This is a genomic window from Delftia sp. Cs1-4, assembly GCF_000214395.1.
In the GTDB taxonomy this organism is placed as follows: domain Bacteria; phylum Pseudomonadota; class Gammaproteobacteria; order Burkholderiales; family Burkholderiaceae_C; genus Comamonas; species Comamonas acidovorans.
Window position 1 is genome coordinate 1121617 of sequence record NC_015563.1, and the last position, 57432, is coordinate 1179048.

A 57432-nucleotide genomic window follows, 5' to 3' on the forward strand; every position below is an offset into this window, starting at 1 on the left:
ACGTGGCCAGCGCCACCAGGAACACGGCTGCCGAGTAGCTCGACGGCGCGAAGAAAAAGGCCAGCGGCAGCAGGGCCGAGGCCGGCACCGGCCCCAGGAAGCGCAGCAGCGGATGCACCCAGTAGCCCGCGATGCGCGACCAGCCTATCCACACGCCCGTGAGAAACCCGATCACCGCGCCGAACACGATGCCGTTGAGCAGCAGCCGCAGCGAATACAGCGTGGACAGGCCCAGGCGCTGCCAGTCCTCATGGACCACATCGATCAGGCTTTGCGGCGGTGCGAAGAACGGCGGCGGCAGCGCGCCGAGCTTGGCGGTCAGCGTCTCCCACAGCGCCAGCAGCAGCGGCGCCGCCACCAGCCAGGCACCGGCCGGGCGCAGCCAGCGGTCGATGCGCCGTGCTGCCCGTACGGGTCGCACAGGCAGCACGGCCGATGCCAGCAGCAAAAGGGCCACGGCCAGGGCGGCAATGCCGAATTCCTGCGTGAATGCCCATTCGCTGAAGCCAATCTCCTTGTTGGGCCACAGCAGGGTCAGCATGCCCAGGCCGGCCCAGGCGGCGGCGGCCAGCAGGCCGGTGCGCCAGGGGCCTGCCTTGCGCGTGCCCTGCGCCTGTTCCCGTTCCAGGCCGGGTGCGGCATCCGTGGCGCCCAGGCGCCAGCGTGGTCTTGCGGTGCTCATGCGAGGACGTCCAGCGTGATGTGGCTGGCAAAGCGGCCAGGGTCGGTCTGCTTCTTGAGCACGCCGGCCGTGCGGAAGTCGGCCGCAAAGGCCTGGACCTCGTCGCGCAGCGGCTTGCCGTGCGGATGGTGCTTGAAGGTCAGCTCGGCCAGCAGGCGCTGCAGGTCCTCGACGGGCACCTTGGGCGAGTACTTGGCAAAGATCTTCGCCGTTTCGTTGGGGTTCTCGGCGATGTAGTCCGAGGCCTGGGTCAGCGCGCGCACCACGCTGGCCGCTGCGGGCTTGTTGGCTCGGGCGAACTTTGCGCCTGCGCCGATCACGCAGCAAATGCTTTCGGCGTACTCGTTCTTGGCGCTGTTGCCCAGTTCGAGGAAGGTGCCGGGATTGCGTTTCTCGATCAGGTAGAGATTGGGGTCGCCGTCGGCAATGGCCTGGATCTCGCCCTTCTTGGCGGCCACATCCAGCAGGTCGGCCGGGTAGACGCGCCATTCGATGTCCTTGTCCACATCCAGGCCGCGCTTGGCCAGGTGGATGGAATAGAACTGCTTGGCCGGGCTGTTGAGATCGGCCACGCCGATGGTCTTGCCCTTGAGCGTGCTGGGGTCCAGCGTGACGCCGGCCGACTTCAGGCCCACCAGGCGCAGGCAGCCGCCGTGCACGCTGCCGATGAGCTTGACATCCAGCCCCGCCTCCAGCGGCTTGATCCAGCGGTGGATCAGGCCCGCGCCCGCATCGGCCTTGCCCGTGGCCAGCGCCTCCAGCAACTGGTCGGCCGAGCCGCCCCAGTTCAGCAGCTCCACGTCCAGGCCGTTGCGCTCGAAGAAGCCGCGCTCCAGCGCCACGGGAATGGGCGAGTGGCAGAAGCTGGCCTGGCTCCAGGCAAAGGTGATCTTCTGGCGCGGCTGCGCCCCGGCGCGGCCGCTGAACCAGGCGGCCGATCCCAGCGCGCCGGCTGCGGCGCCGGCGCGGATCAGGGTGCGGCGCGAGAGCGAGGGCTCGGTCGCCTCGGGAGCATCGAGCGCCCCGAAAGCACCGCAATCGGCGCCATGGGCGCAGCGGCTGTCCTGGGTCCTGTCGATCTCGGTCTGGGTCTTGCGGGTCATGGAACTCCCTCCAAAGCAGTTTCGGGACTGCCGATGCTGTCCGCTGAGTGCCGTGTTTCCAACGACGCAAAACGCGCATCCATATTTGCGTGGCAACTAGGAAGGGCGCGGCCCGGCGACATGCGCAAACCGAATAAGCGAACGCGTTTTTCTTCGTAGTGCGCAGGGCGCGGGCTTCGAATAATGGGCTGCATCGACCACTCATACGGAGTCCATGCATGACCTCAGCGACCGGCACCGAGTCCGCCCCGCACGACGCAGCCAGCGATGCGCTGTGGCAGCAGGACACCCAGGCCCTGCACGCCGGCTACCGGGGGCGAGAGCAGCAGCGCAGCGCTGCCGTGCCCATCTACCAGAGCACCTCCTTCGTGTTCGACAGCGCCCAGCACGGCGCCAACCTGTTCGGCCTGGTGGAGGAGGGCGATGTGTACTCGCGCACGGCCAACCCCACGCTGGCGGTGCTGGAGCAGCGCATTGCGGCTCTCGAAGGTGGCGTGGCCGCGCTGGCCCTGGCCTCGGGCATGGCCGCCATCGACGTGGCTCTGGCCACGCTGGCCAGTGCGGGCGACCATGTGGTCGTGGCCTCGCAGCTGTATGGCGGCACGCACAACTTTATCGCCCATGTGCTGGCCTCGCGCGGCGTGCAGAGCACGGCCGTGGCCAAGGATGATTTCCAGGCGTTGCACCGGGCGATAGGGCCGCGCACCAAGGCCGTGTTCGTGGAGTCCGTGGGCAATCCATCGGGCGGCATTGCCGACCTGCGCCAGCTGGCCGACATCAGCCATGCGGCGGGCGTGGCGCTGGTGGTGGACAACACCGTGGCTTCGCCGCTGCTGCTGCGGCCCTTCGACTGGGGCGCCGACATCGTCGTGCATTCGGCCACCAAGGCCATCGGCGGACACGGCAATGTGCTGGGCGGGCTGATCGTGGACAGCGGCCGCTTCGACTGGGTGGCGCACGCGGGGCGCTACCCGCAGTTCAGTGCGCCCGAGCCGGCCTACCAGGGCTTTGTCTTCACCGAGAAATTTCCTGACCGGGCCTTCATCGCGCGGGCCCGTGCCGTGCTGCTGCGCAACTGCGGCGCGGCGCTGGCGCCGCACAGCGCCTTCCTGCTGCTGCAGGGCCTGGAGACACTGGGCCTGCGCCAGGAGCGCGCCAGCCGCAACACGCTGGCCGTGATCGATTTCCTGCAGGCTCATCCGCTGGTGGAGCGCATACACCACGCCAGCCAGAGCGGCCACGCCGACCACGCGCTGGCCCTGCGCCAGCTGCGCGGCGGGCATGTGCCGGCGCTGCTGGGCTTCGAGCTGCGCGGCGGCCGCCCGGCGGCGCGCGCCTTCTATGACGCGCTGCGCCTTTTCCTGCGCCTGGTCAACATCGGCGACAGCAAGTCGCTGGCCGCCATTCCTGCCGAGACCACGCACAGCCTGCTCAGCGACGACGAACTGGCGCGCGTGGGCATTGCGCCCGGGCTGGTGCGCCTGTCCATCGGCATAGAGCACCCGCAGGACCTGCTGGCCGACCTGGCGCAGGCGCTGGAGCAGGCGCAGGGCCATGCGGTGTCGGCTGCCGAACGCGAACAAGACCGCGATCAGCGCCTGGCGGCCTGAGCGCCCCTTCCTTCCCACTTTCCTGGCAGCACAGCATGAGCACCTTGATAGCATCCACTCTCGACGCGCCCGCCGCCACAGCGGCAACCCCGGCCCTGCCCGTCATCGATCTGCAGGCCCTGCGCGACCCGGCCACGCAGGCCCAGGCGCTGCGCCAGCTGGCGCGCACGGCACGCGACACCGGCTTCTTCTACCTGGAAGGGCACGGCATAGGCCGGGACGCATGGCAGGGCATACAGCGGCGCGCGCGCGAATTCTTTGCGCAGCCGCTGGCGGACAAGCAGGCGCTGGCCATTGCCAACACGCGGCACTTCCGGGGCTATACGGCCGTGGGCATGGAGATCACGCGCCAGCGGCCCGACCAGCGCGAGCAGATCGACCTGGGCGAGGAGTCACCCGAGATTCCCGCAGGCCCCGGCGTGCCGGACTGGAAGGGGCTGCAAGGCCCCAACCAGTGGCCGCAGGCCCTGCCTGGGTTCCGCGAGGAGGTGCTGGCCTGGCAGGCGGCAGCGCATGGCGTGGCGCTGGAGCTGCTGCGGCACTTCGTGGCCGCGCTGCAGCTGCCCGAGGGCGCGCTGGACGCCCTGGTCAGCGGCCTGCCTGCGCATCGCATCAAGATCATCCACTACCCGGGCAGCGAGCTGGGCGCAGCAGGCCAGGGCGTGGGCGCGCACAAGGACGGTGGTCTGCTGACCCTGCTGCTGCAGGACGAGGTGGGCGGGCTGCAGGTGGAGACGCCAGCCGGCTGGGTCGATGTGCCGCCGCGCGACGGGGCCTTCGTCATCAACATCGGCGAGATGCTGGAGCTGGCCACCAACGGCTATCTGCGCGCCAACGTGCATCGCGTGCTGGTGCCGCGCGCGGGCGTGCAGCGCTACTCCATCGCCTACTTCCTGGCGCCGCGCCTGGACCTGGGCCAGGTCCCGCTGCTGACCCTGCCGCCCGAGCTGGCCGTGCTGGCCACGGGGCCGCAGAGCGACCCGGACAACCCGCTGTTCAGCCATGTGGGCGAGAACGCGCTCAAGGGCCGCGTGCGCTCCCACCTGGATGTGGCCCAGCGCTTCTATCCCGAGCATTTCGCCCGCCTGCAGGCCCAGGCCCGCGCCGCCGGCCGTGAGTTGCACCCTGGTGCCTATTGATTCTTGAAAGGACTGTGCGATGGACAAGCGAGTATTTCTGCGGGGACTGGCGGCGGGGGCCTCGGTGGCGGCGATGTCAGGCGCCATCCGGGCCGCGCAGGCCGGCCCGCTGCGCGTGGGCGTGCGCGGCGGCGTGGACGAGGAAATCTGGGAGGTGGTGACCCGCGTGGCACGCGAGCAGGGGCTGCAGGTCAAGCCCGTGGTCATCAGCGGCGCGGCCAGCCCCAACGAGGCGCTGAACAACGGCGACATCGAGGCCAACTCCTTCCAGCACGTGCCGTTCCTGCGCGACCAGAACCAGCAGCGCGGCTACAGGCTGGTGGCGGCGGGCGACACCTACATCTCGCCCATCGCCTTCTATTCGAAAAAGCACAAACGCCTGGCCGACCTGCCCGCTGGCGCGCGCCTGGGCATTCCCAACGATCCCAGCAACCAGACGCGCGCGCTGGTGGTGCTGCAGGACCAGGGCATCCTGAAGCTGCGCGAGGGCTTCGACCCCTTCAAGGGCACGGCGGGCCTGGCCGACATCGTCAGCTACCAGAAGAAGGTGCAGCTGGTGGAGGCCGCCTCGGTGGTGCTGGCGCGCTCGCTGGACGATCTCGATGCCTCGGCCATCGTCAACAGCTTTGCCTACCAGGCCGGGCTCATCGCCACGCGCGATGGCATTGCCGTCGAAAGGCGCGAGCGCAATCCCTACGTGAACATCATTGCCGTGCACGAGCGCGACCGCGCTGCACCCTGGGTCGCGGCCCTGCTGCGCGCCTACCAGTCCGAGCCCGTGCGCCAGTTCATCGTGAGCAGGTACCAGGGCTCGGTGCTGCCGGCCTTCTGAGGCGTGTAAGGCAATGAAGGTGGAACAGGCGGCGGCCGGCGAGCCCCATGCAATCGATGCGCTGCAGCGGCCGCACATCGTCTTCGAGGGCGTGCGCAAGCACTACCCGGGCACGGGCACGGGAAGGAGCGCGGGCGAGCCCGTGCACGCGCTGCAGGCGCTGAGCTTCGAGGTGGCGCGTGCCGAGGTGTTCGGCATCATCGGCCGCAGCGGTGCCGGCAAATCCACGCTGCTGCGCACCATCAATGCGCTGGAGCGGCCCAGCAGCGGCCGCGTGCTGGTGGACGGCACCGATGTCGCTACGCTGGACGAGGACGCGCTGGTGGCGCTGCGCCGGCGCATCGGCATGATCTTCCAGCACTTCAACCTCCTGTCCTCGCGCACGGTGTACGAGAACGTGGCCCTGCCGCTGCAGGCCGCGGGCTGGCGGCCCGCGCTCGTGCGCGCGCGGGTGGACGAGCTGCTGGCCCTGGTGGGGCTGGCGGACAAGAGCGGCGCCTATCCGGCCCAGCTCTCGGGCGGGCAAAAGCAGCGCGTGGGCATTGCGCGCGCACTGGTGCACGAGCCCGAAATCCTGCTGTGCGACGAGGCCACCTCGGCCCTGGACCCCGAGACCACGCAGTCCATCCTGGAGCTGCTGCGCGAGATCAACCGCAAGCTGCGGCTGACCATCGTGCTCATCACGCACGACATGGCCGTGATCCGCGAGGTCTGCGACCGCGTGCTGGTGCTGGACCAGGGCCGGCTGCAGGAGATCGGCGAGGTCTGGCAACTGTTTGCGGCACCGCGCTCGGAGGCTGCGCGTGCGCTGCTGCGGCCGCTGCGGCAGGCCTTGGCGGCCGACCTGGAACTGGTGGCAGAGGCCGATGGCCCGGAGGCCGTCGCCGTGCTGGCCATCGGATGGGCCGACGGCGGCAGCCAGCAGGGCCTGCCGCTGGCGCAGCTCCAGGTGCTGGGCCCGCGTGCCCGCTTGCTGCAGGGCGGGCTGGACTGCATGCGCGGGCATTCGCAGGGTCGCCTGCTGGTGGGCGTGCCGGTGCAGGATCTGCGGTCGTCGCTCTCCCCGCTCTCGCCGGCCGCGCTGTCTTCCCTTCAACAGGCGCTGGGCGCCGATTCACTGCAACTGCTTGGCCATGTCCCTGCCCCCGCTCGATAAATACCTGCAGGCCTTTCTGGAAACCTTGCTGATGGCGGGCGCGTCCTCGCTGATCGCCATCGTTGCCGGGCTGGCGCTGGCCATCGTGCTGCACACCACGGCGCCGGGCGGGCTCTATGCCAGGCCGCGGCTGTACCGGGGCCTGTCGGCGGCGGTGAACATCGGCCGGGCCATTCCCTTCATCATCCTGCTGGTGGCCCTGCTGCCGGTGACGCGCGCCATCGTGGGCACCACGCTGGGCACCTGGGCGGCGGTGGTGCCGCTGTCGGCCAACCTGATTCCGTTCTTTGCGCGCATCGCCCAGGTGAGCCTGGGCGAAGTGGACGGCGGCCTGGTGGAGGCGGCGCGCGCCATGGGCCTGCGCCGCCCGCAGATCGTGCGCCAGGTGCTGCTGCCCGAGGCGCTGCCGGGCCTGATCGGCGGCATGACCGTGAGTGTGATCGCCATGGTCAATGCCTCGGCCATGGCGGGCGCCGTGGGGGCGGGCGGCCTGGGCGACCTGGCCATCCGCTACGGCTACGAGCGCTATGAGACGCGCGTGATGTTCGAGGTCATCGTCATCCTGGTGGCCCTGGTGTCGGTGCTGCAGTTCGGCGGCGAGTGGCTGGCGCGCCGTGCCGACCACCGGCGTTCGATCTCTTGAGATGATTTAGAAATAACAGACTGAATTTTTATTATTTTTGGTTTTTTCGACTTGTCTCGACAATGGCCTGCAGCAGCATTCGGGCTGCTGATTCTTTTCCGAGACGCTTCGATGACCCACACCACACGCCCCGCCTGGCCTTCCCCTCTTGCCGGCCGCACTGCCATGAAGCCGGGCGTGGCCATCGTCTGTGGCGTCCACCATGTCCAGCTGTCCTTCCCGGCGCGCGCCCAGGCGGCCATGGAGCGCTTTTATGGCGAAGTGCTGGGCCTGTCTGCCCTGACCGTTGCCGGGCGTCCGGGCCTGAGCTTTCTGGCCGGCGGGCAGCGCATCGATCTGGTGCCCTACAAGGGGCAGTCCGGCGGCACCGAGCGCGCGGCGGGCAACCTGGTACACCTGGCGCTGACGGTCAGCGACGTGGATGCGCTGCGCCAGCAGTTGCTGGTGCACGGCGGCCTGGCGCTGGAGGTGGCGCCCGTGAGCGAGGGCCGGCGCTGCTATGCGCGCGACCCCGCAGGCAATCTGATCGAGCTGCTGGAGCTGCCCCGCGAGGCAGCGGCCGATGCCCCGGATGAGCCGGCCGTGGCCTGTTCGGCCTGAAGCCTCTCGCCGTTCCCCTCTCTCTTTCCTTCCTGCTTTTGCCTTCCACAGGCCCGGGCCGCACCGGCCCCGGGCGGAGCCTTGCCCATGAACTTCCAGCAACTGCGCTATGTGCGCGAAACCGTGCGCCGCGGCTACAGCCTGACCGAGGTGGCCCACACGCTGCACACCTCCCAGCCCGGCGTGAGCCGGCAGATCCGCGAACTGGAGGAAGAACTGGGCGTGGAGATCTTCATCCGCGCAGGCAAGCGGCTGACCGGGCTGACGCCGCCCGGCGAAGCGCTGCTGCCCATCGTCGAGCGCCTGATGCTGGAGGCCGACAACCTGCGCCGCGTGGGCGCCGACTTCAGCGCCAGCGAGCAGGGCCGGCTGTCGATTGCCGCCACCCACTCCCAGGCCCGCTATGCGCTGCCCCATGTGGTGCGCGACTTCCGCCAGCGCTATCCGCAGGTGCGCCTGCACCTGCACCAGGGCTCGCCCGAACAGGTGGCGCAGATGCTGCGCAGCGGCGAGGCCGACATCGGCGTGGCCACCGAGGCGCTGGCCGGCTATGAAGGCCTGGTCGCGCTGCCCTGCTACCGCTGGACGCATGGCGTGGTCGTGCCGCCCGGCCACCCGCTGCTGCAGTCGCAGCAGGCGCTGACGCTGGAGGCGCTGTCGCGCTTTCCCATCATCACCTACGAGCAGGGCTATACGGGCCGCGCCCACATCGACGAGGCCTTTGCGCGCGAGGGCCTGGAGCCCGACGTGGTGCTCACGGCCATGGACGCCGACGTGATCAAGACCTATGTGGAGCTGGACATGGGCGTGGGCATCGTCGCCTCGGTGGCGCTGGATGCCGAGCGCGACCAGGGGCTGCGCACGCTGGACGCCGGCCACCTGTTCGAGGTCAACACCACGCGGCTGGGCCTGCGCAAGGGCGCCTGGCTGCGCGGCTATGCCTATGCCTTCATCGAGACCTTCGTGCCCACGCTGACGCGCGAGGTGGTCGAGCAGGCCGTGCGTCAGGGCGTGGAGCCCGAGTAGGCAGACGAAGGAGGCCGGCCTCAGCCCGGCTCGCGCGCCATCTCCAGCAGGGTGTCGCCCGTCACGCGGTAGCGGATCCACTCGGTCTGGGGCAGGGCGCCCAGGCGGTCGTAGAACTCGATGGAGGGCAGGTTCCAGTCGAGCACGCTCCACTCGAAGCGGCCGCAGTCCTTCTCGACGGCGATCTGCGCCAGGCGGCGCAGCAGCGCCGTGCCCGCGCCCAGGCCGCGCGCCTCGGGCGTGACGTAGAGGTCTTCGAGGTACAGGCCGTGGCGGCCCTGCCAGGTCGAGTAATTGAAGAAGTAGACCGCAAAGCCCACGGGCTGGTCGCCATGCAGGCAGACCAGGCCGAAGACGGCGGGGTTGTCGGCAAACAGGGTGCGCTTCACATGCTCTGGTGTGGCCAGGACTTCATGCTCGGCTTTTTCATAGACGGCGAGTTCGCGCACGAAGCGGACGATGAGCTCGGCGTCATCGGGGGTGGCGGGTCGGATCTGTAGGGTGGTAGTCATTCAAACGCGGGGGGACACGGGGAGCCCGGAAAAACGGTATTGCGGCGCAAGATGGCGCCGCAATCTCCGGTTTTAGCCGATTTTCACGCCCGTGTCCGCCAGGGGCTGTTGCACCGGAAGGGGCAGGAACTGGCGCAGGATCTGGAAGTGGTCCTCGAAGAACGCGCTTTCCATGGCGGGCAGGTCGCAGACGGCCACCCAGCGCGCCAGTGCCGCATCGTCGCCGCCCTGCACGGGCGGCAGCGAGGGCAGCACGCCCAAGTCCAGGTAATGCACATGGGTGATGGTGCGCCCGCGCAGGCTGCGGTCGGGGTGGTCGAAGACCTGCACGGACTGCAGGGCCGCCTGCAGGTCGGCCTCGCTGAGCGTGGAGCAGGTCTCCTCGCGCAGCTCGCGCAGGCAGGACTGCCACAGCGTGTCGCGCGGCTCCAGGAAGCCGCCCGGCAGCGCCCACAGGCCCAGGCCCGGGGCATGGCCGCGGCGTATCAGCAGGATGTGGTCCTGTTGCGCGTCTTCGTGCGGCACACGGCAGCGCAGCAGTGCGTCCACGGTCACGAAGACGGGCGGGTAGGGCGCCGCAGCCCAGGCCTTGCGGTACCGGGCCAGCATGCGCCATTCCTCGCACATCTGCGCATGGACGGGCGTGGTGGCCCATTGGCGCAGGAACTGCAGGGTGGCGGGCGGCACCTGGGCGGCCAGGGCCTCGAAGTCCACGCCTGATTCGCCGAAGTAGATGTCGCGCAGCGGCGTGGCGTCGAACTGGCCCAGGCGCGGCAGGCTGATCAGCTGCCAGCGCGGAAAGCGCGCCAGGTAGCCGCTGGTCGCATCCTTGAAATGGCCGACCAGGGCCACGCTGGCGCCTTCGGGCACGCAGGACTGCACGGCCTGCTGCACGGCCTGTACCCACAGCGGCTCGTTGTAGTAGTCGCGCACGGGCACGCAGTGCAGGCGGGCCGCGTCGGCCGGCGGCAGCGCCTCGCGCAGCATCTGCGCGCGTTCCTGCCAGCTGAAGGGGTTCTTGGGATTGGGCGCCTGCCAGGCGCTGCCCAGCACGACGACGATCTGCTCGGCACGCTCCAGCGCCGCGCGCAGCAGTGCCATGTGGCCGTTGTGCAGCGGCTGGAAGCGCCCGATCAGCACGGCCGTGTGCACGCGCTCGCTGGTGGCCGGGGTTTCGGTGGGGGCGTCCATGGCGGCAGTCTCTTGCATAAACAGGCTCGGTGGCTTCACTCTGGCTTCATTCGTAGTGGGCGGCAATGGGCATCTGGCGCCCGGTACCGAAGGCGCGCGGGCGCACGCGCAATATGGGCGGGGCCTGGCGGCGCTTGTACTCGCTGCGGAAGATCATGCGCTTGACGCGGTCAACCAGCTCGGCCCCGCCGGGCTGGCCCAGCAGCTGGGTCACAAAACGCTCGGCCGTGCCGTATTCGGCGGTGGACAGGTGCCTGCCCTCGATGGCGTATTTGAGGATTTCGTCCAGCACCGCATAGGGCGGCAGGCTGTCCTCGTCCTTCTGGTCGGGCGCCAGCTCGGCCGAGGGCGGCTTGTCGATGATGGCCTGGGGAATCAGCTCGCGGCCGGCACTGCGGTTGATGTGGCGCGACAGCTCGAAAACCTCGGTCTTGTACAGATCGCCCAGCAGGCCCAGGCCGCCGTTGGTGTCGCCATACAGCGTGCAGTAGCCCACCGAGATCTCGGACTTGTTGCCCGTGGTCAGCAGCAGGTGGCCGAAGGCGTTGGAGTATTCCATCAGCGTGGTGCCGCGGATGCGTGCCTGCAGGTTCTCCAGCGGCAGGCCCTGCAGCGGCTGGCCGAAGCTGGCCTCGAACTGGCGCGCATAGCCGTCGACCAGCTCGCGTATCGGGTGTTCGTGCAGCGTGATGCCCAGGTTGCGGCACAGGATCACCGAGTCATCGACCGAGCCGCTCGAAGAAAAGCGCGAGGGCATGGTGACGGCCACCACGTTGTCCGCGCCCAGGGCCTCGGCGGCCAGGGCCAGGGTCAGCGCGCTGTCTATGCCGCCCGAGCTGCCGACGACGGCGCGCGTGAAGCCGCAACGGCGCGCATAGTCGCGCAGGCCCAGCACGATCTGGCGGCGGTAGAACTCCATGGTGGGCAGGCCTTCGGCCGTCACGCTCATGCAGGGCTGGCCGGCTGCGTCGAGGAAGCGCCCATCGTCGAACTGCAGCGTGCGCAGGTCTTCGACAAAGCGCTCGGCTTCGAAGACCACGCCGCGCCCGGGCTCCACCGCGAAGGAGGCGCCGTCGAACACGATCTGGTCCTGGCCGCCGATCTGGTTCACGTAGAGGATGGGCAGGCCGTGGCGCGTGGCCGCCTGGCCGAAGATCTCGTGGCGCTGCTCACGCTTGCCCAGGTGGCTGGGGCTGGCGTTGATGCTGACCACCAGGTCGGGCGCGGCGTCGGCCATGCGCGCGAAGGGGTTGGTGGCGTAGTCGGCACCGGCGTCGTTCCAGCCGTCCTCGCACACCAGAAAGCCCACCTGGGCCTGGCCTATGCGCAGCACCTTGGCCGCGTCGGGGCCGGGCTCGAAGTGGCGGCGTTCGTCGAAGATGTTGTAGGTGGGCAGCAGCTGCTTGTCGTAGCGCAGGCGCACCGCACCGTCCTTGAGCACCAGCAGGCTGTTGTGCAGCGGCTTGCCGGGCCCGCTGGCGCGCGTGGGCGCGCCGATGACCCAGTGCAATTGCGGCCACTGGCGCGTGGCGTGCAGCAGCTGCTGCAAGCCTTGCTCCAGGCGCTCGCGAAATGCGGGCTCGTCCAGCAGGTCGCCAGGGTAGTAGCCGCACAGCGACAGCTCGGGAAAGACCAGCAGGTCGGCCTGCGCGTGCGCGGCGCGGGCAGCGGCCTCGGCCATGCGGGCCACGTTGCCGGCGATGTCGCCGACGGTGGGGTTGAGTTGGGCAATGGTGATGCGCAGCATGAATGGAGCCTTGGCGGTGTCAGGCGGTGTCAGACGGCGACAGGCTGGGCCAGGCCGAAGACCTGGCGCAGATAGGCCAGATAGGTTTCGTCGTTGCACAGCGTCTTGCCCGGCGAGTCCGAGATCTTGGCCACGGGCTGGCCGTTGGCGTGGGTGAGCTTCATCACGATGTTGATGGTCTCCAGCCCCATGTCGTTGGTCAGCCGCGTGCCGATGCCGAAGCCCAGCTGTATGCGGTCGGCAAAGCGCTGGTACAGGGCCAGGGCCGTGTCCAGGTCCAGGCCGTCGGAGAACACCAGGCGCTTGGCCTGGGGGTCTATGCGCAGCTTCTGGTAGTGGGCGATGGCCTTCTCGCCCCAGGCATACGGGTCGCCCGAGTCGTGCCGCAGCCCGTCGAAGAGCTTGGCGAAATACATGTCGAAATCGGCCAGGAAGGCATCCATGCCCACGGTGTCGGTCAGGGCCACGCCCAGGTCGCCCCGGTACTCCTGCACCCAGTCCTCCAGCGCGGCGATCTGGAAGTCGCGCAGGCGCACGCCCTGGGCCTGGTAGCTCTGCAGGTACTCATGGGCCATGGTGCCTATGGGCACGATGCCGAAGTCGCGCGCCAGCAGCACGTTGGACGTGCCCTTGAACCACTGCGCCGTCTGCGTGGCAAAGGCCTGGACCACCTCGCGCTGCCAGGCGCCCGAGAAGCGCCGGCGCACGCCGAAGTCGAACAGCTCGAACGGGTTGCGCAGCCTGGCCTCGCAGGCCAGGTGGCGCAGACGCTCGATCTTGCCGGCCAGGCGCCTGCGGCCTTCGGCCAGCGCTGCCTCCGCGTCGAAGCGCCGGAAATACAGCTCGTTGACGATGGCCAGCACATAGATCTCGAAGCCCATCACATGGACCTGGGGGCCCTTGGCCTCGATGTGCAGGGTGTCGCCATCGGCCCAGGCACGGATGAAGGCGCGCTGGAACTGGAAGATGCGCAGAAAGTCGATGAAGTCGCTCTTCATGAAGCGCAGCCCGCCCAGGTAGGCCAGGTCTTCGGGCGTGAAGCGCAGCGCGCACAGGGCGTCCAGCTCGCGCTCCACCTCGGGCAGCAGCTCGGCCAGCGGGAAGGCCGTCTTCGTGCGGCAGACGAATTCGTACTCGGCCTCGGTCTGGGGATTGCGGTGCAGCATGGCCTGCCACATCGTGAATTTGTAGAGATCGGTGTCGAGCAGGCTGGTGATGATGGGAGCCATGGTGCGATGCTGGGGAAACAGGAAAGGGGGGCTGCGCGCGGTAAGGCGGTCCGGCCCCTACAGGTGGAGTTCTTGGCTGGAGGACAGCCGCAATCCGCGGGCCTGCATGGCTGCCAGAAAATCATGGTGCGCAGACTCGAAGCCCGGCACCGGGCTCATGGCGTCATGCATCAGCACGATGCGCTCAGGATGGGGAAGGTGCTCGACCAGATGCTCGACCGTGGAGCGCACGCAGTGACTGCTCGCCTCGCCCGCGACCACCAGTATGTCTGCCTGGCCCAGCCGCTCCAGCAAGCCGGTGTTCAGCAGGGTCGCCGGATCGGCAGGGTCCGGCACCTCGGCCTGCAGGGCGCTGTAATGCTCGGTCCAGGGATTGAGCCCCTTGAAAACGTTGTACACGGCGCGCTGGCGCTGCTGCTGCCAGTCGCCGCAGGCCTCCAGCACATCGGCGTGGATACCGTGGCCCCAGCTGCCCACCTCGCAGTGCACGGGCCAGACCATCAGCGTGTAGCGGCTGTTGGCTTCGAGTGCATCCAGATAGTCCAGGCTGCGCTGCAGCGCCTCGGCGTTGCGCGGCCGAAACACCCCCGCCCGCACCTGCGCCGCCGTGATCGCGGTGAACGGCGCCACATCGCCGCCGTCACCCTGTTGCCAGAAAGCCGGATGGGCGATGTCATAGCGCTGGTGCGAGTCCAGCGTCACCGTGATGGCGTCAATTCTCGCCCCCTCGCGCCGTATCCAACCTGCAAGCCGATGCATGTCGGCATGGGCGCCCGCCACGGGAAGGCTGGGACGTTGCCCGCCGGGGCGCCAGTCCTCAGGCAGATCGCAGAAGTCGTTCTGGGGGTCTATGACCAGGAGCTGGGTGGTGGCAGATGGCATGGGTGAGTGCACGAAAGCAACAGCGCGGACGTGTATCAGGTGAGTGCTTCAGTGTAGTGCTGCCGGAACCCCGTCTGCATTCAAGGCTTTGATCCTGGATGTCTGGTCTTTTGGCGAAGGAATGCCGCGATTCCCTGTCATGGGGCAAGGCGGGGCAAGCAGGGCCCGTTTGTTCCGAACATGATGCAGATGGCTGCAATAGGAGGTTTCACGTATTTCGCGAATGGTTTGGCTTGTCTCAGACCGCCACTGCGCTGCTTTCAGGCGTGCCCTGCTTCAACCGAACAGACTCATTCGGTGGCTCTTGATTATCAATATGGCATCCCTTCAGGTAACAACAACTTTTATGGGTATGGGTTTGGCTGCGCTGATTCTGTACCTGATCCGGCGCGACCATCTCTACCTCATGCACGGGCTGCTCTGGGTGATCGTTGCCGTGGCTGCCGTCGTGCTGGGCGTCTGGCCCGGGATGATCAACCGCCTGGCAGCGGTGCTGGGCATCAGCTATCCACCAGCCATGCTGCTGCTGCTGGTCAGCATCGTCCTGCTCATCAAGGCCCTGCATGCCGACATGGTCAACACCCGCATTGAGCGCGATGTGCGGCGGTTGAATCAGCGGTTGGCGATGGTGGAGGCTGATGCTGAGGATTTGCACCAGCCTCTTTCCAACAAGACCCCGTCATGAGCACACCCTTGCTTCCCGTCATCTTTTGTGGCGGATCTGGAACCCGCCTGTGGCCACTGTCCCGTGAGAGCCACCCAAAGCAATATCTGGCGCTCCACGGGGACGGAATCTCCATGTTGCAGAAAACTGCCAGGCGCTTGGATGGCATGGCCGAACATATCCCGAAGGCTGCTCCCGTCGTGATATGCAATAACGAGCACCGCTTTTTGGCGGCGCAACAGCTGCAGGAGGCCGGAATAGAAGGCTCCAAGCTGGTGTTGGAGCCCGTTGGTCGAAACACTGCCCCGGCCTTGACCCTGGCGGCACTGGTCGCAGAGCCTGAAACCGTCATGCTGGCCATGCCTGTAGATCACGTCATTACCAGGCTATCGGACTTTCACAAGGCCGTGGCTGTGGCTTGGCACCTTGCCAAGGATGGCGCCATGGTCACGTTTGGCATTACACCCAGCCGTCCAGAGACTGGGTATGGCTATATACAGAAAGCAGAAGCCGTCGATTGCGGCGCGTTCGCGATACGCAGCTTTACTGAAAAGCCCAGCCGTGAATTGGCCGAAAATTATCTGCGAAGCGGCGACTATCTTTGGAACAGCGGCCTTTTCATGGTGCGGGCAGACCAATGGCTCAAGGCTGTCGCAGAGCTGCAGCCGCAGATGCTGCATGCTTGCCAAGCCTCGTTAATCCAGAGCAGCCAAGATATGGACTTCATCCGTCCCCATGGCGAGCTCTTCGCCAGTTGCCCTTCCAAATCGATCGACTACGCAGTAATGGAACATCTACCAGGCAACAAAGCTCTGGGAATTCTTGCTTCGGTGGTTCCGATGGATGCGGGCTGGTCCGACCTGGGGGCCTGGGACTCTCTTTGGGACGTGTTGCCGCGTGATGCATTTGGCAATGCCCATGTAGGCCACACGCTGGCCATTGATACTAATGACAGCCTTCTCTTCTCGGAGAACTGCCTCGTGACTACCGTTGGAGTGGACAACCTTATCGTTGTAGAAACTCCAGATGCCATCCTAGTGGCTGACAAGCGCAGGAGTCAGGATGTGAAAAAGATCGCCACAGAATTGAAGGCCCAAAGGCGTGAACTCGGCGCCTCGCGTCGCAAGGTGCATCGTCCTTGGGGTTGGTACGGCAACATAGACCGCGGTGAGCGTTTTCAAGTCAAGCGCATTGTTGTCAACCCAGGAGCCAGGCTCAGTCTGCAGATGCACTATCACCGGGCTGAGCATTGGATCGTAGTGAAGGGCACTGCCGAAGTGACCAATGGAGATAAGACTTTCTTGTTGGGAGAAAACGAGTCCACCTTCATCCCTCTTGGTAAGGTTCACCTTTTAGCAAATCCAGGGAAGTTACCGCTTGAGATCATCGAAGTGCAATCGGGCGCCTATTTGGATGAGGACGATATTGTTCGTATTCAAAGCGAATATTAGCCTTGCAAGATTCAATCATGTATGCGTAAAGACAGTATCGATATGCTCGCTCCCCTAAAAATATTATTGAATTATCGAGTGCTTATCGTAGATCTGGCTAAGAGGGAAGTGGTCAGTCGTTACAAAGGGTCGATTGCAGGCTTGCTTTGGTCTTTTCTAAATCCACTATTGATGCTGGCTGTCTACACGTTTGTATTTGGCATGGTATTTCAATCCCAATGGCCAGGTGGTAGTGGATCAAAAGCAGAGTTTGCATTGGTGTTGTTTGCTGGGTTGATAATATTTGGCTTATTCTCGGAAGTGATCAATCGTGCACCGGTGCTTATTGTAGGTAATATTAATTACGTAAAGAAGATAATTTTCCCAATTGAAATATTGCCATATATCGCTTTGGCCTCAGCTTTTTTCCAATTTTTGGTGAGCACTTTGGTGTGGCTGATATTTTATATGTTGTTCTTTGGAGTTCCGCATGCAAGTATTGTGCTGTTGCCAATTACTCTTTTGCCATTGATGTTGCTCACTTTGGGGGTCTCGTGGGCGCTTGCATCACTAGGGGTCTACATCCGAGACACGCCGCAGTTCGTTGTCGTCATGGTTACAGTATTAATGTTCCTGTCTCCTGTTTTTTATTCGACTGCTTCAATTCCTGTTGAGTACCGGAAATTGCTAGAAATAAATCCGCTGACATTCTCAATAGAAACTGCTCGTGACGTGATGCTGTGGGGTAAATCCATTAAATGGGTGGCATGGTTTCAGCAAACTTTCGTGTCCGCATTTGTGTTCTGGATGGGATTTGCTTGGTTTCAAAAAACCAAGGGGGGATTCTCTGATGTCCTTTAAATCAATAATCGAAATTGAAAATGTCAGCAAGTGCTACGAGATTTATAAAAAGCCGATTGATCGGTTGAGGCAATATGCCGCATTGGGAATGGAGGTTATTAATCAATGTCCTGCCAAAAAACATTATCGTGAGTTTTGGGCGCTGAAAAATGTTTCTTTTAAAATTGGCAAGGGTGAAACGGTTGGTATTATTGGCCAGAATGGCAGTGGAAAATCTACCTTGTTGCAAATTATTTGCGGCACATTAAAACCAACCAGTGGTCGCATTAAAGTGAATGGCCGCATTGCTGCGCTGTTGGAACTTGGTGCTGGATTCAATCCGGAGTTTACTGGGCGCGAGAATGCATATTTGAATGCGGCAATTCTAGGGATTCCTCGTGAAGCCATGGAGTCGCGAATGCAAGATGTTCTGGAATTTTCGGAATTAGGGGATTTCCTTGAGCAACCAGTTAAAACCTATTCCAGCGGCATGTACGCACGCTTGGCCTTTGCAGTTGCTATTCATGTGGATCCTGAGATCTTGATTGTCGACGAGGCGTTGGCTGTTGGAGATGCTCGCTTCATTGCTAAATGCATTCGTCGTATCAAGGATATACAAGCGCAAGGCACTTCCATCTTGTTCGTGAGCCACGATGTTGGCTCTGTCCGAACCTTGTGCCAGCGAGCTATTTGGATCAATCAGGGTAAGCTGATTGATGATGGAGATGTTTTTCCAGTTACTGGCCAGTATATGGCCTATATGTTTCGCGATGATGTGACTCAAGAGCAAGAAAAAATGCAGGATGAAGGTGTTGCTGCAGGCATACCTAAATTATCAAATCAAATAGCCTTTCCTTGTTTCAATAAAGATGATTGTCTAAAGCCCATCAACCATTGGGGTTCTGAGGTCGGTATTGTGAAATACGCAGAGCTTCTAGATGCCAGTCAAGTCAGAAAGAATGTTTATATTTGGGGCGAGTCACTCAAGGTTATTATAGAAGTAGCACTACCTTCTCATTTGCCTAAAGAGAATATCAGCTTGGCATTTTCGATCAAAGATCTAAAAGGAACAGATTTGATTGTGTCTACCACGCATGATTTCACCAAGCTTGATTTCTCAACAGGAGAGCACTTTAGGGTATCTTTTGATTTTACCAATCACCTTACAGCGGGAAAATATCTCTTGGTTGTGGCTGTGGAAAATAGGGAAAACAGAGATATTCACTACTATGAATATATAGAGGGAGTACAGTACTTTGCCTCGGAATCAGATCGGCGCCTATTTGGGGTATTTCAGCCATCTGTCACACAATCGTCCATCCAGCTAGCACCATGACTACAGATGAGAAAATCAATTCTCAACATTATTGGGATATGCGTTTTTCCACTGATTGGGAGAAAATGAGTGGCCCTGCCCAATCAAGAGAATTCTCTTGGCTTGCTGTAAAACAATTGCCGGAATGGATTTTTCTAACCCTGCAGCGAGATGCTTTGACATTGGTAGATTGGGGGTGCGCACAAGGAGATGGTGCCGACGTATGGGCGAGCCATATGCCAGTCGAAAATATCTGTGGAGTGGATTTTTCTGCTACAGCGATAGAACAGGCGTGCAAGAGATATCCTGCCATCAATTTCAAGTGCCAGAACTGGCTCGGCTCAAGCCAAGACTCTTTTGAGACTTACGATATCGTTTTTTCATCGAATACGCTGGAGCATTTCTCCAGTCCCTATGACGTATTGCGGCGTCTAACTGAGCGAGCCAGAAAAGCTGTGGTGCTGTTACTTCCTTACCAGGAGGTCCATAGGATTGATGAGCATGAGTTCACTTTTCTCGCGAAAAATATCCCAAATAAACTGCCCAACGATTTCTCGCTGGTATGGAGTAAGGTTTCTGGACCTCATCAATTTTGGGCAGGGGAGCAAATACTATTAATTTACGGGCAAGACCAATGGATTGCCGAGCAGAAGCTGACGCTACATGATGTTTTTATAGATAAGAATAATGTAAATAATCCAAACGATGAAATATACCGCCACTACGAAGAAATTGCTGAACTGAAGCAGCGTTTAAAAAATCTTGAAGAAAGTAGCCAACGCGCACAGACCGAAGCTGAAAGGCGATTGGCTGATGTCATCCACATCAGTCAAGAAGCACAAGCTGAACTCGAGAGGCGGTTGATGAATGCGACCCATACCAGTAAAAGTGCACAAGCTACTATCGAAATACTTGAAAAATCCATCGTTGAACACTTAGATCAATCTGAGAAATATCAAAAAATAGTTGCGAATCATGAAATAGAGATAAATTCCACAGCCTTAGCTGCAGAGGAGACGCATCAAGCGATGCGCCAAGCCAATGATGAATTGCAAAAGTGTCTTGTTTCATGTGATGCCGAAATTGAAAAACTGCAAAAGGAACTCCGAAATTTCAGGACATCTGCTTCTTGGCGTATCACCCGGCCATTACGAGCGACTTATTCACATATTAGCAAACTAGGGACGCCATTTTTTCTCAAGTTACCTCCGGATATCAGGCGCAATATCTTGCACAAGATCAATCCAACAGCACACCCTATTGATCTACAGCAGCGGATATCGTTGGCAACGGCATCCACGTCAGTTCTTTCAAGATATCCAAAGCAGAACCATAAGGGGTGTTATATAGCAGATCAAGCCCTTTTAGAGGATGATTTGGTTATCATTGCTGGGGTGCCTTTTGATGATATCGGTGGCGGGCAGCGTTCAGCACAACTGGCTCGCTGTGCTTTGAAAACTGGGCGCCGAGTCACCTATATATATATCCATAAGAAGTTTAATTTCGAATTCAATGCCTATGTTGAATCCGATATTTCTCTTTATGGATTGAATCATGTGCATATAGAAGACATTTCTCCAGATGCACTGCTTAAAAATATTTCCAGTAATGCAACTCTTTTGGTGGAGTTGCCTCATTATGCTGCTTTGGAATATCTTGATATATTCAACATCTGCGGTATGCGCACTGTATTTGAATTAATAGATGATTGGGAGACAAGTCTTGGCGGTGATTGGTTTAATAGGGATGTTTACTGCGAGTTTGTAAATAAATCTCAAATTGTGGTTGGTACTGCAAAGCTCTTGGTTTATCGCCTCAATAATTTAGGTCGTGACGATGCCTTGTATCTGCCAAACGCTGCGAATGAGTATCTTTTCGATCGGTATAAAAATCATGCATGCCCTGATGATCTTCCGAGAAATGGAGGTGTAGGACTATATTTTGGATCGCTTTATGGTGAGTGGTTTGCTTGGGATTTCCTTGAAGAAGCTGCGCGCAAAAATCCCAGTATCAACTTTGTGCTGATCGGTGATCGTCCACAAAGAGAGAATCTTCCAGAAAATATTTACCTTTTGGGCTCTAAGCGCATTGAGGATTTGCCTGCATATTTGGCGTACTCGGATTTCTGCTTGCTTCCATTTACTCCGGGGAAAATCTCTGATGCTGTATCTCCCATTAAAGTCTTTGAGTATTTGTTTTCTGGTAAGCCTGTCATTTCCACTGATTTGCCGGAAATAAATGGATACCCTGGATTGATGATTGAGAAAAATCCAGAAGATTTTGCCCTGGCTTGCGCTAAGGTCATGCATCTGGATGATCGTGTGTTCAAAGAACATGGGGATCGGTTTGTTTGGGAGAATTCATGGTTTTCTCGGCTCGATGCCATCACTGCAAAGCCGGAATTTACAAATTTTCGACATTCAGTTAGTGTTGTCGTTCTTATACATAACAATCGAAAAATTATCGAGCGGACACTAACTTCTTTGCTATACCATTGCTCTGCATATATCAAAGAATTGATTGTTGTAGACAACTGCAGTACTGACAATGGAGCTGAATTTGTTCGAGAAAAATTCCCCTCGATACGAGTCATTCCGAACCCCGTAAATGGTTGTGCATCCGGACGTAATTTAGGAGTCGCGGCTGCGACCGGAAAATATATTTCCTTCTTTGATTCTGATCAGTGGTTTACGTCGTCAAGCTGCTTTGAAGAGGCGCTCTCTATTCTGAATCGTGACGCCAATATCGGTGCTGTTGGATGGGCTGCAGGTTGGTTCGATGCTAATCGAACGGATTTTGGTGGAATGATCACGGACTACTGCCAAAATCGTGCCATGAATGAGAAGGCTATTCGTGAAGGCTATCGATCAGATATTGCATATTTGGGTACTGGAGGATTTTTTACGCGAACGGCAGTGATTAGATCTACCCAAGGGTTTGATACCGCTTACGACCCAACTTGCTTTGAAGATACAGACATTTCACTCCAAATAAAGCAACTGGGTCTGGATATTTGTTATCGCGACCTGACCGGCATTCGCCATCAACCCCATCAAACTACCAACGCCAGTGCTGGCTCTGATTCTTATGCAAATCTCTTTAAAAGAAATGCTGACTATTTCAGAGAGAAGTGGAAGCATCGAAGCGATTTTTTTATTGATTACACCGAGTGAAATTGTCTAATATTAATGCGTCGAAAAAGAATATTCTTTGTGTCGTAGGAACTCGTCCGGAAGCTATTAAGATGGCCCCAGTTATCATTGCTCTTAAAAAAGAGCCGTGGGCACGGGTCCGCGTATTAGCTACGGCACAGCACCGTCAGATGCTAGATCAGGTATTGGACTTTTTCGGGGTGAAGCCTGATATCGATTTGAATATTATGCGGCCAAATCAAGCGCTGACAGAACTCACGGGGCGTTTGCTCTTGGAGTTGGATGTGGTGCTAAAAGAAGAGAAGCCCGACGTCGTATTGGTTCAAGGGGATACGACTACGGTAATGACTGTTGCCTTGGCTTGTTTTTATCATGGAATTTCAATTGGGCATGTTGAGGCCGGTCTGCGTACATGGGATATACGGAACCCTTTCCCAGAAGAAGCAAATCGTATAATTGCTGGAAAACTTGCCCGCTGGCATTTCGCTCCAACAGAAGAATCAAGAAAGAATCTTCTTAGGGACGGGATCGCGGATAACGATATTATCGTAACAGGCAATACGGTCATCGATGCACTGTTGGAGACCTCTGAAAAGAAATTGGAGATGGGTTTACCTGTAGATCCTGAGAAACGTGTTGTGCTTGTTACTTCGCATCGCAGAGAAAATTTTGGTGAACCATTTAGGAGTATTTGTCGTGCCTTGAAGATATTGGCTCGAAGAAATCCTGAGGTTCAATTCCTTTTTCCTGTTCATCCAAATCCAAACGTAAAAGATATTGCTTACGAGTTTTTGAGTCAAGAACCCAACTTCCTTCTTTGCGAGCCATTGGATTACGCGCCTTTTATTGCAGCAATGAAGAGAGCGATCCTAATCTTGACTGATTCCGGAGGAGTTCAGGAAGAGGCTCCTGCACTTGGAAAGCCTGTGCTTGTGTTGCGTGAGGAAACAGAGCGCCCTGAAGCCGTTGCTGAAGGAGTTGTGGAATTGGTGGGATCTGATAGTGAGCATATTGTTCAAAGAGTGCAGTGCTTGCTAGATGACGAAACGGAATACAAGAAAATGGCACGAGGTGTTTCTCCATACGGAGATGGAAAGGCCGCTCAAAGAATAGTTGCCGTTCTGAGAGAGCAAGCTTAGTGAAAGTATTGCTTATTGCTTATGAGTTTCCTCCAATATTGGCTGCCCAGGCATTGCGTTGGTTTTATTTGTCTAATGAGCTAGTCGATATTGGTGTAGACATCCATGTCGTATGTCCAGATATTTCGGCAGAAAACGCGTTTCCCATGGATATGGATGCGCGTATTACTATCCATCGAGTCTGGCCAGGGCCTTTTATCGGATTTAGCCAGAGATTGGCAGGAAATGTCTGGAGAAATAGTAAAGACGGGAATGGCCGAAATGCGTCAAAGCCATCTCGGCTATTTCAGGCTTATCGAATAGTCCGATCGATTTTGAATGCTATTTTTTATCCGGATGTGAGGTCTGAATGGTATCCTTTCGCACTTCAAAAGATAAAGAAGTTGTTGAGGGATGAGAAATTCGATGCCGTAATAAGCTCACATGAGCCGGGTGTTGATATTTTTGTTGGAAATTATGCCCGTAAATTGGGGATTCCTTGGGTTATTGACATGGGTGATCCATTGCTAACCCCATACTCGCCAAAATGGAGGCGAGGAATTGATCTGAAAGTGGAGCGAAAGGTTATTCACTCAGCCTCTTCCATCTGGGTCACGGCTGGCAGTGTGTTGGACTTGTTGATAAGTCGTCATGGTGCCAGTGTCGAGAGAAAAATATCAGTATTGCCTCAAGGTTTTTCGTATAGGCGAGTAGGTCGGAAAACTAAAGAGGATGAACAACGCTTTCTTCTGGTGTTTACAGGAAATTTCTACAGAGATTTCAGGAATCCGTTAGAGTTGGCAAAGGCGCTTGTTGGATTACAGGATCTGGCAATATTTTTTGTAATTGCTGGGGATAATTCTGAATTTGAGCCCATGTTTCAAGGGATTTCCGGTGTTGAGTTTGCCGGGAAAAAAAGTCATTTTGAGTGTCTTGAGTTGCAAAGACAGGCAGATGTACTAGTGAATATTGGGAATGTCCAAAGCTACCAGATTCCAGGAAAAATATATGAATATCTGGGTGCTGAGAAGGCCATACTACACATAAAGACTGCTGAAGATTTTGACCCTGGTGTCGAACTTTTGGAAGAGACAGGTTCAGGGATTGTTGTGAAAAATTGCAGCAGACAAATTGAGGCTGTGCTAAGAGATATGTATAGGCAATGGACAGATAATCCAGAGCAACTGACTGATGGGCGAAAAGAAAATGTTATTAAGGCTCATTCTTGGAGTCATCGAGCTCGCACTTGTGAGGAACTATTGAAAGAAGTATTGCATTGACACTGATTGCTCCGACGGGGTAATAGATTTTTTAATATATTCTGGCGTCAGATAATGCTCTTATGAGACTTGATGTAATTTTTGCTGCTGATGCGCTTCGCCCACCACTGACTGGTATAGGGCGATATACCTATGAGCTGGCGAAGCGGCTGAGTTGTCATGAGGGTATTGATAGATTACGGTATTTTTCTTCCGGGCGGTGGGTTGATGATCCCATGGCTGCTTTGGAAACCTTCGCCCCTTTGAAATTGTCCTTGATTAAGACCAAAGCGGCGCTGCGGGATAGGATTGCGGGAAGTAGATTGGCTGTTTGTTTATACAAAAGGATCACTCCTGCCCTTTTTGGATGGCGGCTGCGTGGAAATGAAGGGTGTGTATATCATTCGCCTAATTATATTGTTCCGAATTTCAGTGGTAGGACTGTAAGCACGATACACGATCTATCTCATATCCTTTATCCGAATTTTCATCCCCAGGCTCGTGTTGAATATATGAATATGGCTTTGGGTGAAAGCTTGGCGAGGACAGATCATGTAATTACGGTATCCGAGACTGTTCGCCAGGAAGTGCTGGCGCATGGACTGATGTCACCAGAACAAGTGACCGCAATACATTTAGCGGCGGGTAGTGATTTTCGACCTCATACATCAGAGATGCTAGACTCTGTAATGAATGCGTTGGGGCTTAGGTCTGGGAGGTATAGCCTATTTGTCGGTACCATAGAGCCACGGAAAAATATCCAACGCCTTGTTGAGGCGTATGGAATGCTACCCAAAGAGGTGCGGCACAATTGGCCTTTGGTGATTGCGGGGGGCAGTGGCTGGAACTCTAATGCGATTCACTTGTGCCTTGCAAAAGCACGGGCCCAGGGTTGGTTGCAATACATATCCTATGTTGACCAAAGTTGGCTTCCGGCATTGTATGCTGGGGCGCGATTGATGGTCTATCCATCACTTTATGAAGGTTTTGGATTACCTATTGTGGAGGCAATGGCGAGTGGCACCCCAGTGCTCACATCCAACGTTTCCTGCATGCCAGAGATTGCCGGAGGTGCCGCTAGACTGGTGAATCCCTTGAATCTGGAAGAAATATTATTTGGCCTTCAGGGCTGCCTGACTGATGAACACTGGCAAAGGCAGGCGCGAACCTTAGGGTTGGCGCGATCTGGTCAAATGTCTTGGGCTCAATGCTCTGAGCGAACAATAGAAATTTATGCCAAGGTGGCTCAATTGGTTCAATAAATCAGCGGGAGGGATGAAGTGGATTTCACGTATCCCTGCCATGTGCAATACTCAGTAATGAAGATACAGCTACATATCTCACTGCATTGCCCCATGATCTGAAGATTTTCGACCGATTGATTTTTGCAGTATGTAGTGGCAGTGCAATTTCTGCAACCTGTAGTCCCTGTCTGCGCATAAGCAGCAGCGCGCCGATGTCTTGATAGTCAAGCATCGTGGCCTCCGTAGAGGCTGCTACCTCCAATGCTGGACGGTTGTACAACCGGAACCCGGACACAAAATCGCGCAGGCCCAAACCCGTCAACCAGCGAAACCATTGCCACGCGATGCGGCGCGCAAGGCTGTTTTGTTCAGCAAAGTAGGCAACGACCATGTCTGCCTTCTGGCGCACGGCCAGAAGTGCGGGAAGTTCCTCCACCTCGTAGCGGCCCTCGGCGTCGATGGTGACGACGGTCTGGAAGCCATGGGTCTGCGCATAGCGCAATCCTGTCTGCAAACTGCCCCAATTGGTCATGGCCAGCAAAGGGCGCAGCACCCGGGCGCCGCATTGCTCTGCTTCATGGCAGGTGGCATCGGTGCTGCGGTTGTCCACGACAAGCACGGTTGCATCGACCAGGGCATGGACCCTGCGGATGAGATGGGTTATTTCGGCCTCGTTGTTGCGCGTGGAAATGACGACCAGCAGGTCCTGGCGCACTCTGGCCGGGCGGTTGTCGGGTGCCAGGCTGCGATAGTGACGCGCCACACTGCGCTCACAGGGACCAATGCTGAAAAACCGATGCAAGGCCTTGTGGCCTGATTGGCCCAGTCGCTGCCTGAGGGCCGTGTCGTGCTGCAGGCGAGCAATGCTGCTGCGCCAGGCATCGATGTCCTCGAAGGGCACATGCAGGCCGGCGTGGGCATGGCCGACCACCCAGGGCATGCCCGAGCCGGGAAGGTCGGCTACCAGGCAGGGCTTGCCGTGCAGCATGGCCTCCAGCAATACGATGCCGAAAGCTTCCGTGCGTTCGCGTGAGGCAAGGCAGAAGATGTCGCACTCTGCAAACAAGGCATGTTTTTCCTCGTCTGACACCGAGCCCACCAGTCGCACACAGGCCTGTCTGCCCTCGGGAGTGCGTTGGCGTATCAGGTCTTCCAGGGATGCACGTAGTTCGCCTTCTCCCGCAATCAGCAGTTCCACGCCGGGCATGGCCGAGACGGCTAGGATCAGGGTCTCGAAGCCTTTGTAGTACGTCAACCGTCCTATGGACAACAGGCGCAACCGGGTGTCGGGCCGCCAGCCTTGACCGTGTTGCAGCGGTGCTGGTTCAGGAATGGTTTCGAGGTTCAGGCCCAGCGGGACGATCTCGCATTTGCTGCGCCAGGTGCGCAGGGCATTGCTGGCCTCAAGATAGGGCGGCGACGTGGCAAACACCTGCTGAGCGCGCTCCAGCAGGGCCTGTTCGAACGGCCTGTACAGCATGTAGGCCAGGGCCACGGACCACTTGATGTTGGAAACCACCACATCGGAGTGCCAGTGGATGACCCAGGGAACGCGCCTGGCTATCGGCAAGGTGAGGGCCCATAGCGCCGAGTTGTTGGGCAGATGCAGGTGCAGTACGTCGGGCTGAATGCGTTCGATGGCGCGGCCCAGTGCGCGCCGGAATCCGATGGCCATGGGGGCGTAGACCAGATTGAATTGAACCGGCACGCGTTCCAGCCAGAGGGGATCATCTGGCTCCGGATCACCATGGACCAGGGCATGGGCATCTATGCCCTGAGACCGCTGCTCCTGGATCAAGTCGGCAAGAAAGACCTCCATGCCGCCCCGATAGGGCGGGAAGAATTTGCCGACGTGGAGTATGCGCAAAGCCATGGCGGAAGGTTTTTACTTCGCAGCCTGAGGTTTGGCCGTTGGTTGCGGATTGAGCTGGCTGCGGATTTGCCTGTATTGAGGATTCTGAGGCTCCCGACGAATGGCTTGGTCGAGGTACTTCAGCGCTTCCGCCATGTTTCCTTGACCGTGGTAAGCCATTGCAAGCCCGTACAGCGCGGGTGCACTGGGGTTTCGAGCGACCAACGGTGTCAGCAACTCCTTGGCTCTGACACTTTCTCCCTTGCCAACAAGGGCCAGGCCCAGCCCGACGATCAGGCGTGGTACATCGGGCGAGGCATTCAGCAGAATCTGAAAATCGTCAACAGCCACTTGATATTGCTGAGCAGCGATGGCAATTTCCGCGCGCTTGAGGCGCAAGGTTTGCTCCATCTGCTTGGCGTTTTCGGGGTCTTCCGCCGGAGCGGAGAGCGCGATGGTGTATTCCTTGAGCGCTTCACTAGGCTGGCCCATGGCCAAAAGCGCTTCGGCTTTCTGGTAATTCAGGGCCTGGCCCTTGAAACCCTTGGCCTCTGCCGCCCAGAAGGCATTCATCGCCTCGGCAAATTTCTTTTGCTGGGACAGAACGGCACCCATATTGAACAGTGCATTGCCTCCCAAGTCTCCAAGGGCGTTGGCCGTGGCGAAGTCCTGCAGCGCCTGGTCGAGCATGCCCTTGTCTGCATGTGCCGTTCCGACGTTCAGAAAGGCACGGCCGCGTCCCACGGCATTGGCGGGGGCTTTTTTGTCGATTTTTTCGACAGCATCGGCCCAGGATGTGCCTACATCCTGAAGAGAGAGCACGCGCTCGAGAGCCAGGGCTCCGTACACCAGCCCGATGACGATGCCTGCGATGTAGATGGTGCGTGGTTTGACCCCTGTCAGCACAATGGCCACGAGCCCCGGAATGGCCACCGCCCACAGGTAGCTGCGGTACAGCACGAAGGGATCCTGCAGCCAGACTGTGGCGAATTCAGTGGCATACCAGAGAAGGGGAAACAGAATGCAGAGGGCGACGAGACCGATGATGCCTGGGCGCTTGATCAATGCCCAGATGGCGCAGCCCAGCATGGTGAGATAGCCCATGGCTCCGGCAAGGTGCCATATCGATCCAAAGCCCAGGGGAAATGCCGGTCTCAGGTCGATGGACATCCAGCCCACATATGGAAAGATCCACAGAAATCCATAGGCAAAAAACAGGGCGGCTTCATTGAGGATGCTCAGGGGATAGATCTGAGAGATGATTCCGGGCCGAAGGGCTTCCAACTGCCTTGCATAGCCTTGGGATTGCTCATCGAAAATCTGGCCCACCAGACTACCGAAGAAATGAAAGACTGCAGCCGAGGCAATGGCCAGCAGCAGCAAGGCCATTCCCACAATGACCATGGCCGCCTTCATGCCGGGGCGCCTGACAAAAATGTAAAGCGGCACCACCATGGCGACTGTCAGAAACGCATGCTCCTTGGACAGTACGGCAAGCACATAGCAGATCAATGCCGTGGCATGCCAGAGAGCGCGCCCGCTCTGAAGCCCACGCACAAAGGTCCAGCATGCCAGTACCGCGAACAGCGTTGCCATGACGATGGAGCGCTGCACCAAGTATCCAACGGCGTAGACCGCGACAGGATTCAGTGCAAAAAGGATCAGGCCCAACTGCAGGGCTGCATCGCGCGACGCGAGGAAATGGGGCTGCTCCTCGATGTCCTGCGGAAAGCGCGTCTGCGTCAGCAGGGCCTTGAACAGTGCATACAAAGCTGCCACGGTCGCGAGATGCAAGGCGATATTGAAGACGCGCTGCTTCCACCAGCCGGCTCCAAAGAGCTGTTCGATCCAGACGAAGCTGCCATACGACAGCGTGCGCTGTTTGAAGTCCAGCAGGCTGCCGTAGTTGCCGAAAATGGTTGCATCCGCCAGACGCATATCGTCAAACAGCAGCCCGTTGTTCAGGCCGGGCAGATAAACCCCCAATATGGCCAGCGCAAGAAGGGCACTGAAGCAGTAAATCGCTTTGTAGGAGGCAGCCATCGCCTTTTGCCTTGTCTTGTCTTGTCTTGGATGTGGCAGAGCTTGAGGTTGCCTTGCAGATTGCCTCTCTTGTGGAAAGGTGCAGTCAGTTTATCGGCCGTTAAACCCGATTACTTTGCCTGTTGCGCCAGTTTGGTGCGAGTATTGCGAGAAGGCCTGCGATGAAAAAAGCCCCATGTGCGGCACAGCGCAACATGGGGCCAAAGGCCATCCGTTAGATGGGCGCACGAGCGCCCCTGGCATTTTGCTTACAGGCCGGCTGCAGCGCGCAGCACGGCTGCCTTGTCCGTCCGCTCCCAGGTGAATTCGGGCTCTTCACGGCCGAAGTGGCCGTAGGCGGCGGTCTTGCTGTAGATGGGGCGCAGCAGGTCCAGCATCTGGATGATGCCCTTGGGGCGCAGGTCGAAATGCGCGGCCACCAGCTTGGCGATCTCGGCGTCGGGGATGACGCCCGTGCCTTCGGTGTAGACCGTGATGTTCATCGGGCGTGCCACGCCGATGGCGTAGGCCACCTGGATCTGGCACTGGCGTGCCAGGCCGGCGGCCACGATGTTCTTGGCCACGTAGCGCGCGGCGTAGGCGGCGCTGCGGTCCACCTTGGTCGGGTCCTTGCCGCTGAAGGCGCCGCCGCCATGGGGGCAGGCACCGCCGTAGGTGTCGACGATGATCTTGCGGCCGGTCAAGCCGCAGTCACCCTGGGGGCCGCCGACAACGAAGCGGCCCGTGGGGTTGATCAGGTACTTGGTGTCCTGCAGCCACTCGGAGGGCAGCACGGGCTTGATGATTTCCTCGATGATGGCTTCGGTGAAGCTGGCCTTCATCTTGGTGGCGGTTTCCGACTGGTCGGGGCTGTGCTGGGTGGACAGCACCACGGTGTCGATGCTGTGGGGCTTGCCGTCCACGTAGCGCATGGTCACCTGGCTCTTGGCATCGGGGCGCAGGAAGGGCAGGCGGCCGTCCTTGCGCAGCTGTGCCTGGCGCTCGACAAGGCGGTGCGCATAGTAGATGGGCGCGGGCATCAGCTCGGGCGTCTCGTCGCAGGCGTAGCCGAACATCAGGCCCTGGTCGCCGGCGCCGGTGTTGAGCTCGTCATCGCTGGCCTTGTCCACGCCCTGGGCGATGTCCTGGCTTTGCTTGTCGTAGGCCACGAGCACGGCGCAGCCCTTGTAGTCGATGCCGTAGTCGGTGTTGTCGTAGCCGATGCGCTTGATGGTGTCGCGTGCGACCTGGATGTAGTCGACGTTTGCGCCGGTGGTGATCTCACCTGCCAAAACCACCAGGCCCGTGTTGGTCAGCGTCTCGGCCGCAACGCGGCTGTACGGGTCTTGGGCGAAAATGGCGTCCAGGATCGCGTCAGAGATCTGGTCAGCCACCTTGTCCGGATGGCCTTCAGAGACGGATTCCGAGGTGAAAAGAAAGTCGTTCGCCATATGAATAAACTCCTTGGTTGCAGCTTTTTTGCTGGGCGCTGCCCAAGCTGCAGGAGCTCTGGCGAACGCTTTAGCAGAAATTGTTTAACGTCGCTCTGCAAGTTGCTCAGTTAACTCAGCGACACCCATCATTTTAATGCCATCCCTGTTCCGACTGTTTGCTGCACTGCCTTTGTGGCTATTGCACCCCCTTGGCGCGCTCATGGGCTGGGTGGCGTTCGCCGCTTCGGCCACGTACCGGCGCCGCTTTCTGGCCAACGCCCGGCAGGCCGGCTACGGCCTGGGCGCCGTGGCGCCGGCCGTGGGACACGCGGGGCGCATGGTGGCGGAGCTGCCGCGCATGTGGATGGGCAGGCAGCCGAACTGCGAGATGCACAACGAGGAATGCGTGCGCCGGGCCTACGCTGCCGGGCGCGGCATCATCTTTCTGACGCCGCACCTGGGCTGCTTCGAGCTGTCAGTGCAGCATGCAGCGCGGCAATGGTCGGCCGAGCACGGCGAGATCACCATTCTCTACCGCCCCGCGCGCCAGCCCTGGCTGGCCCGCGTCATGGAGACGGCGCGCAACCGCCCCGGCGTGCAGGCCGTGCCGACCACGCTGGCCGGCGTGCGCCAGATGATCAAAGCGCTGCGCAAGGGCGCGGCTGTGGGGCTGCTGCCAGACCAGGTTCCGCCCGAGGGGCAGGGCGTCTGGTCGCCGTTCTTCGGCCGTGATGCCTATACGATGACGCTGGCGGCGCGCCTGGCGTTGCAGACGGGGGCCGCGGTGATCGTGGCCCGTTGTGAGCGCTTGTCCTGGGGGCGGGGCTATGCGCTGTATCTTGAGGAGTTGCCCGTGCCCTTGTCCGAGAATCTGGAAGCTGCGGTGCAGCAGATCAACGAGGCGATGGAACACACCATCCGCCAATGCCCGCAGCAGTACCTGTGGGGCTATGCGCGCTACAAGCAGCCGCGCCGTGAAGCACCTGCCAACGAGGTGCATGCATGAGCGGGCGTATCGGCGTGTGGCTGATGCGGTCGCTGGCTTGGATGCCGCTGCCGTGGCTGCGGGGGCTGGGTGCGTTTCTGGGGCGTGTGCTGTTCGTGCTGGCGGCGCCGCGCCGCAAGGTGGCGCTGCGCAATCTGGAACTGTGCTTTCCCGAGCTGACCGAGGCGCAGCGCGTGGACCTGGCGCGCAGCAACTTCATCGTCTTTTGCCAGACCTGGCTGGACCGCAGCTGGCTGTGGGCCGCGCCGCGGGAGGTGGTGGCCGAGCGCGTGAAGCTGCAGGGCGCCGTGCATGAACTCGATGGCGATACGCCCACCATCCTGTTCGCGCCGCATTTCTACAGCATGGACGCGGGTGGCCTGGCGCTGCCTCTGCACACCACGCGGCCTTTCACCTCGATTTTTTCCACCCATCCGGACCCTGCGGTCGATGAGTGGTTCATGTCGGGGCGCCAGCGCTTTGGTGACGTGCGCATGCTCAACCGCGCCGACGGGGTCAAGCCCATCATCTCCAGCCTGCGCAAGGGCGGGCTGCTGTATCTGCTGCCCGACATGGACTTCGGCCGCAACGACTCGGTCTTCGTGCCCTTCTTCGGCGTGAACGCGGCCACCATCCCCTCGCTGTCGCGCTTTGCACGTCTGGGCCGGGCCAAGGTGCTGGGCATGTATACGCGCATGACGCCCACGGGCTACGTGGCCGAGATCACGCCGGCATGGACGGACTTTCCCACCGACGATGCCGAGGCCGATACGGCACGCATGAACCGCGAGCTGGAAGCGGCGATTCGCACCATGCCCGACCAGTACTACTGGGTGCACAGGCGCTTCAAGACCCGGCCCGAGGGCGAGCCTTCGGTCTACTGAACGGGGCGGGACAGGAACTGCTCCAGCGCTTGCCGCACCGCATCGGGCTGCTCGTGCACGACCCAGTGCGAAGTGCCTGCCAGGTGCTGCACCGTCAGGCGCGGCACCCACGGCTGCAGGCCTTCGACCAAGGCAGGCTGCAGTGCCGGGTCGCTGTCGCCCCAGAGCACATGCGTGGGCACGCCGATGTCCAGCATCTCGGGCGGCAGCCTCAGGTTGCGCAGTGCGTCGGCTGAGTCCGGATCTTCGGGCCGGGGCGGCACCAGGGGACTGGCGCCGTAGTAGTGGCAGGAGCCTTGCACGCCCAGGTCCCAGTGCTCGCGGTAGCGCTGCTGCAACTGCGGCGTGAGCCATCCGGGCAACTCGCCCTGCGGTGTGCGGAAAAATCCCAGCATGCGCTGCCAGCCGTTGTCGGCCAGCAGGGCGGGCGCGTCGGGGCGACGCAGGAAATGCATGTACTGGCTTGCGGCCTGCTGCACGGGGTTGTCCAGCAACTCGCGCAGAAAGGCGCCTGGATGCGGGGCGTTGAGGATCATCAGCCGCTGCATCAGCCCAGGATGGCGATTGGCCAGACCCCAGGCCAGGGCACCGCCCCAGTCGTGGGCGATCACGCAGGCTGCGGGTGCGCCAGGGCTTTCGATGGCGATCAGCGCTGCCAGATCCTGCAGCAGGTGCTTGGCCTTGTACTGCTCCACGCCAGCCGGCTGGCTGGAACGGCCAAAGCCCCGCAGATCGGGGGCGACGCAACGCCATTGCGTGCCGAACTGCTCCAGCATGCCTTCCCAGATGAAGCTGCCCTCGGGAAAGCCGTGCAGAAACAGCAGCAACGGCCGGCCGGGTTCGCCGCTGACGCGGCAGTGCAGATGGATGCCGTGAGGCAGCTCACGAATGCAGGTGGTCACCATGTTGCGCTCCTTGCGGGGCGCTGGCTGCACGAGCGCCTCCGGGCGCTAATCTTGGGGGCTGTCGCTCTCGCCGGGCGTCGCGGCTGCGACGTCCGCCTGCGGTGCAGCGGCTGCCGGCTGGGCCAGCCCTTCGGGATGGCTCCAGTGCCACAGCAACTGGGCCACCTCGTCCACACCCTGCTTCTTCAGCGCGGAGAACATGCGCACCTCGCCACCGCCGGCATTGAGCCGCGTGATGGACAGCACCTTGGCCTGCTCGGCGCGCGTGAGCTTGTCGGCCTTGGTCAGCAGCACGAGGAACTTCAGGCCCTCCTGCACGCGCGGGCGCAGGGCATCGAGCAAGGCTTCGTCGAGTTCGGTCAGGCCCAGTCGCGGATCGCACAGCAGCACGATGCCCGTCAGGCTCTCGCGGCTGACCAGATAGTTCAGCATCACGCGCTGCCAGCGCTGCTTGTCCGTGCGCGACACGGCGGCGTAGCCGTAGCCGGGCAGATCGGCCAGCACGGCGTCGGTCACGCCCTGTTTGCCCAGGGAGAACAGGTTGATGTGCTGCGTGCGGCCGGGCTTCTTCGAGGCGAAGGCCAGCTGCTTTTGCTGCGTCAGCGTGTTGATGCAGGTGGACTTGCCGGCATTGGAGCGGCCCACGAACGCGATCTCGGGCACATCGACCTTGGGAAGATGGTGCAGTTGCGCAGCCGTCGTCAAAAAGCGCGTCGTGTGCATCCATCCCATGGCGAGCTTGGGATCGATCAGGGAGGAAGTGGGGGCGGCATCGGCAGCCGGCGCAGCAGGATTCATGGTGTGGTCAGTCTCTCGGGGCCTCATTGTAGGTTCCCCCATGATCCAGCGCCCCCCGCGGGCTATAGGCTGCGTTGCAGGCCGAGCGCGTCGCCTGAAACCGGCGCGCCCCAGCGCCAGGGACAGCGAGCAAGGGCTGCCCCGCAGCGATGCTGTCGTCCCCCTCCCGCGTAGCGAGAGAGGGGGAAGGCGCGCAGCGCCTCAGGGGGAGCCTCAAACCTCCTCGCTCCAACAAAACCCATCCCGCGCAATCATGGCGCTGGCCGCGCTGGGCCCCCAACTGCCAGCCGCATAGCCGCGCGGCCCCGAGAGATCGTTGCGCCAGTGCTGCAGTATGGGTTCCACCCAGCGCCAGGCCTGTTCCTGCTCGTCGCTGCGCACGAACAGATTCAGCCGCCCGGCGATCACGTCCAGCAGCAGGCGTTCGTAGGCGCCCACGCGCTTGGCGCCGAAGCGCTGGTCGAAGTCCAGGTTCAGGTGCACAGGGGCCAGCGAAGGCTCGGCCTGCTGCTGGGTGGCGCCCTGGGCCAGCAGGTGCAGCTCCAGGCCGTCCTTGGGCTGCAGGTTGATGACCAGACGGTTGGCTTCGGACAGGGGCGAGCGGAAGATGGGATGGGGCACGGGCCGGAAGTTCACGACGATGCGCGCATCCCTTCCTGCCAGCCGCTTGCCGGTGCGGATGTAGAAGGGCACGCCGGCCCAGCGCCAGTTGCAGATCTCGGTGCGCAGGGCGACGAAGGTCTCGGTCTGGCTGCCGGCCGCCACGCCTTTCTCTTGCTGGTAGGCGGGCACGGGCTGGCCCTGGCTGGCGCCGGCCAGGTACTGGCCGCGCACCACGTGCTGGCTCAGGGTTTCCGGCGTCCAGGGCTTGAGCGACTGCAGCACCTTGAGCTTTTCGTCGCGGATGGCGTGGGCCGAGGCGTTGATCGGCGGCTCCATGCCGATGGCGCACAGCAGTTGCAGGGCATGGTTTTGCACCATGTCGCGCAGCGCGCCGGTCTGGTCGTAGAAGGCGCCACGGCTTTCCACGCCCAGTTCCTCGGCAATGGTGATCTGGATGTTGGCAATGGTCTCGCGCCGCCACAGCGGCTCGAACAGGGCGTTGCCGAAGCGCAGGGCCAGCAGGTTCTGGACCGAGGGCTTGCCCAGGTAGTGGTCTATGCGAAACACCTGCTCTTCGCGCAGGACCTTGCGCAGCGTGGCGTTGATGGCCTGGTTGGAGGCCAGGTCGTGGCCCAGTGGCTTTTCCAGCACCACGCGCGTCTGCGGGCCATTCAGGCCCACGGCGGCAATCTGCTCGCAGACCGTGGTGAACAGGCTGGGTGCAGTGGCCAGGTACATCACCACCGTCTCGGCGCCGCGCGTGTTCAGCGCCGTGGCCAGGCGCTCGTAGTCGGCGGGTTGCGACAGGTCCATGCGCAGGTAGTGCAGCAGGGCCGCGAAACGCGAGAACTCCTCCGGACTGGGGCGCTTGGACAGTTCCACCTTTTCGAAGCGGCCCTGGATGAGCGCGCGGTACTGGTCGTCACTCAGATCATCGCGACCCACGCACAGGATGCGTCCCCCCTCGGGGAGGGTGCCGTGGCGGAACGCCTGGAACAGCGCGGGCATGAGCTTGCGCCATGCGAGATCACCCGTGCCACCGAACAAAACCAGATCGAAACCCATGCTGTCTCCACAAGTTGATGTGTCTATTTTTTGGTAACTTGGTTACCAAAATTTTGAAGAATCGGATAAATTATAGGAAGGTGTTGAGGTTTTGTTCCAGAGATGTGTTGTCGATTTGGTAATCAGATTACTTTCATCCCATGCTGTCCGTCATTCCCCAGCCCCCGCGCTGCGACCATGCCACTGTCTGGCCTGCGCTGCACCACCATGCCTTGGCCCTGCGCAAGGGCTTCGATCTGCGCCACGCCTTTGCCGATGATCCCGGCCGGTTCGCGCACTTCAGCCAGGAGGCGCCACACTGTTTTGCAGACCTGTCCAAGAACCTCTGGGATGCACCAGCCGAGGCGCTGCTGTTGCGTCTGGCGCGCGAGTGCGCAGTGGAGCAGCAGCGCGATGCCATGTTCGCCGGAGAGCACGTCAACGGCAGCGAGGGCCGCGCCGTGCTGCACGCGCTGCTGCGCTGCCCGCGCGGCGAGTCGCCGCCGGGCCTGGCATGGGCCCTGGCCCAGGTGCACGAAACGCTGGATGCCATGCTGGCCTATGCCGAGCGCGTGACGGCCGATGCCGGCATCACCGATGTGGTGTGCATGGGCATCGGCGGATCAGGCCTGGGGCCGCAGATGGCCGTGCAGGCGCTGCAGGGGATGTGCGACGCACGGCGGCGCATGCACTTCGTCTCCAACGTGGATGGGCATGAGCTGCAATCGGTGCTCGATGGGCTGCAGCCGCGCAGCACGCTGTTCATCGTGGCCTCCAAGGTCTTCAACACGCAGGAGACGCTGACCAATGCGCGCAGCGCACTGCAATGGTTCCATGCGCAGGGCGGTGAAGATGTGGCGCGGCATTTCGTGGCGCTGACCACCAATGCCTCGGCGGCTGCGCAGATGGGCATCACCACCACTTTCGGCTTCTGGGACTGGGTGGGCGGGCGCTATTCGCTGTGGTCGGCGATCGGGCTGCCCGTGGCCCTTGCCGTGGGAGCAGCGGCATTCCGCGACCTGCTAGCCGGCGCGCATGCCATGGACCACCATTTCCGCACGGCACCGCTGCAGGCCAACCTGCCCGTGCGTCTGGGCCTGCTCGATGTCTGGAACCGCAATTTGCTGGGCTTTGCCAGCCGCTGCATTGCGCCCTACCACGCAGGCCTGCGGCGCCTGCCGGCCTATCTGCAGCAACTGGAGATGGAGAGCAATGGCAAGCGCGTGGACCGCCAGGGCCGGCCGCTGGCGCTGGGCTCAGCCCCCGTGCTCTGGGGCGAGCCTGGTACGGATGGGCAGCATGCCTTCTTCCAGATGCTGCACCAGGGGACGGACATCGTGCCGCTGGAGATCATCGCCGTGCAGCGGCCGTCGCACGGCCTGCAGGGCCACCATGAGCAACTGCTGGCCAACGCCCTGGCCCAGGCCCAGGCCTTGATGCAGGGGCGTTCCTGCGATGATGGCCATCGCCACTTCCCGGGCAACCGGCCCAGTACCTTCGTACTGCTGGATGCGCTCACGCCGGCGGCGCTGGGTGCGCTGATCGCCTTGCAGGAGCACCGCGTGTTCGTGGCGGGCGCGCTGTGGGGCCTCAACAGCTTCGACCAGTGGGGGGTGGAGCTGGGCAAGCTGCTGGCGCGCGACCTGCAGCAGCGCTTGGCCAGCGGGGATGTGGCGGAGCTCGATGCATCGACCGCAGGACTGCTGCAGCGCATGCGGGCCTGACGCCCCTGGCAACACGTTGCCGGGGCTGAGCACGCTCAGGCTTCGCGGAAGCTGTTCACCGGCAGGCCCGGCACATCGACACGGCACTCCATCAGCGCACCGGCAGGCACCTGCGCCGATCGCTCCGGATCGGGCCGGCCGTGTCCGGCCGAGGTGATGTACAGCGTGCGCAGGTCCTCCCCCCCAAAGCAGACCATGGTGGGGCAGCGCACGGGCGTGTCCAGGCGCTGCAGCACATCGCCCTCGGGGCTCAGTTGCAGCACGCAGCCGCCTTCATACATGGCCACCCAGTAGTTGCCCCGGACGTCGACGCTGGCGCCGTCGGGGCGGCCGCCATAGAGCCTGCCCTCGGCCTTGGGGGCGAAGGCCTTCCACAGAGAGCGCGTGCCCAGCGTGCCGGAGTCCAGGTCGAAGGCAAAGCGGTCTATGCGGTGGGCTGGCGTGTCTGCCCAGTACATCCAGTCGTCATCGGGGCTGAAGGCCAGTCCGTTGGCCGTGGTGCAGTCGCCTGCCATGCGCTGAACGGCGTAGCCTCCGGCGCCGTCCGCACGCAGGCACCACAGCGCGGCATCGGGCGCCGTCTTGGGCGAGAACAGTGACCCCGCCCACAGCCGCCCGGCGCGGTCGCAGCGCCCGTCGTTGAGCCGCAGCTGCTGCGGATCATGGTCCAGACGGGCGATCATTTCGGTGTGTCCCGTGGCGGTGTCCAGCAGGCCGAAGCCATCGCGCAGCCCCAGCACGATGCGGCCCCGGTCCGTGGGAGCGCAGCAGCCCGGTTCGCTGGGCGTGGCCCAGCTGCGGTGCAGGCCTGTGGCGGGCTCCCAGGAATGGATGTGCCTGTCCTGGATATCGCACCAGTAGAGCCGGTGTTCCTGCGGGTGCCAGAAGGGGGACTCGCCGAGTGCACTCGGTGGAACAGGGATGCGCTGCACGGCCATGGTCTGCCTCGGAGATGGGGATGAACGGAATTCTAGGAGGTCGGGACGCACCGCAGCAGCGGCAAATGGTTTGATGCATCGGCTAAGGGATATCACCGGCTTGGCTGCGCATAAAAGTATCGAAAGGCGCATCTGTCGTACCAGTCCAGGCACGAGGCCGTCGCCACAATGCCTCATCCGCAGCCGGGATGGGAGGCGCGGTGATCCAGCACTCGAAGACCAGGGAACAAGGAGACAAAAATGCACAGCTTGCTCAAGGCCAGCCTCACATGGGCCATGGCCACTGCCGCAGTGGGCGCACTCGCCGGCACCGAACTCGTGATCGCCGCCGTGAACAACGGCCACATGATCGAGATGCAAAAGCTCACCCCCCGGTTCGAGAAGGCCCACCCCGACATCACGCTCAAATGGGTGACGCTGGAAGAAGGCGTGCTGCGCCAGCGCGTGACCACCGACATCGCCACCAAGGGCGGCCAGTTCGATGTGATGACCGTGGGCATCTACGAGGTGCCGATCTGGTCGAAGAAGGGCTGGCTGCAGCCCATTGCCACCGATGCCGCCTATGACGCGGCCGATCTGCTGCCCACCATCCGCGAAGGCCTGTCCTACGAAGGCAAGCTCTATGCCTCGCCCTTCTATGGCGAAGGCTCCATGCTCATGTACCGCAAGGACCTGGCCGACAAGGCGGGTTTTCAGATGCCCGACAAGCCCACCTGGGAGCAGGTCCGGGAGTTCGCCTCCAAGGTCCACGATCCCAAGGCCGGGGTCTACGGGATCTGCCTGCGCGGCAAGCCGGGCTGGGGGGACAACATGGCCCTGATCACCACCATGGCCAATACCTTCGGCGGCCAATGGTTCGACATGCAGTGGAAGCCGCAGATCGACACACCCGCCTGGAAGAAGGCCGTGGGTTTCTATGTGGACCTGATGAAGGCCTATGGCCCCCCGGGCGCCTCGGCCAACAGCTTCAATGAGAACCTGGCCCTGTTCAACGAGGGCAAGTGCGGCGCCTGGGTGGATGCGAGCATCGCCGCCTCCTTCGTGAGCGACCCCAAGCAATCCAAGGTGGCCGACAAGGTGGCCTATGCGGCTGCACCCATCGCCAGCACGCCCAAGGGATCGACCTGGCTGTGGACCTGGAACCTGGCCATTCCCTCCAGCTCGAAGAAGGCCGATGCGGCCCAGGTCTTCGTGAAGTGGGCCACTTCCAGGGAGTATGTGCAGTTGGTCGCGCAGGAGCACGGCTGGCGTGCCGTGCCCACAGGAACGCGCCAGTCCACCTATGCCAATGCCGAGTTCCAGAAGGTGGCAGGCTTTGCCGCAGCCGAGAAGCGGGCCATCGACAGCGTGAGCCTGACCGATGCGACCGAGCCCAAGTCGCCCTATGCCGGCGTGCAGTACGTCGCGATTCCAGAGTTCCAGGCCATTGGCATTGCCGTGGGCCAGCAGATGAGCGCCGCGCTGTCGGGCAAGGTCACGGTGGAGCAGGCGCTCAGTACCTCGCAGACGCTGGCCGAACGCGAGATGAGGAAAAGCGGCTACTACAAATGAGGGCCGATAGGACTCCCGACAGGGCGGCATCCGCCAGGCGCCTGCTGCCCCGCGCCCTGATGGCGCCCGCCGTGGCCGTGCTGCTGTGCTGGATGCTCGTGCCCTTGTTGATGACGATTTATTTCTCGCTCGTCAACTACAACCTCATGCAGCCCGGCGAGCACCGTTTCGCCGGCTGGGACAACTACGCCTTCTTCATCACCGATCCGGACTTCCTGCCCGCCGTGTGGAACACGCTGAACTTCCTGGCCAGCGTGGTGCTGATCACCCTGGTGCTGGGCGTGCTGATCGCTTTGCTGATCAACGAGCCATTTCCGGGGCGCGGCATCGTGCGGGTGCTGCTGATCTCGCCGTTCTTCGTGATGCCCACGGTCAATGCGCTGCTGTGGAAACACATGATGATGAACCCGATCTATGGCGTGCTGGCCAGCCTGTGGAGGGCCGTCGGACTGCAGCCCGTGGACTGGCTCACCGAGATGCCGCTGCTGTCCGTCATCGTCATGGTGTCCTGGCAATGGCTGCCCTTCGCCTGCCTGATCTTCATCACCTCGCTGCAGTCGCTGGACCGCGAGCAGATGGAGGCGGCGCGCATGGATGGCGCCAACGCCCTGCAGCGCTTTTACTACCTCACGCTGCCCCATCTGGCGCGGCCCATGGCGGTGGTAGTGATGATCGAGATGATCTTCCTGCTCAGCGTGTTCGCCGAGATCGCCATCACCACGGCGGGCGGGCCCGGCAACGAGAGCACCAACCTGACCTACCTGATCTACAAGCAGTCGCTGATGAACTTCGACGTGGGCGTGGCCTCGGCCGGTGCACTGTTTGCCGTGGTGCTGGCCAACATCGTCTCCCTCTTCCTGATCCGCATCGTGGGCAAGAGCCTGGACTGAGGGCATGATGAAAACAAGTTCCTCCACCCTGGTGCGCGCCGCTGCGGCATGGGCCTTGGCACTGCTGCTGTTCTTTCCGCTGGCCTGGCTGTTCCTGACGGCCTTCAAGACGGAACTGCAGGCCATTGCCGTGCCGCCGCTGTTCGTGTTCGAGCCCACGCTGGCCAACTTCGGCGAAGTGCAGCAGCGCAGCGACTACCTGCTGTATGCGCGCAATTCGCTGATCACCAGCCTGGCCTCGACCCTGATCGGCCTGGCCATCGCCGTGCCTGCTGCCTACTCCATGGCGTTCTTTCGCAGCCGCCACACGCGCGACGTGCTCATGTGGATGCTCTCGACCAAGATGATGCCGGCCGTGGGGGCCCTGCTGCCCATCTATGTGCTGGCGCAAGGGGCGGGCTTGCTAGATTCGCTCACCGTGCTGGTCATCGTCTTCACGCTGTCCAACCTGCCCATCATGGTCTGGATGCTCTACAGCGCGCTCAAGGACATCCCCAACGAGATCCTGGAAGCGGCGCGCATGGATGGCGCAGGCCTGTGGGCCGAGTTCCGCCATGTGGTGCTGCCGCTGGCTGTGGGCGGCATTGCCTCCACCGGGCTGCTGTGCCTGGTGCTGAGCTGGAACGAGGCCTTCTGGTCGCTGAACCTGAGCAGCGCCCGGGCCGGAACGCTGGCCACGCTGATCGCCTCGTATGCCAGCCCCGAAGGGCTGTTCTGGGCCAAGCTCTCGGCCGCTTCGCTGATCGCCATCGCCCCCATCGTGGTGTTTGGCTGGTTCAGCCAGAAGCAACTGGTGCAGGGCATGACCTTTGGCGCCGTCAAGTAGCCGTCCGGCATCCATTTCGCGGCTTTGTGCTGCACAAGGAAAACCATGGCCTATCTGCAACTTCAGGACATACGCAAGCGCTTCGGAGAGGCGCAGATCATCCGCGGCGTGGACCTCGCCATCGAGCGCGGCGAGTTCATCGTCTTCGTCGGGCCTTCGGGCTGCGGCAAGTCCACGCTGCTGCGCCTGATCGCTGGGCTGGAGAGCATCACTTCGGGGCAGTTGCTGCTCGACGGGCGCGACATCACGCATGCGCCATCGGGCGAGCGCGACCTGGCAATGGTGTTCCAGAGCTATGCGCTGTATCCGCACATGAGCGTGTACGACAACATGTCCTTCGCTTTGCGCCTGGCCGGCGTGCCGAAAGAGGAGATACGCCGAAAGGTCGGGCAGGCGGCCGAGACGCTCAACCTCACGCCCTATCTGGAACGCAAGCCGCGCGACCTGTCGGGCGGCCAGCGCCAGCGCGTGGCCATAGGCCGGGCCATCGTGCGTGCGCCCAAGGTGTTCCTGTTCGACGAGCCGCTGTCCAACCTCGATGCGGCGCTGCGCGGCAACACGCGGGTGGAAATCCACAAGCTGCACAAGGCGCTGGGCGCCACCACCATCTATGTCACCCATGACCAGGTCGAGGCCATGACCCTGGCCGACCGCGTGGTGGTGTTGCGCGATGGCTGCATCGAACAGGTGGGCGCGCCCCTGGAGCTCTACGACCATCCGGCCAACCAGTTCGTTGCGCAGTTCATCGGCATGCCGTCGATGAACCTGATCGCCGCCGGGGCACTGCCCGTGTTCTCCGGGGCTACGCAGGGTCGCCTGCCCGCCGACGGTACGCTGGGCATACGCCCCGAGGCCTTGCGCGTGGCCAGAGCGCAGGTCGCACCCGATGCCGCTGCACAGAGACAGGTCATGGGCCGCGTGGACCTGATCGAGGCCTTGGGCGCCGACACGCTGATCCATGTCAGCGTGGGCGGGGCGCAGCTCATCGCGCGCCAGGCCGAGCGCACGCCACTGGCCGTGGGCGACGCGGTGTCCGTCGCGCTGGACACCGGCTGCGCACTGCACCTGTTCGACCGCCAGGGACGCACGCTGGCAGGCGCCTGAGCGCTTCGCTCCGAGAGGCTGCCCGGCGCAGTCATCCTTTCTTCCTCATCTCCCTTTGGTCACCATGAACGCGATTGTTCCGCATCTTTCCAGACCCACGGTGCTGCACCTGGGTCTGGGTTCCTTTCACCGTGCGCACCAGGCCGCCTATCAACAGCGGCTGATCGATGCAGGGGACACGCAATGGGAGCTGGTGGGGGCCAACCTGCGCTCCGACATGGCGCAGACGCTGGAGGCGCTGGCGCGGCAGGGAGGGGCTTACACACTGGAGACGATTGCGCCTGGCGGATCGGTGCGCTACCAACGCATCGAGGCCCTGCGCGAAGTGATCCCCCATGCGCCCGGGCTGGCCGCCGTGATCGCGCGCGGAGCCAGCCCTTGCACACGTGTCATCTCCCTCACCGTGACCGAGGCTGGCTACTACCTCGATGGCAGCGGCGTGCTGGACACCGGCAGCCCGGAGCTTGCGGCCGACATCGGCCGCATGCGACAGGGGCAGGTCGGAGAGACGATCTATGGCGTGCTGTGCGCCATCCTGCAGTTGCGCCGTTGTGCTCATGCCGGCCCGGTCACACTGCTGAGCTGCGACAACCTGCGCCACAACGGCGATCGCCTGCTGGCCGGCCTGCTGGCCTTCATGCAACGGGCGCAACTGCAGGAACTGGCCGAGTGGGCAGGGCACAACATCAGCTGCCCGAATGCCATGGTCGACCGCATCACCCCGCGCCCGCCGCCGGAGCTGCGCGAGCGCGTTCAGGCCGCGACGGGCTGGGACGATGCGGCCGCCGTGACGGCCGAAAGCTTTTCACAGTGGGTGATAGAGGACCGCTTCGTCGCAGGCCGCCCATCCTGGGAGCGTGTGGGCGTGGAGATGGTGTCTTCCGTGGCCCCCTACGAGGAGGCCAAGATCCGCATCCTCAACGCCAGCCACAGCTGCATTGCCTGGGCCAGCACGCTGGCGGGCCTGCGCTTCATCCACGAAGGCAGTGCCGTGCCGGCGATACGTCAGATGGCATGGGACTATGTGACGCAGGACGTGATTCCCTGCCTTGCAACACCCGGCAAGGCATCGGCCCTGGACCTGCCAGCCTACCGCGACACCGTGCTGGAACGCTTCGGCAACCCTGCGATACGCGACACCAACCAGCGCGTGGCGGCCGACGGCTTTGCCAAGATCCCGGGCTTCATCGCGCCCACGGTGCGCGAGCGCATCGCGCAGGGCGCGTCCATGGATGCCGTGGCCATGCTGCCGGCGCTGTTCCTGGTTTTTCTGCAGCGCTGGCACCATGACACACTGCCCTATGCCTACCAGGATCAGGCCATGGACCCCGCAGTGGCACGCGCCATCTGCGCCGCCGCCGACCCCGTGGCCGCGCTGTGTGCCGAAGTGCCCTTGTGGGGTGAGGCCGCGGGCCATCCGCATCTGGTGGAGGCGGTCCGCCGTGCCACAGACCGTGTCCATGCTTTTGTCCAACAGGCAGCGAGGTAGAACGCATGCGCATAGCCATCGCGGGCGAAGCCCTGATCGATTTCACCGCCACGGGCGGCCTGGCCTTCCAGGGCCATGAAGGAGGCGCGCCCGCCAACTGTGCCGTGGCCGCTGCGCGGCTCGGGCAGGCCACGGGCTTTGTCTCGCAACTGTCGCGCGATCTCTTCGGCGAGCGCCTTTTCGCGCACCTGCAGGGCAACGGCGTGGACATGCGCCTTGTGCAGCGCTGCGATGCGCCCAGCACGCTGGCCTTTGTCGAGCATGCGCAAGGCACCAACCGCTATGCCTTCTATACGCAGGCAACGGCGGACACGCTGTGGGCACCTGCCGAGCTGCCCGAGTTGCCGTCCGAATGCCGCTATCTGCAGTTCGGCTCCATCGCATTGCTGCACACCCCTGTCGGGCCGCGCATCCTGGACCTGGTGGCGGCTGAGCGCGGGCGCCGCATCATCGTGTTCGACCCGAACGTGCGGCCCACGCTGATCCGCGATGCCCAGGCCTTCCGGCGCGACTGCCTGGGCTGGCTGGCCCAGGCAGACCTGGTCAAGCTCAGCGATGAGGACCTGGCCTTTATCGCGCCCGGCGTTCCGGCGCTGGAGGCCGCCGCGCGCTGGCTGGCGCTGGGTCCCCGGGCCGTGGTGCTCACGCGCGGAGCGGCCGGCGCGACCTTGTTGCGGGCAGGACAGGCGCCTTTGTCGGTGCAGCCGCCGGCCGTGCAACTGGTGGATACCATCGGCGCGGGCGACACCTTTGGCGCGGCGCTGTCGGTTGCGCTGCTGGAGCAGGGTGTCGAGCAGCCGGGCCAGTTGCAGGAACTGCCCGAAAGCGCGTGGCGCCAGGTGCTGCGCTTTTCCGCAACGGCCGCAGCGCTCAACTGCACGCGCGCCGGTGCCCAGCCGCCCCGGCGCGCGGAACTCGATGCCGCGCTGGCAGCCCATTGCGGTGGATAGCCGCCGCTGGTGATACTGTTTGCCCATGGCCTCTCCAGAAACCTTCACGCCGCCATGACCAGCCCACGCCGCCGCACACCCCGCCAGCGTCACCCTGAACTGGAGCGCGATTTCGTGCGGACGCCCGCGCTGGGCTATGAGGATATGGAGGGCAGCGGCCTGGTGCGCTGCCTGGCACATGGTTTCCCAAGCCCCCTGGTGCGCTGGCATTTCCATGAGGAGTACGAGCTGCACCTCATCACCCACACCTCGGGCCGCGCCTTCGTGGGAGACTGGATAGGACCCTTCGAGCCCGGCCACCTCGTGCTGTGCGGCCCGCGCCTGCCGCACAACTGGATCTCGTTCGATGCGCCCGATGGAGGCTCGCCTGCACGCGATTACGTGATCCTTTTCAACCACGACCCCATCGCCCGTGCGGCCGAGCAGATCCCGGAGATGCGCGAGGTGCTTCAACTGCTGGACCGTGCGCGCCATGGCATCGAGTTCTTCGGCTTGGCGCAGACGGCGCGCGCGCACTGGGATGCGGTCAGGAGTGCGCGCGGAATGCGCCGCTTCACGGCCTTTTGCGCGCTGCTTTCCGATCTGGCCGAGTGCACCGATTACCGGCTGCTGTCAGCCGTGCAGATGCAGGGCGCCCAGGGCGAGGCTCAGGTGGACCAGATCAACGAGGTGGTCAACCGCATCATGTCGCGCGTGAGCGAGCCGCTGAGCCTGGCCGACGTGGCGGCCGAGCTGGGCATGAGCGAGAGCCGCTTCAGCCGCTTTTTCCGCCGGGCCACGGGCAACAGCTTCACCGACTTCGTCAGCCGGGTACGCATCAACAGCGCATGCCACCTGCTCATGCAGACCGATAGCTTCATCGCCGACATCTGCTACCAGGTGGGCTTCAACAACGTGGCCAACTTCAACCGGCGTTTCCTGGAGATCAAGGGCATGACGCCCTCGGAGTTCCGCCGCCAGGCGGACAGCCGCTTCGGCGCGGGTTGAAGCGACGGGGAAGCGGAATCTGGCGCGCACGGGTGTGGTATTGCGCGCCACATGGGTAGAGCCCTTATTGCCGCGCTGGCACAGATCGATATGCTGGGCTGCGAAAAACATATGTTCAGCACCGAATCCGTGGCCAGTTTGTGACCACGATCAAGGAATATGTTTTCCTCTGTGCGCAGGGGCGAAACCAGGGTTCCTGACGATATCAATCACAGGGGACCCCATTGTAGAATCCGCCGAATTTTGCGCTTTCAACAACAGAACCACGCCCTCGATATGAAGTTGCTTGCCTCTTTGCTGACGGCTGCCATTCTTGCTGCAGCCCCCGCCTTTCCCGCTTTCTCCGCTGGCGAGGCACCTGCTGCCTCGGCACAGCCGAAGGCGGCCAAGGCCGACCTGGCGAAGGGCGAGGCCAGCTACACCGCCGTCTGCGCGGCATGCCATGCGGCCGACGGCAATTCCACCATCCCGCTGCAGCCCAAGCTGGCCGGCCAGCATCCCGAGTACCTGGTCAAGCAGTTGCTGGAGTTCAAGGGCGACAAGCGCAAGGACCCCGTGATGAAGGGCTTTGCCAGCATGCTCAGCGAGCCTGACATGAAGAACATCGCCGCCTGGCTGCACACGCAAAAGCCCAAGGACGGCTTTGCCAAGGACAAGGACCTGGTGGCCATGGGCGAGCGCATCTACCGCGGCGGCATCCAGGAGCGCAACATTGCAGCCTGCGCGGGCTGCCACAGCCCCAACGGCGCCGGCATTCCAGCCCAGTACCCGCGCCTGGCGGGCCAGCATGCCGACTACACCACGACCCAGCTCACGGCCTTCCGTGACGGCAAGCGCGGCAATAGCATTCAGATGACGCAGGTTGCTGCCAAGCTTAACGATCGCGAAATCAAGGCCGTGGCAGACTACATCGCTGGCCTGCGTTGATGCGATCCCGGGGCCGACGCGGTTCCCAGGGTAATCACCGGGAACCTATTGCTTTATAGACACCCCAAGCCAGGCGGGTCCATCGCATGAATGCAGATGGTCCCGCTTTTTTCATTCGGGTTTTGGCTTTTCGTTCTTCATGTCAGACAACTCTTCCGGTGCCGCTCTTGCTCCCTCCCGCCCGCAGGCCGCGCGCGCGACCCTGGAGCTGCTGGCATCGATGCGCTTCGCGATCTCGCTGCTGACGGTCATCTGCATTGCCTCGGTGATCGGCACCGTGCTCAAGCAGCATGAGCCGGTGGGCAACTACGTCAACCAGTTCGGGCCTTTCTGGGCCCAGCTGTTCCTCGCGCTCAAGCTCAATGCGGTCTACAGCGCCTGGTGGTTCCTGCTGATCCTGGCCTTTCTGGTGATCAGCACCTCGCTGTGCGTGGCACGCCATGCGCCCAAGTACCTGGCCGATCTGCGCAGCTACAAGGAAAACGTTCGCGAACAAAGCCTCAAGGCCTTCGGCCACCGTGCGCAGAACGTGGTGCCCGGAAGCACAGAAGAGGCCGCCAGGCGCCTGGGCCAGCAGCTGGTGTCGGGCGGCTGGAAGGTGCGGCTGCAGCAGCGCGACACGGCGGCCGGTCCCGGCACGGGCTGGATGCTGGCGGCCAAGGCGGGCGCGGCCCACAAGCTGGGCTATATCGCGGCCCACAGCGCCATCGTGCTGATCTGCCTGGGGGGGCTGTTCGATGGCGACCTCATCGTGCGCGCGCAGATGTGGCTGGGAGGCAAAACACCTTATACCGGCGGTGGCCTGATCTCCGAGGTGTCCGAGCAGCACCGGCTGAGCGAGCGCAACCCCACCTTCCGTGGCAACCTTCTGGTGACCGAAGGCGGCACGGCAGGCACGGCCATCCTGTCGCAGTCCGACGGCGTGCTGCTGCAGGAGCTGCCCTTTGCGGTGGAGCTCAAGAAATTCATCGTGGAGTACTACTCCACGGGCATGCCCAAGCTGTTTGCCAGCGAGGTCGTCATCCACGACAAGGCCACGGGCGAGAAGCTGGAAAAGCGCATCGAGGTCAACCACCCGGCCAGCTACCGTGGCATCGAGATCTACCAGTCCAGCTTTGACGACGGCGGCTCGTCGGTGAAGCTGCGCGCCGTGCCGCTGGAGGCGGGAGCCAAGCCCTTTGATGTCGAGGGCGTGATCGGCGGATCGGACCAGTTCGTGCGCAAGCTCCCGGACGGCAAGGACGAGACAGTGACGCTGGAGTTTGCCGAACTGCGCACCATCAACGTGGAGAACTTCGGCGGTGGCGGCGGGGCCAATGGCAGCGGCACCGATGTGCGCAAGGTGGACCTGAAGCAGGCCATCGACGAGCGCCTGGGCGCGGCCCACAAGACCGTGACCAAGAAGGAGCTGCGCAACATCGGCCCCAGCATCCGCTACAAGCTGCGCGATGCCTCGGGCCAGGCGCGCGAATTCCAGAACTACATGCTGCCCGTGGACACGGGCGACGGCCAGCGCGTGTTCCTGCTGGGCGTGCGCGACAACCAGGCCGATGCCATGCGCTACCTGCGCATTCCCGCCGATCCCGAAAGCGAGATGGACACCTTCCTGCGCCTGCGCAGCGCGCTGCAGGACCCCAGGCTGCGCGAGCAGGCTGCCAAGGCCTATGTGGCCAAGGCCATCGACGCCTCGCGTTCCGAACTCAGTGGCGCGTTGGCGCAGTCGGCCACCAAGGCGCTGGAATTGTTCGCGGGCCAGACCGACAAGAAGGGGCCGGACGGCAAGCCGCTGGGCGGGTTGCAGGCCATCTCGGACTTCATGGAAAGCAATGTGCCTGCGGCCGAGCGCGAACGTGCGGGCGAGGTGCTGGTGCGCATTCTCAACGGCGTGCTGTTCGAGCTGGCCCAGATCGTGCGCACGCAGGCGGGCCAGGCGCCCCTGGAGCCCAGCGAGCAGACGCAGTCCTTCATGACCCAGGCCGTGTTCTCGCTCAGCGATGCGCAGTTCTACCCCATGCCCATGGTCTTCATGCTGCAGGACTTCAAGCAGGTGCAGGCCAGCGTCTTCCAGGTGGCGCGCGCCCCGGGCAAGAACGTGGTGTATCTGGGCTGCCTGTTCCTCATCATCGGCGTGTTCTGCATGCTGTACGTGCGCGACCGCCGCCTCTGGATCTGGCTCACGCCCCGCGATGGGGAAAGCCATGCCGAAATGGCCTTGTCCACGAATCGCAAGACACTCGATGGTGATAGAGAATTCGCCATGCTGGCCGGCAAGCTGATAGGCGCCGAGCCCATCCACAAGAAATCCCCCGGAGGTTCCGCATGAACACCGCCACTACCACGACGACTTTGACGCTCAACGAGGGCTTCTTCGCCCGCCGCAACTGGTTCGACTGGGTGTTCGCGGCCCTGGTGGCGGCGGGACTGCTGTATGCGCTGCAGCGCTATGGCGAGTACATGGATGTCTACGAAAAGTGCATCCTGGTCGGCACCATTCCTTCGGCCATCTGGCTGGGCTGGTTCTGGCGCCCGCTGCGCGGGCTGATGCTGGTGGTGGCCGGGCTGTCGCTGCTGGCCATCGGGCTCTACCAGGGGCCTGAAGGGGCGCAACTGGCGCGCTCGGACACGGTGTTCGGCCTCAAGTACTTCCTGTCCAGCCAGTCGGCCATCCTCTGGATGAGCATGGTGTTCTTTATGAGCACCGTCTTCTACTGGATCGGCATGTTTGCGCGGGGCGAGGGCACGGCGCTGTCGCTGCTGGGCTCGCGCCTGGCCTGGCTGGCCGTGACGCTGGCGCTGGTGGGCACCATGGTGCGCTGGTACGAGAGCTATCTGATCGGCCCCGATGTGGGCCACATCCCGGTCAGCAATCTCTATGAAGTGTTCGTCATGTTCTGCTGGATGACGGCGCTTTTCTATCTCTATTACGAACAGCACTACGACACGCGCGCCCTGGGCGGCTTCGTGATGCTGGTGGTCAGCGCGGCCGTGGGCTTTTTGCTGTGGTACACGCTGGTGCGCGAGGCGCACGAGATCCAGCCGCTGGTGCCGGCGCTCAAGAGCTGGTGGATGAAGCTGCACGTGCCGGCCAACTTCATCGGCTACGGCACCTTTGCGCTGGCAGCCATGGTCTCCTTTGCCTACCTGATCAAGCAGCAGGCGACAGAGACCCGTTGGTACAAGCTCGCGCCGCTGTGGATGCTGGGTGTGGTGCTGTGCTTCGAGCCCATCGTCTTCCGCCAGGGCGCGACCCAGAACGGCGGCAGCTACTGGATGGTCTACTTCGGCATCTCGGCGCTGATCGTGGCCGGCATCCTGCTGGCGCGCAAGCGCATCGCCGAGCGCCTGCCCAGCTTCGAGCTGCTGGACGATGTGATGTACAAATCCATCGCCGTGGGCTTTGCCTTCTTCACCATCGCCACCGTGCTGGGCGCGCTGTGGGCGGCCGAGGCCTGGGGCGGCTACTGGAGCTGGGACCCCAAGGAAACCTGGGCGCTGATCGTCTGGCTCAACTACGCGGCCTGGCTGCACATGCGCCTGGTCAAGGGCCTGCGCGGCACGGTGTCCGCCTGGTGGGCGCTGGGTGGACTGGCCATCACCACCTTCGCCTTCCTGGGGGTGAACATGTTCCTGTCGGGGCTGCACAGCTACGGCGAGCTTTGAGCCACGGCAGTGGCAGAGTGACAGTGGCAAGATAAGGGCAGCGGCATGCGTTCAGGCGCATGCCGCTTTTTCGTGCACCATCGCATCGGTGCCGCAGGGAACTTGCGCGCGCCTGCGATGCTCCCAATCGCCATATCGCCAGCAATAGCGCCCCGTGCCCGCCGGCACACCAGGAGATTCCCATGCTGATCCGCTCCCACGACAACGGCTTCCAACACCCGCAAGGCAGCGAGATCACGCCCCGGGCAGGCTACCTCAAGCGCCGTGCCTGGCTGCAGTACCTGGCCGCAGGTTCGGCCGGCGCGGCGTTGCCCGGCTGGGCGGCGGGCGTGCAGCGCCCCGGCAAGCTGGCAGCACTGGCCTCCGTGCCTTCCCAGGTAGTGGGCGCAAACACCATGGACCGTGTCACGGCCTATGCCGATGTATCCCAGTACAACAACTTCTACGAATTCGGGCTGGACAAGGACGATCCCGCCAAGAACGCCCACACGCTCAAGACCCGTCCCTGGACGGTGAAGATCGAGGGCCTGGTCCAGCAGCCGCAGACGCTGGACCTGGATGCGCTGCTCAAGCTCGCGCCACAGGAAGAGCGCATCTACCGGCTGCGCTGCGTGGAGGGCTGGTCCATGGTGATTCCCTGGGTGGGCTATTCCCTGGCCGAGCTGCTGCGCAAGGTGCAGCCGCTGGGCAGTGCCAAGTATGTGGAATTCGTGACCCTGGCCGACAAGGCGCAGATGCCGGGCCTGCGCAGCGGCGTGCTGGACTGGCCTTACACCGAGGGGCTGCGCCTTGATGAAGCCATGCACCCGCTGACGCTGCTGGCCTTCGGCATGTATGGCGAGGTGCTGCCCAACCAGAATGGCGCGCCCGTGCGGCTGGTCGTGCCGTGGAAGTACGGCTTCAAGAGCGCCAAGAGCATCGTCGCCATCCGCCTGACCGACAAGGAGCCGGGCACGGCCTGGAACAAGGCGGCGCGCAACGAGTACGGCTTTTATTCCAATGTGAACCCCGACGTGCCGCACCCGCGCTGGAGCCAGGCCACGGAGCGGCGCATTGGCGAAGACGGCCTGTTCGCCAAGAAGCGCAAGACGCAGCTGTTCAACGGCTACGAAGCCCAGGTGGGCCAGCTCTACGCCGGCATGGACCTCAAGAAGTTCTATTGATGTGGCCCATGCAATGACAGCGGTGCAGCGTCTTTTGCTGCACCGGACGGCCAAGCCGCTGGTGTTTCTTGCGTGCCTGCTGCCGTTTGCGTGGCTGCTGGCTGGAGCCATCCTGAACACGCTTGGCGCCAATCCGGCCGAGGCCTTGCTGCGCTCCACCGGCGACTGGACCTTGCGCTTTCTGTGCGTGGTGCTGGCCGTGACACCGCTGCGCCAGGCGCTGGGACTGACGGCACTGGCGCGCTTCAGGCGCATGCTGGGTCTGTATGTGTTCTTCTACGCGCTGCTGCACCTGCTGTGCTATGCATGGTTCGACATGGGGATGGACTGGGGCGAGATCGTGCTCGACATCCCGAAGCGCCCATTCATCCTGGTGGGCTTTGCGGCGCTGCTCTTGCTGACCGCTCTGGCGGTGACTTCACCGCACCGTGTCATGCGCGCCATGGGCGGCAGGCGCTGGCAGTGGCTGCACCGCTGTATCTATGCGGTCGCGCCGCTGGCCCTGTTGCATTTCTTCTGGATGCGCGCAGGCAAGAACAACTTTGCGGAGGTCGGCGTGTACGCCGCCATTCTTGCGCTGCTGCTGGCCTGGCGCGTGGTCCATGCACTGCGCCGCCGGCGCGCCAGGAGCTAGCCGGCCACGGCGCGCAGGGCAGGGCGCAGCTGGCGGGTCACGGGGTCGATGTCCGCCATGGGCAGCTGGTAGTTGCGCTGGTCGAACAGGTCGATGCCGCACTGCAGTCCTTCGAGCCAGTTGAACAGGTCGGCAATCGCCTTGGCACCCATGATGGGCGCGCCGTGCTGGGGCACGATCATGTCGATGGGCAACTGGCGCGCCATCTGCACCCACAGCCGCAGGATCTTGTTGGAGACCATGTATCGGCGGTGAAAACCTTCCATGCGCGCGATGTGCGGCACGAGGTCGGTCACGGGCACCTGCGCCTCGATGCCGTTCATCAGGGACACGCCGAGGTCGCCCGTGAAGAGGATGCGGCTGACCGGGTCGTAGAAGTGGAAGTTGCCTTCGGCATGCAGGAAGTGGGCGGGCAGCAGGTGCAGCTCATGGCGGCCCAGCGGCAGCCGGCCACCGGCGTCCGGCACGCCGATCACGCGGTTTTCGGTCTTGCCGACCTTGGTGAAGTGGGGCGCGAAGCGCTCCCAGATGCGCGAGATCACCAGCTGTGCCTTGGTGCTGGTCATCCAGCGGTCCAGCGAGGCAATGATGTCTGGATCGGCGTGGGAAGCGATCAGATAGGACAGCTTGTGCGGCGCGAAATGCCGCGACATGCCCATGAACAGCTCGTTGAATGCGAGATTGCCGCCCGGGTCGATGATGGCGCCCGTGTCGTCATCGACGATGAGGAACTGATTGGCCTGTATGGCCTGTCCATCTTCCTCGATGAGGTCGGTGAACATCAGGCAGGCGTGGTTTTTGTCTCGGTAGAGCTCTACGGGCATGGCGGGTTGTCGAGGGACAAGAGAAAGTCACTCTAAGCGCCATGCCTGGCCGCGGTGTTGATGTGCATCAAGCCGCGGCGCGGCTGCCGATTCAGTCGGCCTGCTGCTTGCGGGAGTCCGTGGTGCCGGTGGGGGTTGAGCTTTCCTCGACGGCGGCACTTGACGGGCCAGCGGGTAAGGTGGTGGGTGCAGGCGCGGGCGTTGCACGCTCGGCCGGGCTGGAAATGCCCAGGGTCTGCGGCAGTGTGGCGCGGTGGCTGGCCGCAGGCGAGCTGGGCAGAAACAGCGGGCCTTTCTGGCCGCAGGCGGCCAGGGACGCCGCACAGGCGCCAAGGGCAATGCACCTGACTAGAATTTGCGAGGCTTTCAACATAAGCGAATTGTAATGACCGACCAAGAATTTCTGGACCTTGCCGAACGACTGCTGCTGGCGGTGGAGCAAGACTGCGATCGCATCAACGATGAAACCGATGCCGACCTCGATGCCCAGCGCGTGGGTGGCATGGTGACCCTGGTCTTTGCCAACCGCAGCCAGATCGTGATCAACCAGCAAAAACCGCTGCACGAGATCTGGCTGGCGGCCAAGGCCGGTGGCTTTCACTACCGCTACGACGCGGCGCAGGGCGCCTGGCTCGACACCAAGGGCGCGGGCGAGTTCTTCGCCAACCTGAGCCGCTACGCCACCGAGCAGTCGGGCCTGGCGCTGCAGTTCTCGGCACGCTGATCCGCCGTTATCGGCAGGCTCCATGAAGAAAGCCCGGCATGGCCGGGCTTTCTTGCGTGGTCAATCGCTTGTTGGCGGTCAGTTGCGGAAGAGGTCGAGGATGCGGTTGCGCTCCTCGGTGGCGGGCGGGGGCGTGGCGCCTGCAGCGCCGCCCGTGGAGGCGCTGTCCATGCCCAGGCTGCTGACGCCGCCGTTGCGCGCGTTTTCCTCGTAGTACCACTCGCCGCCCATGTTCACGACGCCAGGGGGCACAGGCATCTCTGCCACCGGCACGCCCTTGAGGGCATGCTGCATGAAGCCGATCCAGATGGGCAGGCTCAGGCCGCCGCCCGTCTCGCGGCTGCCCAGGTTGCGCGGCGTGTCGTAGCCGATCCAGGACACGGCGGCCAGCGTGGGCTGAAAGCCTGCGAACCAGGCATCCACCGAGTCGTTGGTCGTGCCCGTCTTGCCATACAGGTCGGGACGCTTGAGCGTGGACTGCGCGCGTGCTGCCGTGCCCACGCGCGCCACGTCCTGCAGCAGGCTGTCCATGATGAAGGCGTTGCGCGCGTCGATGGCCTGGGGCAGTTCCTGCACCGGGGGCGGCGTGAATTCGGACAGGATGCGGCCCTTGTGATCGGTGACACGGGCAATCAGCCAGGGGTTGACGCGGTGGCCGCCATTGGCGAACACGGAGTAGCCGGCTGCCAACTGCAGCGGCGTGACCGCTCCGGCACCCAGCGCCATGGTCAGGTAGGCCGGATGCTTGGCGGCGTCAAAGCCGAAGCGCGTGACCCACTCCTGGCCCTGCTTGGGTCCCACGGCCTGCAGCAGGCGGATGGAGATCATGTTCTTGGACTTGTTCAAGCCCGTGCGCATGGTCATCGGCCCGTCGTAACGGCTGTCGTAGTTCTTGGGCTCCCATGGCTGGCCACCCGTCACCCCGGCGCTGAAGAACAGCGGCGCGTCATTGATCATGGTGGAAGGCGAGAAGCCTTTTTCCAGTGCCGCAGAGTAGATGAAGGGCTTGAAGGCCGAGCCGGGCTGGCGCCAGGCCTGGGTCACGTGGTTGAACTTGTTCTTCTGGAAGTCGAAGCCGCCGATCAGGGCGCGCAAGGCGCCTGTCTGGGGGACCAGGGCCACGAAGGCGCCTTCCACTTCGGGCAGCTGCGTGATTTCCCAGGTGTTCTTGGGCGTCTTGACCACGCGGATCACGGCGCCGGGACGGATCTTGATGTTGGGCGGTGCCTTGGGGTTCAGGCCCGATTCGGCGGGCTTGAGGCCTTCACCCGTGATCTCGATCTGTTCGCCGTCGGCGCGTGCCGCCAGGATCTTGCGCGGATTGGCATCCAGCACCACGGCGGCGAGCACATCACCGTTGTCGGGGTGGTTGGCCAGGGTGTCGTCGATGGCGTCTTCACGGTCCTCGGCGTCGGCCGGTAGGGCCACGAACTTTTCGGGGCCGCGGTACTTCTGGCGGCGCTCGTAGTCCATGATGCCGCGGCGCAGCGAGGCGTAGGCGGCTTCCTGTTCGCCGGCATTGATGGTGGTGTAGACGTTCAGACCGCGCGTATAGGCTTCGTTGCCGTATTGGGCAAAGATCAGCTGGCGTGCCATCTCGGCCACGTATTCGGCATGCACGCGGGTGTTGAAGGAGCCCGTGCGGATCTTCAGCGGCTCGGCCTTGGCTTCAGTGGCCTGGGCGGAGGTGATGAAGCCGTTTTCCTCCATGCGCTCGATGATATAGAGCTGGCGCGAGCGGGCGCGCTTGGGGTTGCTGATCGGGTTGTAGGCCGATGGTGCCTTGGGTAGGCCTGCCAGCATGGCCGCCTCGGCCACCGTGATGTCCTTCAGTGGCTTGCCGAAATAGGCTTCACAGGCAGCAGCAAAGCCATAGGCCCGATTTCCCAGATAAATCTGGTTCATGTAGATCTCGAGAATCTGGTTTTTGCTCAACAGATGCTCTAGCTTAAAAGTCAGTAAGACTTCGTAAATTTTGCGTGTAAAGGTTTTCTCGGAAGACAGATAGACGTTGCGCGCCACCTGCATGGTGATAGTCGAAGCGCCCTGGCTTTTCACGCGGCCCAGATTGGCCAGCGCGGCGCGGGCCATTCCCTTGTAGTCCACGCCGCCATGCTCGAAAAAGCGCGTGTCTTCAATGGCCAGCACGGCGTCGGTCATCACCTTGGGGATGTCCTGGATAGGGGTCAGCGTGCGCCGCTCCTCGCCGAATTCACCCAGCAGGGCGCCTTCGCTGGAGTACACGCGCAGCGGCAGTTTGGGCCGGTAGTCGGCCAGCTCGGACACGTCGGGCAGGTTGGGATAGGCCATGGCCAGGGCCACGGCCACGGTCAGCATCAAGGCCAGCGCGCCGGCGACGGCGATGCCCGCCAGCCATAGCAAGGCCTTGGGAAACCAGTGCATAGGCTTGGATGGGGCGGAGCGAGGCTTTGCAGCCTGGGGTTCTCGGGAGTCTGAAGACGGCATGTCGCAGGGAGTGCTGAGGAGTGCCGCATTATAAAAATGCGTGCCCCAGAAGGACGGTAGGAGACGGCTGCACACGGTTGCCAGCATGGCCGCAAGCCACGCATCCTAAGCCAGGCGTGCAGGCCGACATGCAAGCAGGGGTGCATTCATGTCGCATTTGATGGCCCGCAATAATGTCTGTTTTTGGCCACTACCGCCAAGCGCGCTCCGGCTGGCATGGTGAGCTGCGCGCAGTCTTGCTGATAGCATTCAACCTATATGTGAAGGTTTGTTGCGTTCTTTACATACACAAGAAGAGGGAGGGCAAGTTGATTGCTATGGGATCCTTATTCAGTCGCCAGCCCGCACCTTTGCTAGGCATCGACATCAGTTCTTCGAGCGCCAAGCTCGTTGAGTTGTCTCGTGCCAAGTCGGGCGAACTGTTGCTGGAGCGCTGTGCCATCGAACCGCTGGAGCGGGGATGGATCACGGACGGCAACATCGAAAAGTTCGACGAAGTGGCAGAGGCTGTACGGCGACTGGTCAAAAAAAGCGGCACGCGGACCAAGAACGTGGCCATGGCCTTGCCGGCCTCGGCCGTGATCACCAAGAAGATTTCGCTGCCGGACGGCATGAGCGAGCAGGAACTGGAGGTCCAGGTCGAATCCGAGGCCAATCAGTACATTCCTTTCTCGC

General features: G+C 62.2%; 49 protein-coding genes (2 of these 49 cut by a window edge). 32 read left to right on the plus strand and 17 right to left on the minus strand.

Annotated elements, in window-relative coordinates; all coding sequences use genetic code 11:
• Both DELCS14_RS04940 and DELCS14_RS04945 read right to left on the minus strand, forming a co-directional pair.
• Positions 1–682, minus strand: the 5' portion of a protein-coding gene (locus DELCS14_RS04940; protein ID WP_013800719.1) for an ABC transporter permease subunit. 374 nt of this gene lie to the left of the window's left edge; the window shows 682 of its 1056 coding nt (coding positions 1–682); its start codon is at positions 680–682; its stop codon lies off the left edge, out of view.
• On the minus strand, positions 679–1785 hold the full coding sequence (locus DELCS14_RS04945) for an ABC transporter substrate-binding protein (RefSeq protein WP_013800720.1): 1107 nt from the start codon (positions 1783–1785) through the stop codon (positions 679–681). Before DELCS14_RS04945 ends, DELCS14_RS04940 begins: the two co-directional genes overlap by 4 nt.
• Before the next feature lie 218 nt (positions 1786–2003).
• On the opposite strand from DELCS14_RS04945, the gene DELCS14_RS04950 reads away from it, so the two are divergent.
• The 7 genes from DELCS14_RS04950 (at position 2004) to DELCS14_RS04980 (ending at position 8791) form a co-directional block, all read left to right on the plus strand.
• Positions 2004–3395, plus strand: a complete 1392-nt coding sequence (locus DELCS14_RS04950) for an O-acetylhomoserine aminocarboxypropyltransferase/cysteine synthase family protein (RefSeq protein WP_013800721.1) — start codon at positions 2004–2006, stop codon at positions 3393–3395.
• A gap of 35 nt (positions 3396–3430) precedes the next feature.
• The gene (locus DELCS14_RS04955) at positions 3431–4534 is read left to right on the plus strand and encodes a 2-oxoglutarate and iron-dependent oxygenase domain-containing protein (protein ID WP_013800722.1); all 1104 of its coding nucleotides are present in this window, start codon (positions 3431–3433) and stop codon (positions 4532–4534) included.
• A 19-nt stretch (positions 4535–4553) separates the two neighbouring features.
• On the plus strand, positions 4554–5366 hold the full coding sequence (locus DELCS14_RS04960) for a MetQ/NlpA family ABC transporter substrate-binding protein (protein ID WP_013800723.1): 813 nt from the start codon (positions 4554–4556) through the stop codon (positions 5364–5366).
• Between the two features lie 13 nt (positions 5367–5379).
• Positions 5380–6522 carry a methionine ABC transporter ATP-binding protein gene (locus DELCS14_RS04965; protein ID WP_013800724.1) on the plus strand — a complete coding sequence of 381 codons (1143 nt, stop codon included), beginning with the start codon at positions 5380–5382 and terminating at the stop codon, positions 6520–6522.
• Positions 6500–7165, plus strand: coding sequence for a methionine ABC transporter permease (locus tag DELCS14_RS04970; protein ID WP_013800725.1), 666 nt, complete (start codon positions 6500–6502; stop codon positions 7163–7165). The genes DELCS14_RS04965 and DELCS14_RS04970 overlap by 23 nt, the downstream gene beginning before the upstream one ends.
• Positions 7166–7276: 111 nt before the next feature.
• Positions 7277–7765, plus strand: coding sequence for a VOC family protein (locus DELCS14_RS04975; protein ID WP_012207409.1), 489 nt, complete (start codon positions 7277–7279; stop codon positions 7763–7765).
• Positions 7766–7852: 87 nt separating this feature from the next.
• A complete protein-coding gene (locus DELCS14_RS04980; protein ID WP_013800726.1) occupies positions 7853–8791 on the plus strand; it encodes a CysB family HTH-type transcriptional regulator in 939 nt (312 codons plus the stop codon).
• 20 nt (positions 8792–8811) lie between these two features.
• On the opposite strand, the gene DELCS14_RS04985 is transcribed toward DELCS14_RS04980, so the two are convergent.
• The 5 genes from DELCS14_RS04985 to DELCS14_RS05005 all read right to left on the minus strand — a co-directional run bounded on the left by DELCS14_RS04985 (position 8812) and on the right by DELCS14_RS05005 (position 14352).
• Complete coding sequence (locus DELCS14_RS04985; RefSeq protein ID WP_013800727.1) at positions 8812–9303, minus strand: GNAT family N-acetyltransferase; 492 nt, start codon at positions 9301–9303, stop codon at positions 8812–8814.
• A 72-nt stretch (positions 9304–9375) separates the two neighbouring features.
• Positions 9376–10494, minus strand: a complete 1119-nt coding sequence (locus DELCS14_RS04990; RefSeq protein WP_013800728.1) for a bifunctional nicotinamide-nucleotide adenylyltransferase/Nudix hydroxylase — start codon at positions 10492–10494, stop codon at positions 9376–9378.
• Positions 10495–10540: 46 nt separating this feature from the next.
• A complete protein-coding gene (locus DELCS14_RS04995) occupies positions 10541–12241 on the minus strand; it encodes an NAD+ synthase (protein WP_013800729.1) in 1701 nt (566 codons plus the stop codon).
• A gap of 29 nt (positions 12242–12270) precedes the next feature.
• Positions 12271–13470 (minus strand): nicotinate phosphoribosyltransferase, encoded by a 1200-nt coding sequence (pncB, locus tag DELCS14_RS05000; RefSeq protein ID WP_012207404.1) that lies wholly within the window; start codon positions 13468–13470, stop codon positions 12271–12273.
• Between the two features lie 57 nt (positions 13471–13527).
• On the minus strand, positions 13528–14352 hold the full coding sequence (locus DELCS14_RS05005; RefSeq protein WP_013800730.1) for a cysteine hydrolase: 825 nt from the start codon (positions 14350–14352) through the stop codon (positions 13528–13530).
• 316 nt (positions 14353–14668) lie between these two features.
• Between DELCS14_RS05005 and DELCS14_RS05010 the strand changes: the two genes are divergently transcribed.
• From DELCS14_RS05010 to DELCS14_RS30960, 8 genes are all read left to right on the plus strand, one after another.
• Entirely contained in the window at positions 14669–15037 is a 369-nt protein-coding gene (locus tag DELCS14_RS05010; RefSeq protein WP_043796584.1) for a DUF2304 domain-containing protein, read from the plus strand.
• Entirely contained in the window at positions 15034–16467 is a 1434-nt protein-coding gene (locus DELCS14_RS05015) for a mannose-1-phosphate guanylyltransferase/mannose-6-phosphate isomerase (RefSeq protein WP_013800732.1), read from the plus strand. Before DELCS14_RS05010 ends, DELCS14_RS05015 begins: the two co-directional genes overlap by 4 nt.
• Positions 16468–16488: 21 nt before the next feature.
• Positions 16489–17307 (plus strand): ABC transporter permease, encoded by an 819-nt coding sequence (locus DELCS14_RS29670; protein ID WP_013800733.1) that lies wholly within the window; start codon positions 16489–16491, stop codon positions 17305–17307.
• Positions 17297–18622 carry an ABC transporter ATP-binding protein gene (locus DELCS14_RS29675; RefSeq protein ID WP_013800734.1) on the plus strand — a complete coding sequence of 442 codons (1326 nt, stop codon included), beginning with the start codon at positions 17297–17299 and terminating at the stop codon, positions 18620–18622. The genes DELCS14_RS29670 and DELCS14_RS29675 overlap by 11 nt, the downstream gene beginning before the upstream one ends.
• Entirely contained in the window at positions 18619–21774 is a 3156-nt protein-coding gene (locus DELCS14_RS30360) for a glycosyltransferase (protein WP_013800735.1), read from the plus strand. The genes DELCS14_RS29675 and DELCS14_RS30360 overlap by 4 nt, the downstream gene beginning before the upstream one ends.
• Positions 21771–22892: a UDP-N-acetylglucosamine 2-epimerase (non-hydrolyzing) gene (wecB, locus tag DELCS14_RS05030; protein WP_228676852.1), complete on the plus strand. Its 1122-nt coding sequence runs from the start codon at positions 21771–21773 to the stop codon at positions 22890–22892. Before DELCS14_RS30360 ends, wecB begins: the two co-directional genes overlap by 4 nt.
• The gene (locus DELCS14_RS29690; RefSeq protein WP_013800737.1) at positions 22892–24151 is read left to right on the plus strand and encodes a glycosyltransferase; all 1260 of its coding nucleotides are present in this window, start codon (positions 22892–22894) and stop codon (positions 24149–24151) included. The genes wecB and DELCS14_RS29690 overlap by 1 nt, the downstream gene beginning before the upstream one ends.
• 62 nt (positions 24152–24213) lie before the next feature.
• Positions 24214–25392, plus strand: a complete 1179-nt coding sequence (locus DELCS14_RS30960) for a glycosyltransferase family 1 protein (protein WP_013800738.1) — start codon at positions 24214–24216, stop codon at positions 25390–25392.
• Between the two features lie 25 nt (positions 25393–25417).
• Here the strand turns inward: DELCS14_RS30960 and DELCS14_RS05040 are convergent, their stop codons facing one another.
• The 3 genes from DELCS14_RS05040 to metK all read right to left on the minus strand — a co-directional run bounded on the left by DELCS14_RS05040 (position 25418) and on the right by metK (position 30699).
• Positions 25418–27247 carry a glycosyltransferase gene (locus DELCS14_RS05040; RefSeq protein ID WP_013800739.1) on the minus strand — a complete coding sequence of 610 codons (1830 nt, stop codon included), beginning with the start codon at positions 27245–27247 and terminating at the stop codon, positions 25418–25420.
• Between the two features lie 12 nt (positions 27248–27259).
• Positions 27260–29269 (minus strand): tetratricopeptide repeat protein, encoded by a 2010-nt coding sequence (locus tag DELCS14_RS05045; RefSeq protein ID WP_013800740.1) that lies wholly within the window; start codon positions 29267–29269, stop codon positions 27260–27262.
• A 248-nt stretch (positions 29270–29517) separates the two neighbouring features.
• A complete protein-coding gene (metK, locus tag DELCS14_RS05050) occupies positions 29518–30699 on the minus strand; it encodes a methionine adenosyltransferase (protein ID WP_012207402.1) in 1182 nt (393 codons plus the stop codon).
• 136 nt (positions 30700–30835) lie between these two features.
• Between metK and DELCS14_RS05055 the strand changes: the two genes are divergently transcribed.
• Together DELCS14_RS05055 and DELCS14_RS05060 are read left to right on the plus strand one after the other, a co-directional pair.
• Positions 30836–31687, plus strand: coding sequence for a lysophospholipid acyltransferase family protein (locus DELCS14_RS05055; protein ID WP_013800741.1), 852 nt, complete (start codon positions 30836–30838; stop codon positions 31685–31687).
• On the plus strand, positions 31684–32550 hold the full coding sequence (locus DELCS14_RS05060) for a lipid A biosynthesis acyltransferase (protein ID WP_013800742.1): 867 nt from the start codon (positions 31684–31686) through the stop codon (positions 32548–32550). The genes DELCS14_RS05055 and DELCS14_RS05060 overlap by 4 nt, the downstream gene beginning before the upstream one ends.
• Here the strand turns inward: DELCS14_RS05060 and DELCS14_RS05065 are convergent.
• The 3 genes from DELCS14_RS05065 to zwf form a co-directional block, all read right to left on the minus strand.
• Positions 32544–33455, minus strand: coding sequence for an alpha/beta fold hydrolase (locus DELCS14_RS05065; RefSeq protein ID WP_013800743.1), 912 nt, complete (start codon positions 33453–33455; stop codon positions 32544–32546). The two genes, DELCS14_RS05060 and DELCS14_RS05065, sit on opposite strands and share 7 nt — an antisense overlap.
• Positions 33456–33500: 45 nt before the next feature.
• A complete protein-coding gene (gene yihA / locus DELCS14_RS05070) occupies positions 33501–34253 on the minus strand; it encodes a ribosome biogenesis GTP-binding protein YihA/YsxC (protein WP_013800744.1) in 753 nt (250 codons plus the stop codon).
• A gap of 213 nt (positions 34254–34466) precedes the next feature.
• Positions 34467–35921 (minus strand): glucose-6-phosphate dehydrogenase, encoded by a 1455-nt coding sequence (zwf, locus tag DELCS14_RS05075; RefSeq protein WP_012207397.1) that lies wholly within the window; start codon positions 35919–35921, stop codon positions 34467–34469.
• A gap of 140 nt (positions 35922–36061) precedes the next feature.
• Between zwf and pgi the strand changes: the two genes are divergently transcribed.
• Positions 36062–37624 (plus strand): glucose-6-phosphate isomerase, encoded by a 1563-nt coding sequence (pgi, locus tag DELCS14_RS05080; RefSeq protein ID WP_013800745.1) that lies wholly within the window; start codon positions 36062–36064, stop codon positions 37622–37624.
• A gap of 35 nt (positions 37625–37659) precedes the next feature.
• Here pgi and DELCS14_RS05085 read toward each other — a convergent pair whose 3' ends face one another.
• Positions 37660–38562, minus strand: coding sequence for an SMP-30/gluconolactonase/LRE family protein (locus DELCS14_RS05085; RefSeq protein ID WP_013800746.1), 903 nt, complete (start codon positions 38560–38562; stop codon positions 37660–37662).
• A 240-nt stretch (positions 38563–38802) separates the two neighbouring features.
• On the opposite strand from DELCS14_RS05085, the gene DELCS14_RS05090 reads away from it, so the two are divergent.
• The 12 genes from DELCS14_RS05090 (at position 38803) to DELCS14_RS05145 (ending at position 52743) form a co-directional block, all read left to right on the plus strand.
• Positions 38803–40113 (plus strand): sugar ABC transporter substrate-binding protein, encoded by a 1311-nt coding sequence (locus DELCS14_RS05090; protein ID WP_013800747.1) that lies wholly within the window; start codon positions 38803–38805, stop codon positions 40111–40113.
• Positions 40110–41003, plus strand: coding sequence for a sugar ABC transporter permease (locus DELCS14_RS05095; protein WP_013800748.1), 894 nt, complete (start codon positions 40110–40112; stop codon positions 41001–41003). Before DELCS14_RS05090 ends, DELCS14_RS05095 begins: the two co-directional genes overlap by 4 nt.
• Positions 41004–41010: 7 nt before the next feature.
• Entirely contained in the window at positions 41011–41829 is an 819-nt protein-coding gene (locus DELCS14_RS05100; protein WP_013800749.1) for a carbohydrate ABC transporter permease, read from the plus strand.
• 45 nt (positions 41830–41874) lie between these two features.
• On the plus strand, positions 41875–42933 hold the full coding sequence (gene ugpC, locus DELCS14_RS05105; RefSeq protein WP_013800750.1) for a sn-glycerol-3-phosphate ABC transporter ATP-binding protein UgpC: 1059 nt from the start codon (positions 41875–41877) through the stop codon (positions 42931–42933).
• Positions 42934–42997: 64 nt separating this feature from the next.
• Positions 42998–44422, plus strand: coding sequence for a D-arabinitol 4-dehydrogenase (gene dalD / locus DELCS14_RS05110; protein WP_013800751.1), 1425 nt, complete (start codon positions 42998–43000; stop codon positions 44420–44422).
• A gap of 5 nt (positions 44423–44427) precedes the next feature.
• Positions 44428–45372 (plus strand): carbohydrate kinase, encoded by a 945-nt coding sequence (locus tag DELCS14_RS05115; protein ID WP_013800752.1) that lies wholly within the window; start codon positions 44428–44430, stop codon positions 45370–45372.
• Positions 45373–45426: 54 nt separating this feature from the next.
• The gene (locus DELCS14_RS05120) at positions 45427–46359 is read left to right on the plus strand and encodes an AraC family transcriptional regulator (protein WP_013800753.1); all 933 of its coding nucleotides are present in this window, start codon (positions 45427–45429) and stop codon (positions 46357–46359) included.
• 276 nt (positions 46360–46635) lie between these two features.
• Positions 46636–47286 carry a c-type cytochrome gene (locus tag DELCS14_RS05125; RefSeq protein WP_034397008.1) on the plus strand — a complete coding sequence of 217 codons (651 nt, stop codon included), beginning with the start codon at positions 46636–46638 and terminating at the stop codon, positions 47284–47286.
• Positions 47287–47425: 139 nt separating this feature from the next.
• Complete coding sequence (locus DELCS14_RS05130) at positions 47426–49609, plus strand: cytochrome c biogenesis protein ResB (RefSeq protein ID WP_013800755.1); 2184 nt, start codon at positions 47426–47428, stop codon at positions 49607–49609.
• Positions 49606–50946: a c-type cytochrome biogenesis protein CcsB gene (gene ccsB, locus DELCS14_RS05135; protein WP_012207385.1), complete on the plus strand. Its 1341-nt coding sequence runs from the start codon at positions 49606–49608 to the stop codon at positions 50944–50946. Before DELCS14_RS05130 ends, ccsB begins: the two co-directional genes overlap by 4 nt.
• A gap of 182 nt (positions 50947–51128) precedes the next feature.
• Positions 51129–52109, plus strand: a complete 981-nt coding sequence (gene msrP, locus DELCS14_RS05140) for a protein-methionine-sulfoxide reductase catalytic subunit MsrP (RefSeq protein WP_013800756.1) — start codon at positions 51129–51131, stop codon at positions 52107–52109.
• Between the two features lie 13 nt (positions 52110–52122).
• On the plus strand, positions 52123–52743 hold the full coding sequence (locus tag DELCS14_RS05145; protein ID WP_013800757.1) for a protein-methionine-sulfoxide reductase heme-binding subunit MsrQ: 621 nt from the start codon (positions 52123–52125) through the stop codon (positions 52741–52743).
• Here DELCS14_RS05145 and DELCS14_RS05150 read toward each other — a convergent pair.
• Together DELCS14_RS05150 and DELCS14_RS29700 are read right to left on the minus strand one after the other, a co-directional pair.
• Complete coding sequence (locus tag DELCS14_RS05150; protein ID WP_012207382.1) at positions 52740–53567, minus strand: MBL fold metallo-hydrolase; 828 nt, start codon at positions 53565–53567, stop codon at positions 52740–52742. The two genes, DELCS14_RS05145 and DELCS14_RS05150, sit on opposite strands and share 4 nt — an antisense overlap.
• Positions 53568–53658: 91 nt before the next feature.
• Positions 53659–53940 (minus strand): lipoprotein, encoded by a 282-nt coding sequence (locus DELCS14_RS29700; RefSeq protein WP_080518227.1) that lies wholly within the window; start codon positions 53938–53940, stop codon positions 53659–53661.
• A gap of 12 nt (positions 53941–53952) precedes the next feature.
• Here DELCS14_RS29700 and cyaY point away from each other — a divergent pair, with 12 nt between their 5' ends.
• A complete protein-coding gene (gene cyaY / locus DELCS14_RS05160) occupies positions 53953–54291 on the plus strand; it encodes an iron donor protein CyaY (protein ID WP_012207381.1) in 339 nt (112 codons plus the stop codon).
• Positions 54292–54369: 78 nt separating this feature from the next.
• On the opposite strand, the gene DELCS14_RS05165 is transcribed toward cyaY, so the two are convergent.
• Positions 54370–56694, minus strand: coding sequence for a penicillin-binding protein 1A (locus DELCS14_RS05165; protein WP_013800758.1), 2325 nt, complete (start codon positions 56692–56694; stop codon positions 54370–54372).
• A 371-nt stretch (positions 56695–57065) separates the two neighbouring features.
• Here DELCS14_RS05165 and DELCS14_RS05170 point away from each other — a divergent pair, with 371 nt between their 5' ends.
• Positions 57066–57432 carry the 5' end (the start) of a pilus assembly protein PilM gene (locus DELCS14_RS05170; protein ID WP_043795715.1) on the plus strand. The gene runs 713 nt beyond the window's last position, so 367 of the gene's 1080 nt are visible here — the first part of the coding sequence; the start codon lies at positions 57066–57068; its stop codon lies beyond the right edge, outside the window.

Bases quoted from the DNA above. Each gene is read 5' to 3' on its own strand.
- DELCS14_RS04945 (WP_013800720.1), bottom strand. From the start codon at position 1,785: ATGACCCGCAAGACCCAGACCGAGATCGACAGGACCCAGGACAGCCGC.
- DELCS14_RS04950 (WP_013800721.1), top strand. From the start codon at position 2,004: ATGACCTCAGCGACCGGCACCGAGTCCGCCCCGCACGACGCAGCCAGC.
- DELCS14_RS04955 (WP_013800722.1), top strand. From the start codon at position 3,431: ATGAGCACCTTGATAGCATCCACTCTCGACGCGCCCGCCGCCACAGCG.
- DELCS14_RS04960 (WP_013800723.1), top strand. From the start codon at position 4,554: ATGGACAAGCGAGTATTTCTGCGGGGACTGGCGGCGGGGGCCTCGGTG.
- DELCS14_RS04965 (WP_013800724.1), top strand. From the start codon at position 5,380: ATGAAGGTGGAACAGGCGGCGGCCGGCGAGCCCCATGCAATCGATGCG.
- DELCS14_RS04970 (WP_013800725.1), top strand. From the start codon at position 6,500: ATGTCCCTGCCCCCGCTCGATAAATACCTGCAGGCCTTTCTGGAAACC.
- DELCS14_RS04975 (WP_012207409.1), top strand. From the start codon at position 7,277: ATGACCCACACCACACGCCCCGCCTGGCCTTCCCCTCTTGCCGGCCGC.
- DELCS14_RS04980 (WP_013800726.1), top strand. From the start codon at position 7,853: ATGAACTTCCAGCAACTGCGCTATGTGCGCGAAACCGTGCGCCGCGGC.
- DELCS14_RS04985 (WP_013800727.1), bottom strand. From the start codon at position 9,303: ATGACTACCACCCTACAGATCCGACCCGCCACCCCCGATGACGCCGAG.
- DELCS14_RS04990 (WP_013800728.1), bottom strand. From the start codon at position 10,494: ATGGACGCCCCCACCGAAACCCCGGCCACCAGCGAGCGCGTGCACACG.
- DELCS14_RS04995 (WP_013800729.1), bottom strand. From the start codon at position 12,241: ATGCTGCGCATCACCATTGCCCAACTCAACCCCACCGTCGGCGACATC.
- pncB (WP_012207404.1), bottom strand. From the start codon at position 13,470: ATGGCTCCCATCATCACCAGCCTGCTCGACACCGATCTCTACAAATTC.
- DELCS14_RS05005 (WP_013800730.1), bottom strand. From the start codon at position 14,352: ATGCCATCTGCCACCACCCAGCTCCTGGTCATAGACCCCCAGAACGAC.
- DELCS14_RS05010 (WP_043796584.1), top strand. From the start codon at position 14,669: ATGGCATCCCTTCAGGTAACAACAACTTTTATGGGTATGGGTTTGGCT.
- DELCS14_RS05015 (WP_013800732.1), top strand. From the start codon at position 15,034: ATGAGCACACCCTTGCTTCCCGTCATCTTTTGTGGCGGATCTGGAACC.
- DELCS14_RS29670 (WP_013800733.1), top strand. From the start codon at position 16,489: ATGCGTAAAGACAGTATCGATATGCTCGCTCCCCTAAAAATATTATTG.
- DELCS14_RS29675 (WP_013800734.1), top strand. From the start codon at position 17,297: ATGTCCTTTAAATCAATAATCGAAATTGAAAATGTCAGCAAGTGCTAC.
- DELCS14_RS30360 (WP_013800735.1), top strand. From the start codon at position 18,619: ATGACTACAGATGAGAAAATCAATTCTCAACATTATTGGGATATGCGT.
- DELCS14_RS30960 (WP_013800738.1), top strand. From the start codon at position 24,214: ATGAGACTTGATGTAATTTTTGCTGCTGATGCGCTTCGCCCACCACTG.
- DELCS14_RS05040 (WP_013800739.1), bottom strand. From the start codon at position 27,247: ATGGCTTTGCGCATACTCCACGTCGGCAAATTCTTCCCGCCCTATCGG.
- DELCS14_RS05045 (WP_013800740.1), bottom strand. From the start codon at position 29,269: ATGGCTGCCTCCTACAAAGCGATTTACTGCTTCAGTGCCCTTCTTGCG.
- metK (WP_012207402.1), bottom strand. From the start codon at position 30,699: ATGGCGAACGACTTTCTTTTCACCTCGGAATCCGTCTCTGAAGGCCAT.
- DELCS14_RS05055 (WP_013800741.1), top strand. From the start codon at position 30,836: ATGCCATCCCTGTTCCGACTGTTTGCTGCACTGCCTTTGTGGCTATTG.
- DELCS14_RS05060 (WP_013800742.1), top strand. From the start codon at position 31,684: ATGAGCGGGCGTATCGGCGTGTGGCTGATGCGGTCGCTGGCTTGGATG.
- DELCS14_RS05065 (WP_013800743.1), bottom strand. From the start codon at position 33,455: ATGGTGACCACCTGCATTCGTGAGCTGCCTCACGGCATCCATCTGCAC.
- yihA (WP_013800744.1), bottom strand. From the start codon at position 34,253: ATGAATCCTGCTGCGCCGGCTGCCGATGCCGCCCCCACTTCCTCCCTG.
- zwf (WP_012207397.1), bottom strand. From the start codon at position 35,921: ATGGGTTTCGATCTGGTTTTGTTCGGTGGCACGGGTGATCTCGCATGG.
- pgi (WP_013800745.1), top strand. From the start codon at position 36,062: ATGCTGTCCGTCATTCCCCAGCCCCCGCGCTGCGACCATGCCACTGTC.
- DELCS14_RS05085 (WP_013800746.1), bottom strand. From the start codon at position 38,562: ATGGCCGTGCAGCGCATCCCTGTTCCACCGAGTGCACTCGGCGAGTCC.
- DELCS14_RS05090 (WP_013800747.1), top strand. From the start codon at position 38,803: ATGCACAGCTTGCTCAAGGCCAGCCTCACATGGGCCATGGCCACTGCC.
- DELCS14_RS05095 (WP_013800748.1), top strand. From the start codon at position 40,110: ATGAGGGCCGATAGGACTCCCGACAGGGCGGCATCCGCCAGGCGCCTG.
- DELCS14_RS05100 (WP_013800749.1), top strand. From the start codon at position 41,011: ATGAAAACAAGTTCCTCCACCCTGGTGCGCGCCGCTGCGGCATGGGCC.
- ugpC (WP_013800750.1), top strand. From the start codon at position 41,875: ATGGCCTATCTGCAACTTCAGGACATACGCAAGCGCTTCGGAGAGGCG.
- dalD (WP_013800751.1), top strand. From the start codon at position 42,998: ATGAACGCGATTGTTCCGCATCTTTCCAGACCCACGGTGCTGCACCTG.
- DELCS14_RS05115 (WP_013800752.1), top strand. From the start codon at position 44,428: ATGCGCATAGCCATCGCGGGCGAAGCCCTGATCGATTTCACCGCCACG.
- DELCS14_RS05120 (WP_013800753.1), top strand. From the start codon at position 45,427: ATGACCAGCCCACGCCGCCGCACACCCCGCCAGCGTCACCCTGAACTG.
- DELCS14_RS05125 (WP_034397008.1), top strand. From the start codon at position 46,636: ATGAAGTTGCTTGCCTCTTTGCTGACGGCTGCCATTCTTGCTGCAGCC.
- DELCS14_RS05130 (WP_013800755.1), top strand. From the start codon at position 47,426: ATGTCAGACAACTCTTCCGGTGCCGCTCTTGCTCCCTCCCGCCCGCAG.
- ccsB (WP_012207385.1), top strand. From the start codon at position 49,606: ATGAACACCGCCACTACCACGACGACTTTGACGCTCAACGAGGGCTTC.
- msrP (WP_013800756.1), top strand. From the start codon at position 51,129: ATGCTGATCCGCTCCCACGACAACGGCTTCCAACACCCGCAAGGCAGC.
- DELCS14_RS05145 (WP_013800757.1), top strand. From the start codon at position 52,123: ATGACAGCGGTGCAGCGTCTTTTGCTGCACCGGACGGCCAAGCCGCTG.
- DELCS14_RS05150 (WP_012207382.1), bottom strand. From the start codon at position 53,567: ATGCCCGTAGAGCTCTACCGAGACAAAAACCACGCCTGCCTGATGTTC.
- DELCS14_RS29700 (WP_080518227.1), bottom strand. From the start codon at position 53,940: ATGTTGAAAGCCTCGCAAATTCTAGTCAGGTGCATTGCCCTTGGCGCC.
- cyaY (WP_012207381.1), top strand. From the start codon at position 53,953: ATGACCGACCAAGAATTTCTGGACCTTGCCGAACGACTGCTGCTGGCG.
- DELCS14_RS05165 (WP_013800758.1), bottom strand. From the start codon at position 56,694: ATGCACTGGTTTCCCAAGGCCTTGCTATGGCTGGCGGGCATCGCCGTC.